The following is a 57,671-nucleotide window of genomic DNA, read 5'->3' as shown; positions in this document are numbered from 1 at the left end:
CCGCGATTTGTGACTACGCGAAGGCAAGTTCGCGGTTTTTGCAGTACGCGAAGGCAGGTTCGCGATTTCTTACGGTAACGCGAAGCCGATCCGCGACCCGGTGGATACGCAAAAAGCCCCGTCGATGCCGGGCCCCTGCGCGTGATGGTCGAAAGGCCCCCGCGATTAGCAGGGGCCTTGAATGGATTTACTGGATGAAGGCGGCGAGCTTCTCGCGCGCGTCATCGTTCAGCCACTCGGACCAGGTGTCGCTGCCAGTGGTGATGAAGTAGACGGCGGTTTCCTCGGCGGAGGCGTTGTTCTCCTCCTGCCATGCCAGCAGTTCGCCCATCTGTGCGTTGGTGAACGACACCTTGGACATCAGCTCGGCAACCTCGGGGTGTTCATCCTGGAACGTGGTGGTCACGATCGTCTTGACGGGGCCGACCGGATAGGACGACAGGCCGACCTCCTCGCATTCGGGGTTCGAGTTGCAGGTGTGGATTTCCTCGTCATAGGGGCCCAGATCCACCATGGTCATGTCGTACTTGCCCAGAACCGAGGTCGGCGCCCAGTAATAGCCAAGCCACGGCTCCTGGTTCTCGAAGGCCGAGGCGATGGAGGTCGCCATCGTCTCACCCGAACCGTGCTGGAAGATCTCGTAGCCGTGGGCCTCCAGCTCCGCCGCCTCGACCAGCGCGGCATTGGTGTTCTTGCAGCCCCAGCCGTCGGGGCAGTTGTGGAAACGGTTGTCGAGCAGATCGGCATTGGCCTGCACACCTTCGAGCGTTGCCAGCTCGGGATGCTCCTCGACCAGATAGGTGGGGATCCACCAGCCTTCCTCACCGCCATCCGACAGCACGTCGCCCAGCGTCACGATGCGGCCCGCCTCGGACAACTCGCCATAGGCCGGGGTGCCGTTGATCCACAATTCGGTGATGATGTCCGGCTTGCCCGTCTCGGAAACGGAGGCCAGCGAAGTCACGGTGGCCGAGGGCACGGTCGTGACATCGCAGCCATAGCCCTGCTCCATCAGGAACTTGGACACATGCGTAACCACGGCGGAGGACGCCCAGTTCATCTCGGTAATCGAAACTTCACCGCAGTCCTGCGCCGCCGCGAGTGTGGGCATGGCCAGGCCGAACGATGCGGCCAGAATGATCTTTTTCATCTGAATTCCCTGTTTGTTTTTAATCTCGCCGGCCCCGTTTATCGGCCCCCGACGGCAATTTTCAAGTGTGGCGCAAATCAGAGAACAATAGGGGGTGGTTTGCAACCCTTTTTCCCGAAACGTTCAACTATCTGTTATCGCTATAAAAAGATTTCGCAAGACCACAATTCGCGTGACGTCCGCAGCGGTTTGGCAGTGTTTTGATTGACGCGTCAGTCAAAAAAAACCATCCCTATGCGTGTATTGCCATGCGAGGAGTCATCCATGCCCAAGATCGGAATGCAGCCCCTGCGCCGCGCCGCGCTGGTGCAGGCCGCCATAGCCGAGATCGGCCGCCAGGGATCGCTGGACGTGACCGTGACCCAGATCGCGGGCCGCGCAGGCGTGTCGAGCGCCTTGGCCCATCACTATTTCGGCTCCAAGGAACGCATTCTGACGGCGGCCATGCGGCACATCCTCAGCGGGCTGGGGGCGGAGGTGCGGACGCAACTCGCACTGGCCCGCACGCCGCGGGGGCGGCTCAGCGCCATCGTCACCGCCAGCTTCTCCGACCACAGCTTTCAGCACGATGTGATCGCGGCATGGCTGGCCTTCTACGTCTCGGCCCAGACGGTGCCGGAAACCAACCGTCTGCTGCGGGTCTATCAGCAGCGCCTGCGCAGCAATCTGATGCACGACCTGCGCCCCCTGATGGAGGGCGATCCCCGCGCCCTGGCCGAGACGATCGCCGCCCTGATCGACGGGTTCTACATTCGCCAGGCCTTGCAAGGTGCCCAGGGCAGCCGGCTGGAGGCCATCGCCTCCATCGAGCAGGTCATCGACATGGCGCTGCGCGCGCACACTCAAAGGACCGGTTCATGAGCACGCCCAACATCCTGATCTTCATGGTGGACCAGCTCAACGGCACGCTGTTCCCCGACGGCCCGGCGGACTGGCTGCACGCGCCGAACCTGAAACGGCTGGCGGCACGTTCGGTGCGCTATGCCAATTGCTATACCGCCTCACCGCTCTGCGCGCCGGGGCGGGGTGGCTTCATGTCGGGGCAATTGCCCAGCGTCACCGGCATCTATGACAACGCGGCGGAATTCCCCTCGGATCTGCCCACCTATGCGCACCATCTGCGCCGCGCGGGCTATCAGACCTGCCTGTCGGGCAAGATGCATTTCGTCGGCCCCGACCAGATGCACGGGTTCGAGGAACGCACCACCACTGATATCTACCCCGCCGATTTCGGCTGGACCCCCGATTACCGCAAGCCCGGTGAACGCATCGACTGGTGGTATCACAACATGGGCTCCGTCACCGGGGCAGGGGTCGCGGAAACCAGCAACCAGATGGAATATGATGATGAGGTCGCCTATCACGCCGTGCGCAAGATCCGCGAATACAGCCGCGGGCTGGACGCGCGGCCGTGGTGCCTGACGGTCAGCTTTACCCATCCGCATGATCCATATGTGGCACGCCGGAAATACTGGGATCTGTACGAGGATTGCGCGCATCTCGACCCGCCGGTGCCCGCGATGGATTACGCCGATCACGACCCGCATTCGCAGCGCATCTTCGACGCGAACAACTGGCGCGATTTCGACATCACGGATGCGGATATCCGCCGGTCGCGGCGGGCGTATTTCGCCAATATCTCCTATCTCGACGACAAGATAGGTGAGGTGCTGGACACGCTGGAGGCCACCGGGCAGGAGGCCGTGATCCTCTTCGTTTCGGACCATGGCGACATGCTGGGTGAGCGGGGGTTGTGGTTCAAGATGAGCTTTTTCGAAGGCTCATCCCGCGTGCCGATGATGATCAGCGCCCCCGGCCTGACGCCCGGTCTGGTCACGACGCCGGTGTCCAATATCGACGTCTGCCCGACGCTGTGCGATCTGGCCGGCCTGTCGATGGAGGAGGTCGCCCCCTGGACCCAAGGCGAAAGCGTCGTGCCGCTGGCCAACGGCACCCCCCGCGACACGCCCGTCGCCATCGAATACGCGGCGGAGGCATCCTACGCCCCGATGGTGGCCTTGGTGCAGGACGGCTGGAAATACACCCGCTGCGATCTGGACCCGGAACAATTGTTCGACCTCAACGCCGATCCGCACGAGCTGACAAACCGCGCCGACGATCCCGCCGCCGCAGACATGCTGGAAAAATTCCGCGCGCAGGCCGATGCCCGCTGGGATCTGAAACGCTTCGACGACGACGTGCGCAAATCGCAGGCCCGCCGCTGGGTGGTCTACGAGGCGCTGCGGCAGGGCGGCTATTACCCGTGGGATTACCAGCCGCTGCAAAAGGCATCCGAGCGCTTCATGCGCAACCACATGGATTTGAACGAGGTCGAGGAGCGGGCACGCTTCCCAAGGGGTCAGCAGCCGGACCCGTGAAAGCGCGCGGCAAGGAACAAAGGGCTGCTCCCGACCGCGGGTGGTGGCGAAGCCCCCGCCCGGGGGGGCGGTCGGGGGCAGCCCGGCCTTCGTCCGGGCCAGACAGTTATTTGAGGGACCGACCATGACCACCCAACCGAAAGCCAGCCACTTCATCGACGGCCAATATGTCGAGGATACCTCCGGCACCCCGATCGAGGTGATCTATCCCGCCACGGGTCAGGTGATCGCCACCGTGTACGAGGCGACGCCCGCCATCGTGGAACAGGCGCTGACCTCCGCCGCGCGCGCGCAGGCCGAATGGGCCGCACGCGACGGCACATCGCGGGGCCGTGTCCTGCGCCGCGCCGCGCAAATCATCATGGAGCGCAACCGCGAATTGTCGGTGTTGGAGACCTATGACACCGGCAAGCCGCTTCAGGAAACGCTGGTGGCCGATGCCACGTCGGGGGCGGATGCGCTGGAATATTTCGGCGGGCTGGCCGCCGACGTGACCGGGCAGGCGATGCAATTCGGCGGCGACTGGGCCTATACCATCCGCCGCCCGCTGGGTGTTTGCGTCGGCATCGGCGCGTGGAACTATCCCACGCAGATCGCCTGCTGGAAGGCCGCACCCGCACTGGCCACCGGCAACGCCATGATCTTCAAACCGTCCGAGACCACGCCGCTCTGCGCGCTGAAAGTCGCGGAAATCCTGATCGAGGCGGGCCTGCCCGCCGGTCTGTTCAACGTCGTGCAGGGCAGGGGGGCGGTCGGCGCCGCCCTGACCGGGGACGCGCGCGTCGCCAAGGTTTCCCTAACCGGATCGGTGCCCACGGGGCGCAAGGTCTACGCCGCCGCCGCCGCCCAGATGAAGCAGGTGACGATGGAACTGGGCGGCAAATCGCCCTTCATCGTCTTCGCCGATGCCGATCTGGACGACGCAGTGTCCGGCGCGATCAACGCGAATTTCTATTCCTCGGGTCAGGTCTGCTCGAACGGCACGCGGGTCTTCGTCCATGCGGATGTGCAGGAGGCGTTTCTGGCAAAACTCAAGGCGCGGGTCGAGTCCGCCACGATTGGCGATCCGATGGATGAGGCTACGAATTTCGGCCCGATGACCACGCAGGCGCAGCTGGACATCACGCGGCACCATCTGGAAACCGCGCAGGCCGAGGGCGCGCGTGTGATCACAGGCGGCGAGGTGCTGGACAAGCCCGGCTTCTGGATCACCCCCGCCGTGCTGGCCGGCGTCACCGATGACATGACAGTCGCCCGGCAGGAGGTCTTCGGCCCGGTCATGTCCGTGCTGACCTTCACGGATGAGGCCGATGTGATCACACGCGCCAACGACACCGAGTTCGGCCTGTCCGCCGGTCTGTTCACACAGGATCTGACCCGCGCGCACCGGGTGGTCGCACAGCTTCGGGCGGGCACCTGCTGGATCAACCAGTACAATTTGACCCCGGTCGGAATGCCCTTCGGCGGATCGCGCCAATCGGGCATCGGGCGCGAAAACGCGCGCATGGCGATGGACCATTTCACCGAGGCACAGACGGTCTATGTCGGCATGTCCCCAGTCGAGGCGGCGTTCTGATGCAACCCGATTTCATCATCGTCGGCGCAGGCTCCGCCGGATGCGCCATGGCCGATCGCCTGTCGCGGGACGGCCAGCACCGGGTTCTGGTGATCGAGTTCGGCGGCTCCGATGCCGGGCCGCTGATCCAGATGCCCGGCGCGCTCAGCTATCCGATGAACATGCCGCGCTATGACTGGGGCTATTCGACCGAGCCGGAACCGCATCTGGGCGGGCGGCGTCTGGCGACCCCGCGTGGCAAGGTCGTCGGCGGCTCCTCCTCGATCAACGGCATGGTCTATGTGCGCGGCCATGCGAGGGATTTCGACCATTGGGATGCATCCGGCGCGACCGGCTGGTCCTATGCCGACGTGCTGCCCTATTTCAAGCGGATGGAGAACTGGACCGATCGCGGCCATGGCGGCGATCCCGACTGGCGCGGCACCGACGGCCCGCTGCATGTCACGCGCGGCACCCGCCAAAACCCGCTGGTCAAGGTCTTCGTCGAGGCCGGACGTCAAGCGGGATATCCCGTCACCGACGATTACAACGGCGCGCAGCAGGAAGGCTTCGGCGCGATGGAGCAGACGATCCACAAGGGGCGTCGCTGGTCCACCGCGAATGCCTATCTCAAACCCGCGCTGAAACGTCCGAACTGCACGATGATCCGCGCCTTCGCCCGCCGTGTGGTGATCGAGCAGGGCCGTGCGGTCGGCGTTGAGATCGAACGGGGCGGCAAGGTCGAGGTGATCCGCGCCAACCGTGAGGTGATCCTGGCCGCGTCCTCCATCAACTCGCCCAAGCTGCTGATGCTGTCGGGCATCGGTCCCGCCGCACATCTGGCGGAACATGGCATCGACGTGATCGCGGATCGCGCGGGCGTGGGGCAGAACCTGCAGGATCATCTGGAGCTGTATATCCAGATGGCCGCCTCGCAACCTGTCAGTCTGTTTCGCTACTGGAACCTGCTGGGCAAGGCCTATGTCGGCGCGCGCTGGCTGTTCACGCGGACGGGGCCGGGGGCCTCGAACCAGTTCGAGAGCGCGGCCTTCGTCCGGTCCGCCGCCGGGGTGGACTATCCCGATATCCAGTATCACTTCCTGCCGCTGGCCGTGCGCTATGACGGCAAGGTCGCGGCGGAGGGGCACGGTTTTCAGGCCCATACCGGCCCGATGCGCAGCCCGTCACGCGGGCGGGTGAAACTGACCTCCTCCGACCCGGCTGCCGATCCCTCGATCCTGTTCAACTACATGAGCGAAGAACGGGACTGGGCCGATTTTCGCAAATGCATCCGCCTGACCCGCGAAATCTTCGGGCAGGAGGCCTTCGCGCCCTATCGCAGCCACGAAATCCAGCCCGGAGCCGACGTGCAGAGCGATGAGGACCTGAACGCCTTCATCGCCGAGCATGTCGAAAGCGCCTATCACCCCTGCGGCACCGCAAAGATGGGCGCGGTGGACGATCCCATGGCCGTCGTGGATCCCGAATGCCGCGTGATCGGCGTGGACGGCCTGCGCGTGGCCGACAGCTCGATCTTCCCGCGCATCACCAATGGCAATCTGAACGGGCCGTCGATCATGGTGGGAGAAAAAGCCTCGGACCATATCCTGGGCCGCACACCGCTGCCCCGCTCGAACGCGGAACCCTGGATCCACCTCGATTGGCAAGGATCGCAACGCTAGATAGCCGTTTTACAAGGAGAATTCGGCAAGATTATAACATAATCTTGATTATTGCTTTAATGTAGAGGCCCAGTACCCTTTCGAGGGTCCGGCGGGATAGTCCCCTTAAATATCGGCACAGTGACAAATAGAATAGAAATTGTAGCGCGAAGCGGTTAACCCAAAGTTATCTTGCAGCGCAACATCCAGGTGATTTCCCTTGATCAGTGACACTTCCCGACTGCTCGTAATTGGTTCCGAAGCGGCAAATGTCTCGGACCGCACCTTAGGACGAGACAATATCGTCAGTGTGCAATCACTGGATTCGGCAGGCAATTTCACACCTCACCCTGCGTTCAATGCGGTGGGCGCAAACGGCGTGGCGGCGATGTACTACGATGCGCAGCGTACGCGCCTGTACTATTCTGGCGGCACCGATCTGCACTATATCGACTTTGCGACCGGCGCGAAGGTCAGGCTGCCTGTGAAGGGGCTGGTCGATGCGCATGAGATGGAAGTCTGGGACGGGCTGCTTTGGCTGACCAGCACCGGCACCGATGAATATATCACCTATGACCCCGAAACGGGCGCCTTTGACCGCCGGCATATCGTTGAGGTTGCGCAGGGTGCGCCGCGTGACAAACATCACCTGAACCACATTGCGCGCGGCGCGGATGGGGAGCTGTACGGGCTGGTCCACCATATTGATGGCAAGCAGATCCTGAACCAGATCAAGGCACGCGCATTGAAATCACAGGGCAATGGCGGCGTTATCCGCCTCAGCGATGGAAAGCGGTTCCCGCTGCGCCTGCATGCGCCTCACACTGTGACGGCTGTCGGGGATGAGAACTGGGTTTTCGACAGCGGACAGGCAAGTATTCGTATATTTTCCGCGGATTGGACCCCTTTGCGTGCAATCCCCACTTCGGGCTGGGGCCGGGGCGGCGCGTTGTACGAGCATGGGCGCAGAAGGTATTTCGCGGCCGGCCTGTCCAATATCCGCCAACGCTACCAGCATCTGTTCAAGAACTACGCTGCCTTCATCAACGGCGTACAGATTTTCGACGCGGAAACCGGAAAGCAGATCTTCTGCAAGAAGATCGAAGGAGTCGAGCAGATCAACAATGTCTACGTGTTGCCTGCCGAATATGTGGCAATGCTTTGAGCGCAGGGCTCAGCGCGCTTTCCTGCCAACTTCGCGGGTGAGGAACAACCAGAAGACCTTCGGTCCCTCGAGCAGATAGCGTTTCCACAACCGCGCGGGATCGGATCCCAGACGGTACAGCCACTCCAGCGATAGCTTTTGCATCAGTTCAGGCGCGCGGCGCTGGCGTCCGGTCAGAAAATCGAGGCTGGCGCCAACACATAACCCCATGCCGACGGCCTTTCCCCGACGGTGCAGGTGAGCCGCCATGATCTCCTGCTTGGGAAAGGACAGGCATAGCAGCACGATATCGCAATCTGCGGCCTCCACATCGGCCAGAACACGGGCCCAGTTCTCGTCATCGACCTTCATGAAGGGGGCGTCGATCCAGATCAGGTTCAGATCGGGGCAATTCGCCTGCAGAATCGCGAAATCCTCGGCCGAGGGACCGCAGGCCGCGATGCGCAGCGCCTTGGCCTGCGGGTCGTTGAAGATATCGCGCACAATGTCAGAGCCGGGATAGACCTGCAGCTCATACCCCTTGATCCGCGCGAGGTGCTGCAACACGCGGCTGTCGCAAATCCGCGCGGCGGCGGCGGCATAGATCGGGCGCAGCGCGGCGTCCCTGGACAGGCGGATCACGTGATCGACATTCGGCGTCACGATATAGCCGAAGGGGCGATCACGGCCATGGGTCAGGATTTTCTGTCGCCACACATCGCCCTGCGCCACGCTAAATGAGACATCCAGAAAGGATACGGTCTGCACGTCGCTCACCGTGTGCGCGCCTTGACGAATTCGGCGATGAAATCGCGATAGGGTTGCAGGCGTGCCTGCGCTGAGGCGGCCGATTTCTGCGCGTCGGCGCGCATCCCCTCCACATGGTCGAGCGCGTTCAGGCAGCGCGCCAGTGCTTCCTCTTGCGAAACAGTCTTCATGTCGAGCGTGTGCGGGTAATCGAGGCTTTCGAACAAGCCCTGAAACTTGACGCTATAGCTCATCGGAACGCAGGCCACGCCGCTGGAAACAGCCCCGATCGCGGCGTGCATCCGTGCGGCCAGCATCAGGTTCATGCCGGCAATGAAGGTCTTTGCCTCGCGCGCATTGTAAAACAGCGGGGCAAGGTTCACGCCGGATGTCTTCTCGGCCAGGGTCATGCAGACGGAACGGTCGCTCTCCAATGCGGTGGAGGAGATGCGGTAGACATGCGGCAGCAGCCACAGAACCACATCTGGCCGCGCGCTCAACTCCGCAATTAGATTGTCGATCAGGGTCGCGTAATCCACGCTCAACCCGAACTGATTCGATTTGGTATAGCCCCCCGAATAAAGCAGGCCGGACACGTTCAGCGCGACATGGGTTTTGCCCTCCTCCAGCACAGGAAAGCTATCGGGCCAGTAATCGAACCTGCTCAACGCAAAGGCGACATCGGTGGTCAGCTGCAACTGTTCAGCCTGTTCCGGCCGCAACAGATCGCGCGCGCGATCTGCGGAGGGGGCGTCGCGGGCAAAGACCTTATGCGCCCGTCGCAGGGCCGCACCGCCCAGCTTTCTGGCCCAGGAGGCAGAAAACGGCCCTATCGTTTGCGGGCTGAGCACCAGCCGCTTGCCCATCTGGGGAACAAGGAATTTCAGGCCCGCAATCTTGAGCAGACGCTTGAAGCCGTAAATGTCCGAAAAGCTGTCCCCACCGCCGATGTCAAACACCATGTCGCATTCCGCCAGTTTGCGCCGCACGGCGGGGGCCTGCGCGAATTTCGACACGGTCACATATTCATATGATCCGACTTCTTGCGGTGCGGCAAAGGCATCGTCCCCGCGCGGGCCAAACAATATGAAACGCACCGGTCCCGTTGTGCCTGTTTCCTTCAGTGCGCGGGAAATGATGGTCATGTTCGCATCCGTTAGTGCGCTGACCCCCATATTTCCTGAAACGAAACTGTGCCAGAGAAGCCCAATGGTGATCACGTCGGATACTCTTCATATTCTTGAGGAACGTCGAAGGTCATATACGCGTATTTTACGACAAAGGGGCATCTTGGTCTAGCTTTAGAATACCCGGTTTGTATAATATAAATCCAAATACATCAGTTGCTTACTCTAATAAACTGCCGATTTCCCATGTAGATCATATGTTTGAAGGGCTATCGAAATGTTGCAAAGCAGCAATTTTGGCCCCAAAATCATCCCTGCAGGCGGTACGCGCCCTGCGCCCGGCCCTGCCCCGTAGATATTTCACCTCAATGGAGCCGCGATGTTCAGCCCCAGACAACTCGTGCTCGTCACCGGTATGCCCCGGTCGGGAACAACCGTGATCGGGGAACGTTTGTCGCAGGGTCCCACCGTGGCGGAGTTGTATGAACCGATGAGCCGCAAGGTCGGTGATATCGGTATACACAACCAGTTCGAAACCGTCGGCGCGGGCGGGATGTCGCCTGAACAGGCGCAGGCCTTTGTCGCACGGCTGCGGCGCGGGCAACTTTGGGGGCGCTGGCCGGGCCTGCGCTCGGGTCGCAATCCACTGCTGAACCGGACCCGCCGCACGATGCTGGCTGCGGCCTTCAAACCGGGACTGACCCATCTGATCTGGAAAGACCCCTTTGCCGTATTGTGGGCCGACTGGCTGACGCGCAATACGGACATATCTGTAATCTTTACCCTGCGCGCGCCGCTTTCCGTGGTGGCAAGCTTTTCGCGCATGGGCTGGCATTTCGATCCGGCCGATCTGGCGCGGCGCATGGCGCAAAGCGGTCTGTTGACTGCGGATCTGCCGCAGCGGGGCGAGGGGATCTCCCCGAATGCTCATGATGCCATGCTGATCTGGTATCTGGTCCATCTGAACCTGCGGGCGTGGATGGATGCGGACAGTCCCATCACCGTGGTGGATATCGAGGATAATCTGGAACATGGCGTGGCCGTGGGTGAACGGTTGCAGGCCGCCACCGGCCTGCCGGTCGCCGCCGCCGCCGCATTGAGCACCGCCCCGACATCCGGCGAGGCCCTGCCGCAAAAGGCACATGTCAAGGAACGCTCGGCCCAGAGCATCACCACCTACTGGAAGCAAACACTGTCCCCGCAGGAAATCGAAGCCTGCGAGGCGCTGAACGGTGCGCTGTTCGAGGAATTGCGCGCGCGGGTTTCGCTGGCGGGCTAAAGGCCCCAGCGCTTGCAGCGGATCCACAGGATCGCGCGCATCACCATCCAGCGCGGACCGGGGCGGGTAAAATGCTTGTCGATGAACACGCGCAGGCTGTCAGCCTTGAACCGCGCGACGACGGGCGATGGCTTGCTGTTCGTGCCCCAGCCCAGTTCGTGAATGACCGGCGTCACGTCGAGTTGCTCGATCTGCCAGCCCTTGGAACGGGCCATCAGACACATGTCCTCATCCTCGCCATAGAGGAAGATATCGGGATCGAACCCCCCCTTCAATGCAACGCGAACCTCCTCGCGCAAGAGCAGGGCCGCGCCGCAGACCCAATCGGGATTTTCGACGATTTTCGACGACTGCTCTGGCGCATGGCTGGCCAGATAGCTGCGCGCAACAGGCACCCGGCGCAGAACCGCACGCAGCGGCCCCAGGCGCGGATGGCTGGCGATTGCACCGGCCAGCTTTCCGACGCCCAGCTCCTGCAGGGTCCATTTCAGCGGCGCGCTGCGCCCATAGGCAGCCGTTTGCGGGCTGAGGTCGGGATAGACCAGCGGCAATCCCGCAATACCGGTCCGGGGCTTGGCCTCCATGTGATCCAGGGCCGCATCCAGCACGTTTTCCTGCAAATAGGCGTCGGCATTGTGCAGATAGTAATAGCGGGCCGGTGCGCGCTGCATTCCCAGATTGTTGCCTCGGCCAAACCCCAGATTGCCCCCACTCTCGATCAGGGTGACCTGCGGATAGCTCTCACGCACAATCGACACCGTATCGTCCGAGGACGCATTGTCGACCACCACGATCCGTGCCTCGTACCGCGTGACAGGGTGGGCCAGCAGACTGTCGAGGCATTTGGCGATGAACCGCGCGGAATTATAGGTGACGATGATGATCGAAAGATCGGTCACTTGGTCGCTCCGGTTGCGAGCCTGCGTCTTTGGGGCTGTGTCTGATGCCGGGCTTCGGGGGCAACCCGGCGATAGCGCGCGCACAGGGCGAGCAGCCATGCGAGCAGGATGAAATGCAGCGGATGCAGGGTGAAAATCGACAGAATCCCCATGAAGCCCAGACTGCCGCCAAATGCGATAAACACTCCGATGAACTGCCCCAATTCCCCCCTTTGGCGGATCGCTCTACGTGTCGGCCCATGCAGAATGCACCTCATGCCAGACAGCAGAACCACCAGGTTGAACATCAAGAACAGGATCACCGCAGGCAGGCCGGATCCCAGCAGGATGCTGAGGAACCAGTTATCGATGGTGTTCAGGTTCGCCTCCCACAGTATCAACGATCCGCTGGCATAGGTCACGGCATCCGCAATCGCCTGCGTTCCACCCGGCCCCTGACCAAAACCGAACCACGGCGCGTTTCCAGCCGCAATCAGCCCGTTCACGATCTGCGCAACACGCGTGTAGGACGAGAACAGCTCGTTCCCCGTGATCCGCTCAGCCAGCGCTGCCACGAACACGGCCGCGACGGGCACCAGAATCCACAGGAACACACCCAAATTGACCTGACGCCCGGAAATCCCGACCCGCAGTCCCCAGAACAGCAGATAGATCAGGATTTGCGCTGTCAGGATCAGCAGGGTCGCCCGCGATCCGGTGGCAATGCCGATCCCGATCAACAGCACCGCCACCAGAAAGGCACGGCGCAAAGGCAATTGCGCTCGGTCCATGAACAGCACGATGGGCAGCAGGAAAACGACATACTGTCCCAGTGTCAGCGGATGTTCGAAGGCCCCCTTGGATCGCAACATGCCCCCCCGTTCGATACTGGCATTGAGGATCGCATCCCCCGCACTGGCGGAGGCAAAGGGCGTAAACGGGTTGGACTGGGTTGCCAGTTCGATCGCCACCACTGCCGCCATCCAGAACACGCTGAATGTCAAAATCCTGAGCACCGGCTGTATGGTGCCGTTTTGAAAGTAGAGCCAGAAAAACAAAATGAATACAAAGGCATTGCTGGCCACCTCGTTGATGACCAGATATTGCGAGACCGTATATGGCGACATGAACGCCGCCAGCGCGCGCCACAGGAAAAAACCGATAAAGCTCAACAGAAAGACCGGACTGGTCCGCCATAGTTGGGAGATAGCAGGGCGGATCACCTTGCCATAGACGCCCGTCAGCACCGCCGCCGCCATCAATGCCAGCGTCAAACGCTCAACATTCAGCTGCACATTCGCCGCAAGCTCCGGCCCGATATAGAAGGGGATGCAAAGCAGCGCGAACAGGTAAAGCCGGGGAAGATACATCCGCTCTAGCCCTTCGAAGCCTTGCGGCGCAGAACAATCAACCGGCGCAATGTCGCGACCAGAATACGGGCCCGCGCCTTAAGAGACAGATCCCTTTGATATCCTGCGAGCGCTGCGCTGTTATACTCAGGCACGGCGTGGCCCATCAGGCGATAGGCAAAGATACGGATGCGCAACTGGCGACGACGGTTGATCTGACCGGGCTGCATCTGGTCGATCTCGCGTATATCCAGCGGTTCGGTCGCTATTGCGCCGTCGGTGCGGGCCGCATTCAGCAATTCCTGCCCCAGCGGTGTGCGTGCGATGATCAGGCTGCGGCCGTCTGCCTCGGTAAAGGTCGGATAGCCGTCATCATCCCCGTACCACGCATCCGCGGCGACGATATCGGCCTGCTCGCCAATGCCATCGGGGCAGATCTTGCACAGGGAATGGACGTGACGGCGCAGGATCTTGCCCCAGCTTTCGTTATAGGTGCAGGTCCTGGCATCGCCATCGGCCAGATCGGCGCGGGTATCGCCCGGCCAGCCATTGCCGCGATGGCGAAACCGGGTGACCTGCGCAGGATCGTCCACCCCCAGATCGCGCAGCAATTCGCGGTTGCCCGTATCGCTGGGTGTGCCCGCACAAAAGAAGGAGAGCAAGACCTCGACCCGCGCGCCTACCGGATCACCTGCTGCGATAGCACGGCGCAAGGTGGCAACATCACAGGGCCGGCCGATAACGGCCACACGCCCGGTATCGCCCTCTGCGCGTAAATCCGACAATGCGACCAGGGGCGCCGCCGGGCAATATTTCGAGCCCGCGCCGTCCAGAATGACCGTTGCCTCTGACGTGGCACCTGACCGGGTGCCAATGGCATAGGCCGGATCATAGGTCGTGACCAACACACGCTCCACACGGCCCGAGGCGATCAGCCAGCGCGCCAATCCGGTCAGCGCCCCACCCGAGGAGCCGAGCTGGCGCACCTGCGCATCGGTGGAATATCCGGTGGCGACCTCATGATGACGGCCCCACATGTAATCATCGGTGGCCCCGGCCGGGCCTTGCCCCGCTACCACAACCTCGCGTCCGTTGCGCCCGGGACAGGCCGCCGCGACCAGCGCATCATCGGCCGGCGATTGGTGCATCGTGGCATCCGGTTCCAAGAACCCCTGCGCCGAAAGCGCCATCCCGATTCCAGAAAGGCTGGCACAATAACCGCACCCGATACACAGGTCGTTCTCCACGACCCCGGACGCTGTCGTTCCGGTCCCGCTCATACGAGGTCCTCCGCGATGTTCATGGGATGCGTTTCGCACTCAGCCATCATGGAACGCCTTTGCATCATTCGTTTTCAGGGTCATTGCCAGAACGATGAGATAGCCGGACAAAATACTGAGAGCCGAAAGGACCATGGCAGAGAGCATACCTTCAATCGCAAAATTATTGGCGAGAACGGGAGCGTATAAGATGAAGGCCACCACCCCAACCATATTGACGATCATGCGTTTCCTCTGCTGCCCTAGCGACGTAACCATGAGTCCTAGCGCGGCTGAGATGTATCTCACGCACATAAGCACACCAAACAACCACATATCGCCGCGCACCGGATCGTATTCCGCGGTGTAGATCAGGCTGATCATCCACGGCCCCAGCAGGCTAAGCCCTGCGAGGGCTGCGAACCCGACAAGCGATTGCATCGCGAAAAACCGTATGGCCAGGCTACGCCAGCGTTTCTGCTCATGTGTGATACGACTCAACCGAGGCAACATGACACTGTTGAACGGCTGGGAGAGAACGCCCGCCCCCTGCGCGACCTTCTGCCCCGCCTGATACAGACCCACTGCGGCAGGGTTGGTCACGATGGACAGGATCGCGATGTCCAGAAAACCGAAGCTGCGCTGGGTAAAGACATCCAGCGCATAGGACAGATTGCACCGGATCTCGGTGGTGATGGCGCGCATGTTCCATGCCTCGGGCCTGTGTTCGAAATGATGCCGCCACAATCGCACGGTCAGCGCAGTATAGATTGTACCGATGATCACGAAGATCAGTGCAAATCCCGCCGGTGGTGCCTGCATTTGCGTCAGGATCAGTGCGGCAATCACACCCGCACCATTGGCGCACAGCAAGTGCAGGGAATCGCGCAAGTGCAAATCAACGCTTTTGAGCATGGTGCCAAACAGGTTTCCGACGGACAGGCTGGCCACACCCAGCCAGATCGCCAACAGCAGGCCCAGCTGCATCTGTGCAATCCATCCAACCAGCAAAAGTAACGGCGTCAGCACGACAAACAGCATGATCTTGGTCTGCACTATCCGGCCCGGAAGGCCGCCATGCGCGGTCATCAGACCGCCCGTATCGCGCAGCAGCCGCGTCACATATCCGAAGTCGAAGGCGATCCCGAAAAGTGAGGCGGTCGCATAAGCCAGCGCGAACAGACCAAAATCAGCGGGCCCCAGACTGCGCGCCACAAGAATAAAGATAAAGATAGTGCCCAGCACACTGGCAATGATTCCAGCGCCGCTTTGAATCAAGCGTAGCAGAACCAGCCGTGCGGAACTTTCCTTCATTGCCGAAACCTCAAGAAAAGTCGCTGCGCAGGGTCTGTAATTTTAAAAAATCCTTACCGGAAGCTATGGCGCGCTGCAACAAGAACGCCTGCGGGAAAGCCTTCTGCTGCGGATTTCACCCGATATTAACCTTTCAAACGTCATTATCGGCCTGCCGCAAGTGATAGGCGGCAGCTTCATTTTGATCCGGTTCATATTTGAAAACATAGGAATTTTTACATGTCCAATGCACATTCCGGTCGCGCGGCCGCGACCAGCGGTTCCGCAACCGACCTTATGCCGATTGTTCCCGATGATCAGGCCGACCTGCCCACGACAGCAACCGCGCTTTATGTCGAAGTGGGCGGCGATGTGGCCTTTGTCTCGCTTCGCGGCGCAACACGCACCGTTGCCGTCGCGGACATGACGATCCTGCCCGTTCAGGTTCGCCGTGTCCTGGCCAGCGGCACGACCGCCGGTGGGCTGCACGCCTTCACAATCGGGGCGGCCTGATGCTGACGGTTCGCCTTGGGGTCAGCAACCGCGCGATGACGGGCCTGCATCCCATACGGATTGCGGGAATCGGCGGCCTGGGCGCACGGGCAGGCTTCACCCGTGCGGGCAGCGCCACCGCCTTTGACGCGCAGGGGCAGATCGCAACCTATCCGCCGAACATACAGCGCCCCGCCCATGCACCGCACGGGGGCGCGCGGCTGGGCACGGTGATTGAGGGGGAGGCGACCAATCTGGTGCCCTATTCCGCAGCAACCTCTGCTACGTGGGAAAATTTCGGTGCCAGTTCACAGGATCTGTCCGTGAACGCGCTGGGGCTGTTTCCGGGTGTTCGGGTCATCTCGCACGGGTCGGTGTCCCACCGCCTCAACAGCGCGGAAATCTCCATGACAGGCGGTCAAGCCTATGCATTGCGCCTGTTCCTGCAGGCGGGCAGTTCGCCCTCGGCCAGATTGATTGTACGGGCGGGCAGTTCGACCTTCTCAATGGTCAACGGCGCCCCGGGGGAATTCGCGACTGTCAGCGACGGAGCGGGAGAGATCAGCGTATTGGCCCAGACGGTGCTGCCGGATTCCACGATCATGTGCGATGTCGTCTTCATCCCTGCGGCGAGCGATCTTTACACGATCGGGATCGGTCCAAATAGCGGGGTCGAGGGAGAGGACGTGATCCTGCTGGCCCTGCAATGCGAGGCGGGGACCGCCCCGACCAGCTACATCCCGACGACCGATCAGCCTGTCACGCGCATGGCCGATCGGATCGCGATATCCGGGGTCTCGGGGGTGTTTGACGTCTATTTGCGCGATGGCGACGGGCTGGAAACAGTTCTGGACGCCATTGAGATCGGCGATGGGTACCGCCCCGATATTGCCGGTTCAGTTCTGGCGGGAATGCTTTTGATCCGGGCCTGACAGCGTTTCGCTCCACCGCGCCCTGAATAACGGCGCGGTGGAGTTCTCTTCGCATCTGCGTTGTGATGGAATTCTGTTCGCAGTTGCGTTATGATATCAGGAGAGTACCCTTCCCCCCTTACCTTTGCGAAGAGAGATACCCTTTAGATGATTAATTTTCGCTGCTTTCCTGCGTTGGCCCTCATCACATCTGTTGCCGCATGTGATGTCGCCACACCGTTGCCATTCGAATCCTCGCTCACGCGGTGGGAAGCCCAGACTTTTCTACGCGAATCGCCCAACAGCTCGCGTCAGAAATATGGTCTGCGCCAGCTTCAAAAGATGGTTGAGAAGGGGGATGAGCGCGCGATGCTGATCATCGCAGGCGCATATCGCCGGGGCACAGGGGTCGAGGCTGATCCGGTCGAGGCCGTCCGTTATTACGAGATGGCATCCGAACTGGGCAATGTAACGGCCAAGCGAATTTTGACCCGCTATTACCTTGATGACAGCCTGTCGCTCTATAATCCTGCCCGCGCGGCGGAATTGTACAGCGAGCTTGAATCCCTGCCCGAGAGCGAGGACGACCTGCGTACATTTGCCGAGCTTTCCAATGATCCCGAGGGCGCGCTCTATGACCCCGTGCAGGCGGCGGAACTTTATGCAGAGCTGAACGCAAATGGCGATGAGAATGCGTGGTTGCCGCTTTCCCTGCTCTATCTCGATGAGGAGAGCCCGGTTTACGATCCGCAGGCAGGGCTGGCCGTGCTGGTCGAGCAAACCCAGATGGGCAATGGCGACGCCTACGTCAATCTGGGCCGCGAAAGCCTGCGCGGCAATGTGGTCGAACGGGATCTCAATCAGGCAAACGCCTATTTCCAGCAAGGTGCCGCAGCGGGCAGTGTGCGCGCTGAATTGCAGCTTGCTATCTCGCAGATTACCGGCCGGGGCATGGTCGCGGATCGCGATGCAGGGATTGAAAATCTGTACCGCATCGCCCGCGAGACGGATAACGCCGGCGCATTGCTGCTGTTGATCCAGTATGGCGCGCCTGAATATTACGTCGCCTGGATGCAGGAAAAACTGGCCTCCAAGGGCGCCTATAACGGGCCATTCTCAGGCAATATGGATGATGCGACAGCCGTTGCTGTCACGCAATGGTGTGGCAACAACAACGTCACGCTCGATTGCACGACGGTCAATGCTGACCGCGACACCGTGGTCGCGCTGATCCGCAGCTTCCGCTGATAATCGCCGGGCGCGATCGTCAGGTCGCGCCCTTGGTACGAGGCTTCGAGATACGGGGCAGTTGCGCCAGATAGCGTCCGTATTGCGTTTTACGGAACAGTTCGGCCCGCCCGGCCAGCGTCGCATTGTCGATCCAGCCGTTTTGCCATGCGATCTCGTCCGGGTTGCCGACCTGCAACCCCTGTCGTTCCTGCAAGGTGCGTACGAAATTGCCCGCATCCAGCAGGCTTTCATGGGTGCCGGTATCCAGCCATGCGAACCCCCGGCCCATCCGTTCTACCGTCAGCGCACCATCATCCAGATACATTTCCAGCAATGTGGTGATTTCCAGTTCACCCCGCTCGGACGGGGTCACGGCGCGCGCGCGGGCAGGCGCGGTGCCATCCACGAAATACAGCCCTGTCACGGCATAGTTCGAGGGCGGGTCGCTGGGCTTTTCCACGATGCGCGTTACCACACCATCCGCATCGAAACCGACCACGCCATAGCGGCCCGGATCGGCCACGTGATAGCCGAATACCGTCGCGCCGCTTTCGGCCTGATCCGCGTGATCCAGCATTTCGGGCAGGCCGTGGCCAAAGAACACGTTGTCCCCCAGCACCAGCGCCGAAGGTGCGCCATCCAGAAAGTCTTCTGCAAGAATGAACGCCTGGGCCAACCCGTCGGGGGATGGCTGCTCGATCCAGGTCAGTTCCAGTCCCCACTGGCTGCCGTCGCCCAGCAAGTCGCGGAACTGGCCCTGATCACGTGGGGTCGTGATGATCGCAATCTCGCGGATGCCAGCCAGCATCAGGACGCTCAGCGGATAATAGATCATCGGCTTGTCGTAGAGCGGCAAGAGCTGTTTGGACACGCTCAGCGTGATCGGATGCAGCCGCGTACCGGAGCCGCCTGCCAGAATGATGCCCTTGCGTCGGGTCATGTGCTCTCCAGTTCTGCGATTACGTCGCGCAGGCTGTTACGCCAGTCAGGTCGGTGGATGCCAAAGGATGCCCTCAGAGAGGAGCAATCCATACGTGAATTGAAGGGCCGCGCCGCCGGGGTGGGATAATCGGCGCTGGGAATATCTTCGACCGTGGTGCCGGTGCCCAGTTGCGAGAAGATCTCGCGGGCGAAATCTGACCATGACGTCTCGGGAAAGCCTGAGAAGTGATAGGTGCCGGTCTGCTCGGGCGTGCTGTTGAGGACCTGCGCCATGCGCACGGCCGCCGCCGCGATATCCGCCGCCGCTGTCGGTCCGCCGATCTGATCGGCCACGACGCGCAGCTGGTCGTGAGTGCCGGACAGCCGTCGCATCGTCTTTACGAAATTCGCGCCATGGGCCGAGAAAACCCACGATGTCCGCAGGATTGCATGAACGCCACCAGCCGCGCGAACGCCCTGCTCTCCGGCCAGTTTGCTCGCCCCGTATACGCCCAAAGGTCCGGTTTCATCATCTGGCTTCCACGGGGCCTCACCCCCGCCGTCAAAGACGTAATCGGTGGAGATGTGGACAAGGGGTACACCCTGCGCCGCCGCCGCGCGCGCCATTTCAGCGGGGGCGGCACCGTTGACGGCATGGGCCAGGTCGCTCTCGCTCTCCGCCTTATCCACGGCGGTATAGGCGGCGGCGTTGATGATCACATCCGACGGATGCGCGGCAATTGCGGCCTCGCACATGCCGGGCACACCCAGATCCGCCTGATCGCGCCCCAGGAACACCGCATCGGGCAGCAAGCGTGCCAGTTCTCGTGCGACCTGTCCGGTCTTTCCGAAGATCAGTGCCTTCATGCCACGCCCAACCGTTTGCCGACGCCGTCGCGTTCCAGCAAGGGGCGCCACCAGCCCTCGTTGGCCAGATACCATTCGGTGGTCTTGCGCAGGCCTTCCTCGACCGTAACCGAGGGGCGCCATTCCAGCTCTGTACGGATGCGGGCGGGATCGATGGCATAGCGCTGATCATGGCCCGGGCGATCGGCGACGAAGGTTATCAGTTCCGCATGGGGGTGATTGACCGGGCGGATTTCGTCGAGAATGCTGCAAATGCCCTCTACGATTTGCAGATTGGTGCGCTCGTTCTCACCGCCGATATTATAGCTGCGGCCCAGCTCACCCTTTTGCAATACGGTCAGCAATGCATTGGCGTGGTCCTCGACATACAGCCAGTCGCGCACATTCGAGCCATCGCCGTAAACCGGCAGCGGTTTGCCCGACAAGGCCTTGAGGATCACCAGCGGGATCAGCTTTTCGGGGAAGTGGAACGGGCCGTAATTGTTCGAGCAGTTACTCAACACCACGGGCAGGCCATAGGTTTCGCCCCATGCGCGCACCAGATGGTCGGATGCGGCCTTGGATGCGGAATAGGGTGAGCGCGGATCGTAGGGCGTTTCCTCGGTGAACTGGCCTGTTTCGCCAAGCGAGCCGAATACCTCATCTGTGGATACATGATGAAACCGGAAATCAGCTGGTTGCCGCCGCCCCTCCCAATAGGCCCGCGCCGCCTGCAACAGGGTATAGGTGCCTGTGATATTGGTCTGGATAAAGGCGCCCGGCCCGTCGATGGACCGGTCCACATGGCTTTCGGCCGCCAAATGCATCACCGCATCAGGCTGGTGCGTGTCGAAAATGCGTGTCAGGGCAGCGGCATCGCAGATATCGGCCTGCTCGAACGCATAATCGGGGCTTTTCGCGGCCTCCGCCACATTGGCCAGACAGGCCGCATAGGTCAGCGCGTCCAGGTTAACGACGCTATGGCCGTCACGAATGGCCTGCCGCACCACGGCGGAGCCGATAAAGCCCGCACCACCTGTAATCAGAATCTTCATGCCCGGCCCCCCCCGGGTATCTGGCCGTCCCACACGAACGGACTGTCGAAATCAGCCATGTCCGGGGCGGCGGCGTCCTTGTCCGAGATATGCGGAGCACCCTCTAGAGGCCAGTCGATGGCCAGCACAGCGCTGTCCCACCGCACTGCACCATCACATTCGGGCGCGTAGTAATCCGTGCATTTGTAGACAATCTCCGTATCGGGTTCGAGCGTGACAAATCCGTGCAGGAACCCCGCCGGAATGAACAACTGACGCCCGTTTTGCGCGCTCAATTCCTCACCCACCCAGCGTCCGTAGGTTGGGGAGCCTTTGCGGATATCCACCGCCACATCGTATAGCCGCCCGCGTCCGCAGCGCACCAGCTTGGCCTGCGCATGAGGGGGCGACTGAAAATGAAGGCCGCGCAACGTGCCGGCACGTTCGGAAACCGAATGGTTGTCCTGCACGAAATCCGCATCGATACCGTGAGATGCGAGCCTGTTGCGATTCCAGCTTTCGGAGAAGAAGCCGCGATGATCCCCAAATCGGTCGGGGGTCAGAATACACAGGCCAGGCAGTTCGGTTTGTCGAAAGTCCACTGAATTTCCATCCGTCAGTTTTCCAGCCGGTAATCGCGACCGGAGAAGAGGCCCGTAATACTGCGCATCTTTTCCCTACACCTGGCAGGATGGTAAATCCCGCTTCTGCTACGATCCGGCGGCTTACGCTGCATTGCAACGGAAATATGCACGGCAAAAGCCGGAATACAATTGAAAGCAGGTATTCCTCTACCTTGCGCTTTCGCTGTGTCCTGTCTGTATGCTTCGGGCTGCGCTTGGCTTTTGTGAGCGGAAAAGACACAAGATGCAGAATATTGGCGAAAGGAACGGTCATGCGTATTGCGATGATAGGAACCGGATATGTCGGCCTCGTGTCAGGCGTCTGTTTTTCCGATTTCGGCCACAGCGTCACCTGTGTTGATCTGAACGCGGACAAGATCGCCCGACTCAGTGCGGGCGAAGTGCCGATCTATGAACCGGGTCTGGATGAGCTGATGGCGCGCAACATGGCGGCCCGGCGATTGGATTTCAGCACCAACCTTGCAGATGCAGTCGCGCAGGCCGATGCGGTGTTCATCGCGGTGGGCACCCCGACCCGCCGTGGCGACGGCCATGCCGACCTCAGCTATGTCGAGGCGGCCGCCCGCGAAATCGCAACAGCCCTGACCGATTATACGGTCGTGGTCACCAAATCGACCGTGCCTGTGGGGACCAATGCGCGGGTTGCCCGGATCCTGTCCGAAACCGCGCCCGAGGCTGATTTCGATGTGGCCTCCAACCCTGAATTCCTGCGCGAAGGTGCCGCGATCGAGGATTTCATGCGCCCTGATCGCGTGGTTGTCGGTGTCGAGAATGACCGCGCCCGCGACGTGATGCAGGCGATCTATCGCCCGCTCAGCCTGCGCGACGCGCCGGTCATGTTCACCGATCTGGCCTCGGCGGAGATGATCAAATACGCCGCCAATGCGTTTCTGGCGACCAAGATTACCTTCATCAACGAAATCGCCTCTTTATGTGAACGGGTCGGTGCCGATGTGAAGCAGGTGTCCAAGGGGATGGGACTGGACGGTCGGATCGGGCCCAAATTCCTGCATGCAGGCCCCGGCTATGGCGGATCGTGCTTTCCCAAGGACACCCGCGCCCTGGCCCGCATCGGTCAGGAGCACGCCGTCCCCCAGCGCATCGTGGAAACCGTGATCGACGTGAACGAGGCGATCAAACGGCGCATGGTGGACAAGATTTTCGACATGCTCGACGGACGAATCGCCGGCAAACGGGTCGCCGTGCTGGGCGTGACGTTCAAGCCTGATACCGATGACATGCGTGAGGCCCCCTCGCTGACCATCGTCCCCGCCCTTGTCGGCGCAGGGGCCGAGGTTCGCGTCACCGATCCGCAGGGCCGGCACGAGGGGGAGCGTCTGCTGCCCGGCGTGACATGGCACGAGGATCCCTATGACGCCGTGCAAGAGGCCGACGCCGTGGTTCTGTTGACCGAATGGAACCAGTTCCGGGCACTGGACCTGACGCGTCTGCGCAAGGCGATGCGCGGCACCGCCATTGCCGATTTGCGCAACATCTATCGCAGTGAGGATCTGACCGCCGCCGGGTTCAAGGCCATCGCCATCGGCCGGGGCCTGACAGACGGAACAAACGCGTGAGCCGCCGCGCATTCATCACCGGCACCGCCGGGTTCATCGGCTTCCACCTTGCCCGCCACCTGCTGGATGCGGGTTGGGTCGTGCACGGCTATGACGGTATGACCGACTACTATGATGTCAGCCTGAAGCGCGACCGCCATGCCCTGCTGGACAGACATCCGAGCTTCACCGCGCATGAGGCCATGCTGGAGGATATGCCCGCGCTGGAAGCCGCAGCAGATGCCGCGCAGCCCGACCTGATCGTACATCTCGCAGCGCAGGCAGGGGTGCGCTACAGCCTCGAAGCGCCACGCGCCTATGTCGAGGCGAATCTGGTTGGCGGCTTCAATGTGCTCGAAATCGCGCGGATGCATGAACCCGCGCATCTGATGATGGCCTCGACCTCCTCGGCCTACGGCGCGAATACCGAAATGCCCTTTGCCGAGGTTCACGCAGCCGATCATCCGCTGACGCTGTATGCCGCGACGAAAAAGGCGAACGAGGCGATGGCGCATTCCTATGCCCATCTGTGGCGGATCCCCACGACGCTGTTCCGGTTCTTTACTGTTTACGGCCCATGGGGCCGGCCCGACATGGCGCTTTATAAATTCGTGACCGCGATGGAGGCGGGCAATCCTGTCGAGTTGTATAACAATGGCGATATGTCCCGTGACTTCACCTATGTCGACGATCTGGTCACGGGAATCGCGGCTCTGATCGACGTGCAGCCTCCACAAGTGGACGCGCGCGGTGCATTCACACTCGATCCGTGCGACAGCCTCAGCCCGGCCGCACCATGGCGTGTGGTTAATATCGGAAATGGCGCTCCCAGCCGCTTGGCTGATTTTGTCGAGGCGATCGAGGCCGCGATGGGACAGAAAGCCGAGCGCCGCCTGATGCCCATGCAAAAGGGCGATGTACCTGCAACCTGGGCCAGTACCGACCTGTATCGCGCCTTGACCGGTGCCCCCCTGCCCCGCACCGACCTGCGCACGGGCGTGGCCGCCTTTGTAGACTGGTATCGGGAGCGTCGCGGCTGATTGGGAACACGCCCGGGAAAGTTCAAATGCAGTGTGGATCGCACGAAAAAGGGGGCCGAAGCCCCCTTTGGATATCTCAACAATGCTGGCAGTCGCTTATGTGGGGCTGCCTTCATCCTCATCATCGTCGTCGTCATTGTCGCTGGAAGGCGTAGTATTTGAAGTGTTCGTGTTTCCTGCAGTCGTGGTCGTAGTCGTGGTTGTAGTAACCCCGACTGTGGCCGCCGCGATCGCTGCAGAGACAGCTCCCGAAGTGCGGCCCTGTACCGCAGCAACAGTCTGAACGCGCTGAGCCTGTGCCGGGGAGAGTTTGGCGGCCTGTGCAACCTGTGCAACCTCTGCATCGGACATCCCGCTGGAAATAGCCGCGACCATCGCCTGCTCGTGCAGGGGGCTATTTGGAGGAATGGTTGCGAGGATAGCGGCACATGCGCCGGAATCCGAACCGCATGCTGCAGCGATCTGATCAGCGATCTGTACGTCGAAGGCGCGTCCGTCATCCTGAGCGGAAGCTGGCACAGACGCGAGCACGAGCGCGAGGGCTGCAAGTGCAGCGCGGAGAGTGAGGGTCATGATAGCCTCCAGATAAAAATAAACGCCTTGATACACGAGATTATACATGAGTTTACGTCGCACTGCATCAAAAATACAACCTGTATCTCATGCGCAGCGACGTCCTGACCCAAAAACGTGTATTTTTACGTCGCGCCGAAACTAACGAATTGATAACAACGTAACTTCCCCTGGTTTTTGAGATGGGGTAGCTATGCCCTTGGGGGTATGTGCAACAATGAAGTCTATTTATCCAGCTTTAGCGGGGGTTTTCCTCGCTATAGCCTCGATGCCGGTTCTAATGAGTGAACTGCGTGCCGTGGTTGGCGCGGGGCATTCACAAGCCACACGCATGCAGGCGATGGAATCAGGGAGACCGCAAGTCGGGTTCTCGACGGATTCCCAAAAACGTGTCCTTGATTTGTGTGTCGATACGATCAGCAATCCCGCGATTCTGCAGGTGGATGCAGCGCAGCGCGAGGCGATTCGCGTGCATTGCGAAACGCAGGTCGATCGCGCGCTGGCCCATGCCCCCAGTGACAGTTTTGTATGGTGGGCCAAGGCGGCCCTGCAGATGGAACGGGGCAATATACCCGAAGTTTTCGCCGCGCTTGAGCGTTCGCGCCAGACTGCCCCCTATGAGTTATGGATCGCATTGCGCCGAGCACGGCTGGATGAGCGCATCGAAGTTCTGCAAACCGACCCGGAACAGGCGCGGGGCCAGAATGCCGATCTTCTGATTCTTGCGCAAAGCCGTCGTGGTGTCGGCCGCCTGGCAGACCGGTATTGGTCTGACGAGGATTTCCGTGAGCGGATCGTAGACCTCATCGAGACCTTGCCGCCCAGACAGCAAAGAAGATTCCTGGGAAATGTCAGAGCAATCGGACAGGATCTGCAGGGATGAGTACACAGTCCACCTCAACAGCCGGATCCCGCTCGCGCGAGAAAAGCAGCGCCCAAACCATTCTGATGGTCGCGATTCTGATCGCCCTCGCCCTGTCGCCCCTGCCATTGGGATCGAACCGCCCCGTGTTCTGGGCCCTCGGCGCCCTGGTCGCGGGACTGGGCGGAGCCCTCTATTTCGGTGCCTTCGCCCTGCGCGGCGAACGCACCCGTATATCGGCACGCTGGTTGAAGCCCGCCATTGCCCTGGGCGGGCTATATCTAGGCTGGATTGTGGTGCAGGTGCTGCCACTGGGCCTGATACTGGGCGGGTTTGAAACCCTGCTGCCCTCGGGGCTGGTCGTCGAGACCAATACGTTGAGCCTGACCCCTGGCGCCACGACCCTGGCAGCCCTGCGGGTTGCGGGTTACGGCATGGTATTCATGCTGGTGTTGCAGATCGCGGGAAACCGGGATCGCGCGAAATATGTTGCGCAGGCGCTGGTGTTTATCGTGGCCGGTTGGGCGCTCTATGGATTGCTGGCGCTGCTTCAGTTCGGCGATACGATCCTGTTGTTTGAGAAATGGGCCTATCTGGGATCCGCGACCGGCCCCTTCGTAAACCGCAATTCGTTCGCGACCTTTCTCGCCATGGGTCTGATCACGGGGTTGGGGCTGGCCGCAGATCGCGCAACACGTCGCGGCGGAGTGCGAAGCGACAGCGTCACCACGCGGCTGACCAATGCGGGAACAATGCATGTCTATCTGCTGATCCTGACCTGCCTGGTCCTATTGGCGACGATGCTGCAGACCAATTCGCGGATGGGGGTTTTTGCCGGGCTGATCGGCGCGGGCCTGACCCTGACCCTGATTCTGGCGCGTCGCCTGGGATTGGGCCGCGGAACGATCCTGCTGGTGCCGCTGGTTCTGTTGGCTGTAGGTGGCGGGGCTGCATGGCTATATGGCGGCGTTCTGTTCGATCGTCTGGGCACAGTTGAGGAAAACGCGGATGTCCGTCTGGCTGTCTATCGGCAGGTTCTGGACATGATTTCGCAGCGTCCGCTGACCGGTTGGGGGGCGGATAGTTTCGAAGTGGTCTACCGGGCCTTTCGCGCGCCCCCTGTCTCGTCGGAATTCAGTTGGGCGCGTGCGCATTCCACCTATCTGGCGCATTGGTCGGAAACCGGCGTTCTGTTCGGTTCGATCCCGCTTCTGCTGGTAGGAGGCGCCTTTGTTGCCTGCCTCGGCGCGGCCCTGCGGCGCGAAAGCGATATCGTGCTGCCTGCCATCGGCGCAGGAGTGATTGCGACCGGCGCCATACACTCTCTGGTTGATTTCAGCCTAGAAATGCAGGCAAATGTCTGGCTATTTCTCGCATTGGTTGCACTGGCCCTAGGCGGGAACCGGACTGGTGCGCAGATCACACGCAGTGAAGCAGCCCGCAAAACAGACCCTCAAGCGTCAGAGGAGAAACATGTGCGCAAACGGAGACGGCGCAGATCATGAATCCACTTTCGCACCTGTTCGGACGTCCTTCCAGACAGTTACAAACATATGCCCCCGTGCAAATCCTCGACGAAGGGCCGCTATATGCCGTGGGCGACATTCACGGTCATCTGGCTCACTATGACCGGCTGGAGGCAGCCATTCTGGCCGATGCACACGCCAGGGGCGAGGACCGCGTCCGCATCGTGACGCTGGGCGATTATGTTGATCGCGGCCCCGACAGTGCCGGCGTGCTTGATCGGTTGAGCGCCCCGCCCCCGCCGGGGGTCGAGCGTCACAGCCTCAAGGGAAATCACGAGGTCATGTTCGAGCAGTTTCTGCAGGCACCCGATCTGAACGCCCCGTGGCTGGACATGGGCGGGCGCGAAACGCTGGCTTCATACGGGTTGTATACCGATCAAATGCAGACTGTACCGCGCCACGCTGCGCAAATGGTGCAGTCCGTGGTCCCCCAGGAGCATATGGACTTCATGGCGGGGCTGCCGCTGGCTTTCTCTACGCGGACGCATTTCCTGTGCCATGCCGGCGTCGATCCGATGCGCCCGCTGGATGAGCAGGACGAACACACGCTGTTGTGGATCCGCAATTCCTTCCTGAACCACGAGGTCCCGCCCGACTGTGTGCTCGACCGTGTAATTGTGCACGGACATACTCCCTGCAAGCAGCCTGAACTGTTGGAATGGCGCATCAATGTGGATACAGGCGTATATTCCGGCGGGCCACTTACCGCAGTGCGGCTAGATGGCATTGACCTACCTTGTGTCATACAGACAGATTAAGACTGGTTGCTACCTAGCTGCTTTGCTAGTCAACCTCCGGTTAGCATACCGAATTGAAGTCATTTGAGGGTTTCGGCAATCCATATGGAACAAAACAGCATCGACATTCGCGGTTTGCTAGGCGTGCTGCGTCGTCAACTGAGGGTCATCTTTTACACTGTTGTGCTGATACTCGGCCTGACGACATTATGGCTGTTTTCATTAACGCCACTCTACACGGCCTCGACCCTGATCTTGATTGACCCGTCTTCTGCGAACCTGCTCGACACGGCCGAGCGACAGACATCTGCCTCCGCGGACAATGCGCGCGTCTCCTCCGAGGTTGAGATCATGCGGTCCGAGGCGATTGCACTGGCAGTGGTACAGAACGCTGATTTGGTATCCTCGCCGGAATTCGGCGTGCAACTCAGCCTGCGCGACCGGGTTGAGGCGATCCTCGGCTTCGAGGAAACCACCGACGTCTCCCCCGACAAGCTTCTCAAGGGGGTGGTGAACAGATTCAGCAATGCAATCAGCGTCAGCCGCCGGGGCCTGACCTATCTGGTTGAGCTGCGCGTCACATCGCAAAACCCGCAAACGGCGGCGGAACTGGCGAATATCACTGCGCAAACCTATATCGACCAGCAAATCCAGGCCAAGATCGGCGGCGCACTGGCCGCGCGGGATATCATTCAGGCCCGCATCGCACAGGCCGATGCGGAGCTTGTCGATTCCGAACGCGCCTTTGACGATTTCATCGACCTCAACTTCACGCGCATCGAGCAGGAAACCGGTCGCAGCGACCTGACCGCCCTGCGCGAGGCATTGGAGGAGATCCGGTCCACCTCCACACAAAGCCGCGTTGTCGCAAACGAGGTCAGCCGCAATATCCAGCTTGGCAACTGGGCCGAGATTGCCGCCTCCCTGCAGGACGATACACTGATGGCGTTGCAACAGCAGCGTGACGCGTTGAGCGCGGATATCGCCGACGCCGCCGCGGATGAGGCGATCAACCTGCGTTCCGAGCTGGAGGCGCTGGAGGCACGGCTAGCAGATGAGGCCGGCGCCGCCTTGAGCGATTTGCGCGCGGAACTGGCGGATATGGAGGCCGAGGCCTCGAATTTCCAATCCGAACTGCGCTCCTCCGTGCTCAGCGCCGACCTGCCCCCCGAATTGCTGACCCAGATCTTCTCGATCCAGCAGCGCGCGACATTGGCGCGCAACCAGTATCAGACGCTGCTCAGCCGTCTGCGCGACTTTGAAACGCAGGCCGATCTGCAAATCGCGGATGCGCGGGTTGTGTCCCCGGCCTTTGCGCCGTCCAGACCTTCGTTCCCGGACAAGAAGCTGACACTGGCGCTCGCGCTGATGGTGTCGCTGGGTGTGGGTGTCGGTCTTGGCTTCCTGCGTGAATTCTATGTCGGTGGCTTCGTGTCGGACACGCAGGCATCGGATGTGCTGAACCTGCCGGTCTCCGCCACTGTGCCCCGCATCGACGAAAGCGGGCAAACCCCGGTGGACCAGGTGGTCAAGGCGCCCCTCTCCTTCTACGCAGAGGCAATGCGCCGCCTGCGGGCCTCCATCGATCAGACGTTGTTGCGCAATGGCGGCAACAGTGAGGATGTGACCGTGATCATGGTTGCCTCCACCGTTCCGGCCGAAGGCAAGACGACAACCTCGCTCAGCCTGGCGCGGACCTATGCGATTTCGGGCAAGCGGACGCTGTTGATCGATTGCGATCTGCGCAAACCCACGATCAGCAAGACACTGGGCCTGTCAGGAAAAACCGGCCTGCTCGATTATCTGATCGCCCCTGCGGATGAGCCAGTCGCGCTGGCCGACATCATGGCGCTGGATCCGCTGACCGATCTGGAAGTCATCCCGTCCATGGGCCGCTCGAACCGGCCCACCGACCAGTTGCTGACGTCCAAGCTCTTCACCGAGTTGATGAAGGCGGTCCGCGATCATTACGAGGTGATCATACTGGATACACCGCCCATGCTGCCGGTGGTGGACGGGCGCTATCTGGCGCATCACGCGGATGCCATCGCGCTGGTCATCAAATGGGCTGAAACACGACAACAGGATGTGCGCCAGACCATGAACCTGCTGAACGAGACCAAGAACGAGGACGTGCCCGTCTTTGGCGTTCTGAACCAGCAGAACGCGCGGAACCGCAAATACTACTATCAGGGCTACTACACCTATGGCGGGGGCTACGCGCAGGAATAAGCCGGCAGGGCCGGCGAAACCCGCTACTCCTTGTAAAGAGCGCCTTTCTGGTGCCACGCAAAGGCGGAGCCGATCATCCTATCCAGCGTTGATCGCTCCGCCCGCCAGCCCAGCACTTCCTGCGCGAGAGACGATCCCGACACCAGCGCGACGGCGTCCCCTGCGCGACGCTGTCCCTCGATCACGGGCACATCCATACCCGTGACACGCGCGACAGCACCGATCACATCGCGCACCGAAAACCCCTGCCCCGTGCCAAGGTTGAACGCGGTTTCCCCCCTGCCCCGCGCCAGGTGGTCCAGGCCGAGGATATGCGCCGCCACCAAATCCTCCACATGCACATAGTCGCGAATGCAGGTGCCGTCAGGCGTCGGGTAATCCGTGCCGAACAGGGTCAACGCCCCGCGCCGGCCCGTTGCCGCCTGCAATGCCAACGGGATCAGATGGGTTTCTGGGTCATGCGCCTCGCCGATCTCACCATCCGCATCGGCGCCTGCCACGTTGAAATAACGAAAGGACACATGGGCGATGTCATGGGCGCGGCTATAATCGGCCAGCATCGCCTCCACCGCCATCTTGGACGCTCCATAGGCGTTGAGCGGCGCAAAGCCTGTCTGCTCATCCAGCACCACACCATCGCGATCGCCATATGTTGCGCAGGTCGAGGAGAACACGATCTGCCGGCACCCTGCCCTGACCATCGCGTCCAGCAGATTTATCGAGCCACCGACATTGTTGCGCCAGTACAGCCCCGGCGCGTCGGTTGCCTCACCCACATTGCTCAACGCGGCGAAATGCATCACCGCGTCCGGCTGCCAGCGTGCAAAGACCGCATCCAGCCGCGCGGCATCTGACAGGTCCCCCTGCTCGAACGGCCCGAATTTCACCGCCTGCTGCCATCCGGTCACCAGGCTGTCATAGGTGACGGGAAGGTGCCCCGCGGCGGCCAGCGCCTTGCAGGCATGACTGCCGATATATCCCGCTCCGCCTGTAACCAAAATGGTCAGCACCACGATCTCCTTCGCCAATCCGCCACGGGCAGAGCAGTGCAAATCAACAGTTTCATCGAAGAACGCCCCATTTTCCCGCCACCACGCGCAAGCACCCCCCGCCGCCGAGGGCGGCGATACATAAGAGAGAAATCCATTGAGAAGCAAGGAATCGAAACGAACGGATATTCACCCCCCTCTTATGAAATTGATACACTCGTCGTATAGGTTAAAGTGAAGCCACCGTACCCGACCGCAAGTAAACTTCACTCGATCATTCACATGCTCCGGCCGCATGCTATCGTCTTCATTGCCTCGATTACCATCGGATCAGCAGACCTCATTCCAAAGCTCCCACAGCAGGACGACCAACATGACCAACGCCATCATCCCTCTGATTCTCGCCGGTGGCTCCGGTACACGTCTGTGGCCCCTGTCGCGCAAGAGCTACCCCAAGCAGTTCGCACCGCTGATCGGCGAGGGCAGCCTGTTCCAGCAAAGCCTCGCACGGCTGTGCCCGCCCGAATTTGGCGCACCACTGGTCGTTACGGGGGACGATTTCCGCTTCATCGTGACCGAGCAGATGCAGACCGCAGGCGTGAACCCCGGCGCCGTTCTGATTGAGCCGGAGGGCCGCAACACCGCCCCCGCCGTGTTGGCGGCCGCCATGCATCTGAGCGAGACAGAGCCTGACGCATTGATCCTGGTGGCCCCGTCGGACCACGTTATCCCCGACGATGCCGCCTTTCGCGGGGCCGTCGAACAGGGGCGCGCCGCGGCCGAGGCGGGGCAGATCGTCACCTTCGGCATTCGCCCGACTGCCCCCGAAACCGGGTATGGCTGGCTGGAACTGGCCCCTGATGCCGGCGCCGGGGCGCAACCGCTCGTCCGCTTTGTCGAAAAACCGCAGGCCGATGCCGCGCAGCAGATGCTGGATGCCGGGAATTATCTATGGAACGCGGGGCTGTTCCTGTTTTCCGCGCGCACGATCCTGGCCGCCTTCAGGGCGCATGCCCCCGCCTTGATCGACCCTGTCGGGAATGCCGTTGCGAATGCGAAACCCGATCTGGGCTTTCTGCGGCTGGACCCTGGCGCATGGGCGGGCGCACAGGACATCTCGATCGATTATGCCGTGATGGAAAGAGCCGACAACCTGACCGTCGTTCCGTATGAAGGGCGCTGGTCCGATCTGGGCAGCTGGAAGGCCGTCGCCACCGAAATGGGGCCGGACGCGGACGGAAATGCGCTCAGCGGTCCTTCCACCGCAATCAACTGCACCAACACCTTGTTGCGGGCGGAGGACGCGGCGCAGCAGGTCGTGGGCCTGAACCTCGATAACATCGCCGTCGTGGCGATGCGAGACGCGGTGCTGGTCGCCGATATGGACAGCGCGCAGGAGGTGAAAAAAGCCGTCGATGCGTTGAAATCCAAGGGCGCATCCCAGGCGACCACCTTCCCGCGCTGTCACCGGCCATGGGGCTGGTACGAAACGCTCAGCCTTGGTTCACGCTTTCAGGTCAAGCGAATCATGGTGCATCCGGGGGCCGCGCTCAGCCTGCAAAGCCATGTCCACCGCTCCGAACACTGGACCGTGGTTGAGGGCGCCGCAATGGTCACCGTCGGTGAGGAGCGTAAACTGATGGGCGAGAACCAGTCGGTCTATATCCCGCTGGGTGCCGTTCACCGGCTGGAAAACCCCGGCAAGGTTGATCTGCACCTGATCGAGGTGCAATCCGGCCCCTATCTGGGGGAGGACGACATCATCCGCTACGAAGATGTCTACGCCCGCACATAGGTCTGCAAGGCTCCGCTGGCGGGAATGCAGACACCCGCTGTCGGATCGCTCCTGATGTTACTAAAATATTTACCTTCCCGATGCATCAATCGGAATGTGATTTCAGATCCAGACATGTCGCGATTATTACTTTCTCGGGCAGCAATAATCGCGCCGGAGGGCGCCATGGGAATATACGGATGTAATCCACACCGGAATGTCCGGTCGGGGGGGTGGCGCGCAAACGACGCGCCGACAGCAACCACAGGGCAGCTTCACCAACCGGCCTGGCATGGGCTGAAACGCCCCGTGTCCTATGACTGAAAAGGCCCGCGGAGCATTGCGCAAGCTGTATGAATCTACACTGGGTGTCTGGAAAACCGGGCGCAGCTCGGTTACCCGTACGGGATATAAACCAATTGCCCGCCCGCATATACCTGCCGCCCCCACTGGGCACGGGACGATTCTGTTTCAATTTCGCCCGCCAAACAGGGTTTTGCCCGCGTCCGGTATCGAAGCACCCGAAAGACGCCGCTTCCTTTCGCTAAATATGCTCCCATTGGACATAATCGGGGCTTCAAATATACAGCACCCCGCGCTGACGGATGGGATGAACAAGAAATCAATGAAAATACTGCACGTCTGCGAAACAGCGATCGGCGGTGTTTCCACCTACCTACAGAACTTCGACAGTCATACGCCCGACCGCGTGAGCAACGTCTTCCTATTTCCAATGGGGCACGCACAGGGTCTGCCCGAAAGTATGTCCTACTCCACCTTTTCATCTGAAAAGCGTAGCCTGAAATCCATCTGCAACATGCTTGCCCTGTCCCGCCGCATGTTGCGCGAAACCAAGCCTGATATCGTCTTTTTCCACTCCACCTTTTCCCTGGCCGCGCTGGCATTCCTGCGCCTGACGGGATGGCGCGGCAAGGCGGTTTATGTCGCGCATAGCTGGGCGATATCGCGCTACGAGAACAAGGAGGAGTTCAAGGCGCGATGCGTCCGGTTGATCGAGGGGAACCTCTGCGGACTGGCGGATCTTGTGTTGAATATCGGGCGCTCCGACGAACGTCTGGCCAGAACGCTTGGCTATAAGGGCATCCACAAAACGCTCGAAAACGCGGTGATCCCGGCGGAACGGCTGGCTCAGGCGGTGGACAGACCCAGCATCGATCCGACCAAACTGAATCTCTTGTTCGTCGGCCGCTTTGATCGGCAAAAGGGTCTCGATATCCTGCTGAACGCCTTCCGACGGGCGACCGAGCTGCGTTCGGACCTTGCCCTGCATGTCGTGGGCGCGAAGGTCCGCAACGATGGCGGGGATATCAGTATTCCCGACGGCGTTTCGCTGTCCGGATGGGCCGAAAAGAGCAGCATGGATTCCTGGTACTCTAATGCCGATGCGCTGATCGTCCCCTCCCGATGGGAGGGTTTACCGCTGGTTATCCCTGAGGCTCAGCGGAACGGAACCCCCGTTATTTGCTCGCGGCGCAGCGCGATGGAGGAGCTGATCGAGGATCAGGTTTCGGGCTATAGCTTCGAATTGACGGAGGATGACCTGTTCGAACTACTGGTCTCCCTCCGGAAAAGCTCTCTGCAAAAAATGCGCAGCGACGCGCTGAAATCATATGAACGCGATTTCACGATCGAGGTTTGGCGCGAAAAACTCGCCGTCATACTTGATGAGATCATCGATGGATGACCCCCCAAGCCCGGAACAGATAAAATGGATGCCGAACCTCTTTATCGCAGGTGTGCCCAAGGCAGGCACCAGTTCCGTGCATCAATGGATTGCGGATCATCCCGATGCCACCGGATCGCGTGAAAAGGAGACCTATTTCTTCGTCGATGCCGACACACATATGTACCGGCCCAAGGCGCATATCAGCCAAGGATATGAAAGCTGGCGGGATCAGTTCGAAGAATCGAGGCACGGAAACTTCAATGTAATAGTCGAATCCACACCAAGCTATATTTACAGCAAAACGGCGCACTCGAATATTCCGAAGCTTTCGCACGATCCGAAATGCCTGTTCATAGTTCGGGAACCCTCCGAACAAATTTACTCTCTGTACAATTACTTCCGCAATAACTGGAGCTGGATTCCAGTTTCCATGGATTTTTCGGAATTTGTAGACGCCGCGCGGAGCAAAACTTGCCGATTCAACGGAAATGAGCTGGCCCAAAATGCGCTGGAGAACGCGGAATATGCCCGCCATTTGCTGAAATGGAGACAGCAACTGGGCGAAAATCGCATGATGGTGCGGAACTTTGATGACATCAGGCTGGATCAGAAAGGCTTCATCAAGGATGTAGCAAGTTGGATCGGACTGGATCCTGAATTCTACGAAACTTATGATTTTCCACGTGAAAACGAAACCTATGTCCCGACGAACCACCTGTTACAAAGGTTGAACGTGGCTGTGCGCCACCTACTGCCCCGGGGGGCGGCCTATAACCGGCTTCGCGCACTTTATCATGCGGTGAACACCAGCAAGAATATACCAATGCAATCCGAGAGGGACGCTATAGTCCTGGCCAGGCTGCGGGGCGAGTTCGAGGAGGCGAATGCGGAGCTGGCCGCAGAATTCGGAATTCACTTCCAATAAGGTACACTCCGGTATTTCAGCCCTTTATACTCATACGAAAACATATCGAAGGTAACATAGAGTGGGCATTACAAGGAATATAGGCAGCCTTGGTTTTGCAAATGTTGTTTATTTAATTGGTCAGCTTGGGATATTGTCCCTTCTGACAAACCTAACGGATATACCCACCGTCGCTGCCTTTGGATATATCATGGCTGTAGTTCAGCCCCTGTATATGCTTCTCATGATGGGTTTACGTCCAAATCTTGCCACCGATATAAACAGGGATTTCGCATATGGCACCTTCCTTTCGGTGCAAACGGCTGCATCTATTCTTCTTGTTATCATCAGTATATCAATAATCGCGATTGTAGATGTCACGCTTGTGGGATTGGCAGTGCCAATCTGCGTGATGAAAGCCGTCGAAATGCATTCCGAGCTTTGCTATGGCGTCCTGCAACGGGCCGGAAAACTCGGCCTCGTGGCCCGGTCTCTGCTGATCCGCGCACCCGTTCTTCTGTTGTGCTTTGGCAGCGTCTTATACATCACCAATGATGCGCATACAGCATTCTGGGCACAAACGGTTGTGTTGATCCTTGTACAGATGCTGCATGATTTCCCCGCCGTACAAGATAGCGGAGAGGAAATTTCTCTCGACATGAGCAAGGATCAGATATTCGGCCTCGTAAGAAACACGTTACATTTGGGCGTGGGTCATTTCTTTGCCTCACTTCAAACAAATATTCCACGATTCTTCGTTTACTCTTCGATCGGAGTTGCCGCTCTATCCTACTACACAACGGTTTCCTTCATACAACGCGCCAGCGTCGGCCTGTTCGTCACAATCGAGCAGGCAATAGGATCCCAGCTCAGCAGGTTATGGATCGGGGGCAACAGGCAGCAGTTCTTCGGTGGAATCCGCCAGGCCCTGTGGGTGGCGGTCATGATATCCGTGGGGGGGTTGAGTTTGGCCTATCTCATCGGAGAGCCGTTCCTGGGCCTCGTCTTCGGCCCTGAATACACCCAAGCATATACATTGCTGATGTGGATTTCGGCAGCCATCGCCGTGCGACTGATCTCAAGCGTCGTGCAGGCCGCGCTCATCGCGCAGCGGAATTTCAGGATATTCGGAATCGTCCAAACCGCATCCCTCATAACAACCATACCTTTTACGGTGATCGGCATTCACTATTACGGGTTGGACGGGGCGGGCATGGCTGTCCTGGCCACCACCATATTCCGGACCGCCTGCTTCAGCGCGGTTCTCTACCGAACATAGGGCAGGATCTCGCCTTCTATATCGCCGGTGATTTCGCGAATCCTGGTCAGGTCATCTGTCGTCAGTATCTCTCTCCAATAGGAGTTCACCGCTGCGACAGACCGCTTCCAATCATGGGTTGTCCCGCGTGAGGGTCGGCGACCGGCATCGCTTCTGGGGGCTTGCAGCAGGGCATGGGTTCTGGCGCTCGCCACCAGGCCCAGCTTGGCGAAAACCTCCGCGTAGCAGGCGGCTTCGTCGCGGACCAACGCATCGGGGGTGATCAGATGCACGCGGTCCAGCGCCCCCTCCTGCAAGAGCGGCAGATAGCACATGCGCCACAAAAGCGCGGCGGAAGTCACCGGCGTCGCTGCATCGGGCAAGAAACGCTCGATGATTCCGCATCGCCCAAAGCGGGCGCGCCATCGCGGATACAACTCACCTGCCTTCGACACCCAGCCAAGGCGACGGTAGCTCGCCGCATGCGCCCTGGCCTGGCGAATTGTCAGGATCACCGGCACACCGCTCTTCGCAATATCACCGGCCAGAAAGATCGCATGCGGGTCCTTCCAGATGAGGTGATCAACCCCGGTTCGCAGCCGCGCCAATCTATAGGAATGCAGGGTGCGGCTGCCGAAAACCGCACGCTTGAAGGAAAACGCCCCGCCGCGCTGCTGGGATTTGAACCCGCGCGTTCGCAAATGGCACAGATCCTCGATCAATCCGTCGATCTGCCCGACGCCCGGATCGCCGACCATCGGAAACCACGTCTGGAACCGCTTGAGACCTGTCGGGCCCAGTGGTTCATATAGAGAGGCTGTATTTCTGGCGCTGGCCAACATGTTGCCAACCGGCGTTGTCGCGGTACGCGGCGCGCCCGTCACGAGGATGAGAGTACGACTCATCGCTTCGGCCCGGATGCGGGCTCAGGGGCCTTATTCATCATCCTGATCCAGAACGATGCCCATGACAGAGGCAGGATCAGCAGGAATACCTTTTGCGGAAAGCCGGTATTCACACCCCCCTCGAACATGAAAATGGCCAAGCAAATCCCGATCACCGCCTTCCACGGATCATTGCGCAACCCGTCGAACGCCAGATCGAAAACACGCAGCACACATCCCGAGAGAGCGGCCCCCAGAAAGATCCCCCAATACCCGGCATTCACATACCACGATCCCATCGTGGTGATCGGCCATCCATTGATGATCTGAGGCTGGTAAACCCGCCGAAACCATGGGCCGATATTGAACGTCTCCTTGTCAGGATAGATGCTGCGCGGGATCCAGCTGAGCAGACCGTTGATGAAATCCTGGCCATGCCGGAAATCGAACATGTGACCGGTATCACGCAAGGCCAGCATCAGCGCATCAAACTCGACAAAATGAAGGGCCGTCGACAGGCTGAGCCAGGGATTGGAGTAAGTCGAGAATGTCCGCCCCGTTGCTGACGACACCAGCTCCCCTCGCAGATTGCGCAGAGCCTCCAGCACCACCATGGCAAGCACGGCGCAAATCAGCACCTTCATAAAGTTCAGACTGGATACACAATAATGCCAGACAATAACCGACGAAACCGCCATCAACGCAATATTATATCGATTTCCCCAGACATAATTCACAATCATTGAGACGACTATTATGAGTATATAGCCAAACGCACCCCATGTTATGCTCCTTATGCCCCTTTTTTCCTTATCCAGACATACAACGAATCCGTAAAGCGCGAGTATGGACGCCAGCGTTGCCGCCTCCTGAAAGACGAACAGGCCCTTCAGGTCCTTCCCTACCTTTGAATCGTACAGGAACTGCGAAATGCTTCCGGATTGCAGAACAAGATAAATCGTTCCGAAGATCGCAAAGCATGCCGGAACCAGAACCACTACCTTGATCCCGCGTGGCTTTTTTTCTTTCAGCCCCGGCCCCGATGGCAGCAGGGATGTGAACAAATGCGCTGCAGGGGTGAAACCGACATAGGCCGAGTACAAGACAACGATCCAAACCGTGCACACCAAATTGGCCTTCAGGATCAGGTTCCATTCAGTGTAATTGAAAAACCCCTGAGGATACGGCTGGTCGAGCCCGAAATAATACATGACCTGCCTGAAAAAGGTCAGAACAGTCAGTATGACCACCGTTCCGATCAGAGCAGGTCGCGCATATCGAACACCCTTCAATCCAACAAATGCCAGTATAGATGAATATAGAACGAAGCTTATAATTGCAAAAATCATACATGATTTCCAATAGATGCTTCATATACCTTCATCAATTTATCGAAGTGGCGCGTTCTGGAATATGTTTCGATATAACCGGATGTATCGAACTGGGATAATCTATCGACGTCCGATATCGCCTGGACCAACGCATCCACGCCCGGGTCACGATACACTATACCATTCACGCCATTCTCCACCACCTCCTGCGCGGCGTTCCACTCACCACAGACCACCGGAACACCCCGACAGATCGCCTCATATGCGACCAGGCCGAATGTTTCCGACCACAGGCTGGGAAAGACCAGCGCGCGCGCGCGCCCAATCCAGTCCTGCACCTGCGCGGGGGTTTGCCATCCCGTGATGAGGGCATCCGGGTTGGCCGCCCGAATGGCCTCAGCCTCGACCCCATCCCCAACGAAAACGGCCTTGATGCCCGCCGCCTTTGCGGCCCTGGCAAATATCAGACCGCCCTTTTCGGGATTCAGACGTCCGACAAACAGGAACAGGTCGTTAGCGGTAGCCTCCACAGGCGGCAAATCGGGCGGGGATACCGGATTGGGCACATGATGCATCCGCGTGCCGTCAGCCATATAGGGGGCCATTACCCTGCCTTGGATATGCGAGATATAGATCACATCCTTGAGCCGCCTCGGAATGCGCCCCGGCCCCACGGTCGCCACCTGCCGCAGAACGCGCCAGGCCTTATGCGCAGGATGGCGCACATCACAATGTGTCGTCAGACAACTCGTGCCGAGTGCGCGGCGATGGCAAATCGCGCCCTTTTGATAATCGTAAAAGCCGCCATTCGGGCAGGCCAGGAAATATTCATGCATTGTGTACACGCAGGGCAGCGGGCCATCGGTCATCAACGGCCCGATCGAGGGGGAGAGAGCTTTGGCATAACCGTGGCAATGCATAACCGTCTTAGATGGATCAAACCTTAACAGGCATGTTTTCAGCGCCGCAGCCGCGTCTCTGTTCCAAATGCCGTTGCAGGCTGCCTTCATGCGGTTCGGTTCGGCCAGAATGTCCGCCTGGCCCAGCACCTCTATCTCGATGTTCCGATGGCGTAACGCGGCGTCAGGCTCCCCCGTCGCGGCAAAGAAATGCACACGGATCCCGGCATCGGCCAGCAGCACCGCGGTGTCCACGGCCACCTTGGCCTGACCCCCGTTGATATTCGCAAAGTCGCTGACCAGAACAACGCATTCAGGCCGTATCGGTGCGGTTCCCTGCGACATAGATTCAACGCCTTTGCTTGCCTCGCCCACCCATACCTGTGTCCGGGTTACGCGTGGCTGAAACACGCGCCCTTCTTGCTAGCAAACTGTGACTCGCAGCTGAATGGAAGATTTCACTATCAACCCATTGCGACCGATCCCGATCATGCCGGTTCCGCTGCCTGTGGCGAACGAAGGCGTCCGGCACCGGGAAACCTTCCCGATACCGGACGATCAATTCAGGCGTTCCTGTGTTAGTGCCCCGTGCCGCGCAGAACCACACGCACGGTGGCCAGACAGATGCGGATGTCGTTCACAAGGCTGACATCCTGAGCATAGCGTGAATCGTAGATAACGCGCGTTGCGAAGCTGGCATCGTTGCGACAGGAAACCTGCCACAAACCGGTGATCCCCGGACGCATCAGATAATATCCATCGGTGTCGCCGGAATAGAGTTCCTGCTGAGAGGGCATAAAGGGGCGAGGGCCCACAAAGCTCATATCCCCGCGCAGGACGTTCCAGATCTGGGGCAACTCATCGATAGAATATTTACGGATGATCCGTCCGATGGATGTGATGCGCGGATCATTCTTGAGTTTTTGCGAGACAGCCCATTCGGCCGCCGCCACAGGATCGGTCGCGATGTACTCGGCCAGTTTCTGCTCAGCATTTACGCACATCGAACGCAACTTCCAGCAGGTGAAAATCTTACCGTTACGGCCAACACGTTGCTGGGAATAAAAACCGGGTCCGCCATCGCGGCGAATTGACAGCCAGAAGAATAAAAACACCGGAGACATAAGCGTCAGGAGTACGGCAGCCCCCAACAGATCGATCATCCGCTTGAAGCCAAGACCATAGTAGTATGAGGCTGGCCTGAGTGGCACGCCGCGTAAGCTACGCGCTTCGTGCGTTTCTATCATCTCAAGATCTTTCACTGCACTCACAGCCCCCTAAACAGAGATGCTACAACCCGATAAGCATTCAGTTCGGATAGCATCACTTCGCGCTCGCACAAAAGTATCGTCTGGTGCGAGCAATACTAATAAAAAAATTTCAAAACTCAACGAAAAGACCCGAATCCCCAGTATTTAAAGCTTGTATGTACATTTTCCCACATTTTGATTTTTTTTCCGCGTGTCGATTCTGGCGGAAATTTTCCCTGTGAGCGACCTGAATTTGTGCGGTGCAGCAAGGCGCAGTGCCCCTAGGAAACGAAGCTTGCGCGCCTGAAAGTCTGGACGAAAAATTGCATCCGTCTTTCGCCTGACGGTCGCGCAATTTCCTTCAGATCTTCAGTAGGTTGTCTCAAAAGCATTCATGAAGCGCACCCCCCGCTGCGCAATCCCGTGGCCCGACTGTATGCCCGAATATGCACTCCAATCAAGTGACGCCCGGACCCTAATGTTTGCGATCTCGCTTCACTGGATTTCTGTTGTGCCGCAGCCACTATGCCGGCCTTCACAACCGATCTAAAACCGGAACGTACAATTTCTCATCACGATAGCCTCAATGGCGTATTTTCAGGCAAACCGCCCCCTGATCCAGCGGGCAAACAGGGGCCAGAACGCAGGTGATTCGGAATCGCGGCCCTAATCTGGGGGGTTAACATCTGGTTAACCGCGCCTCCCTGCCGGGGATCGCCTTGTTCGATCCGCAGCATATCCCGCACGCCCACGTACAAATCCGAGGAACGCAGCATCCGGATCGCTGACCCGGGGCCGCCCGGTCGTGACCCAGTGCCTGCGCCAGTCATCGGCCAGCGCGTGCACATCCGTTCCCGGCATGATCGCGCGCGCCGCGTCCAGCGCGTCGGGTGTCAAAAACAATCCCGCCTGCGAAACGCCGTCGGCCTCCTGCGCCACGACCTGCACCGGGGCGCGCGGGCGTACGCACAGCACATCATTGTCAAAGCTCAGCGTGTAATCAGGCAAGTGATCCGAAGCGACCAGATCCCGGATCATCTTGCGAAACACCCGCAAGGCCGAGGCCGATCCGGATTTGCGCGCCAGCACCTCCAGCCCGATATGCCACTCCTCCTGCCGGCCGCAATGCTTGCGCGCGATTTCATAGACACGGCGTTCCAGCGGTTTGCGCAGCGCGAAATAATCGCGGCTCAATGTCAGAACGGATCGTGAGGTCACGCCCCGAAACAGCCACTCGCTCAGCGTGATGGAAACAGAGATCATCCGCCCCGACTTGTTCGCCCGCACGATGCGCCAGCTTTCGATCAGGCCGAACCCCTCGGTCACGCCGCGCGCCTCATCGCCGGTTCCCGTCACAAGGTTGGTGGTGATCCGCGTTCCGGCCAGACGCTCAAAGGCGGCCACCAATCGGCGATACCCGTCGCCCGAGGTTTCGCGCTGCGTGGCAATCAGCAGATCATGCGCGCGCAATGTCAGCTTGCGCGATACCGGCCGTTGCGCATTCAGGGCACCGATCAGCTGGCTGATGCAATAGATCAGGATGTCCTTGTCATGGATCGTGGCCAGACCCTTGACGCTGGGCGTGATCTCGATCTGAACATCATTATGCGCGTAACTCAGCACCCGCCGGTCCGGCCGGGTGCTGAGCGAGAAAACCGGATGCTCCATGCTCGCCATGTCATCCTTCGGGATCGCTCCCAAAATATCGCACAGGAAAAAATCTTGCCCGCTTGCCTCCGCAACGGAGATCGCGGGATCAATTGCTGCCATCGTCTACCTCACCTTCCAGGCTGCTCGGCCTGGCCCGTCTGCGCGGGAATGCGGGGTCGGTTCGAACCGCCTCCACCTATCGTGGTTTCATATCACCTTGTCGGATTTTTCCACAGGGCGCAGCGCCCCTCACCTATCGTGGGATTGGAATCGCATGATCGTGGTTCCGGAGTCGCCCTATCGTGGTTCTGGAATCGCTGACCCCAAAAAGATCATTTCTTTCCAGAGGCTTGAACAGGATTTCAGCACCCGTAACACAATAAATAACACAGATATAACTACTCCCTTGCATAAGAAGCCACTTGGCGACACTCTCACCCCACCCGATAAGGCTTTGATAAGGCTTGTCTATCAAGATACATCATCAAAATTATTGTATGTAATACGTTTCGTGGTATCTTATGAAAATGTCGATACATGCTTCGGGGTTTCAAACTTGGAAAACCCGCCCGCCATATCCCTGACCACACGAAACATCGTCGTTTGTCAGGATCAGCAGACAGGTTTTGCCCGATGTCAGACCACCCCCTGCCCCCGTATTTCAACATAGATCCCGATCTGGCCGCTGATGCCCTGTCCGAGGGAGTAAGCGTCACCGACTTCGCCCAAGTGGCTGCCCGCGTCGCGCAGGGTCGCGATGATCTGGCGCGGCGCGGCCATTCGCCAGACGGGAAAAAGGAGCTGCGGCGATTTTCGACCTGGGAAATCACCCGCTATCTGATCCCGGTGGCACCGGCCCATTTCCGGCGTGTTTTGCGCGCGAACCCTGACCTGCCCCAAGGCATTTCCGAGACGGAGGCCGGCGCCAAATGGTTCACCCTTGAGGAGGTTCTGACCCTGCGCGACCATTTCGCAACCGAGGGGTCACGCAGCAAGGAATACCGCCCCTACCGGCCCACGGGCCTGCCCGCCAAGATCGTCGCGGTGGCCAACTTCAAGGGCGGCGTGGCCAAGACGGCAACCGCCACCCATCTCGCGATGAGCGCCGCGCTGGACGGCTACCGCGTTCTGGTGATCGACCTGGATAGTCAGGGATCCATGTCCTCGATTTTCGGCGCCACGATCGAGGATGAATGGCAAACCGTTTTCCCGTTGATCGCCCGCGATTATGCACAAAGCCTGCAGGCGGAGAATCGCGCCCGCATGGCGCGTGGCGACAGCCCCCTGCCCTTCGACGAAATGCTGGCCGAGGCGCTCAAGATTACCTCGCAGGATATCATCACCAAAACCCATTGGCCCAATATCGACCTGATCGGGGCACAACTGAACCTGTATTGGGCCGAGTTCCAGATTCCAGTCTGGCGGACCACCGCCCGCGGGTGGAAGTTGTGGGAGGCGCTGAACAATCGTCTCGAAGCAGACGGCGTGCTGGACGAATACGATATCGTCATCCTCGATACACCGCCGGCGCTGGGATATCTGACGATCAACGGTCTGGCCGCGGCGGATATCCTGATGGTGCCACTGGGTGCCAGCTTTCTGGAATTTGACAGCACAGGCCGGTTTTTCGACATGCTGCACGCGACCTTCTCCTCCATCGAGCAGGGTGAAAACGCTGCCGCGCGGGCCCTTGGTCAGCCGGAATTGAAGTTCGAGTGGGATGCGGTTGCCGCGATCCTGACCCGCTATGACGCGGCCCAGCAGGCGGAAATGGCCACGCTGATACAGGGCTGGATGGGCGGCATGATGACCCCCTATAGACAGGATTTCACCGCCTTGATCGGACAAGCAGGTGAGCAGGTGAACGGCATTTACGAGGCCGATTACCGTGACTTCAACCGCGATACCTATGTGCGCGGGCGCGAAACCTTCGATCAGACCTACGCGATGTTCAAGAAGATGCTGATCGGTGCGTGGAGACGCGATGAGCGTGCGCAAAACGAGACGGAGGCGAACTGAAATGGCACGACGCAAGAGACTGGACCCGGCCGAGCTGGCCGCCAGCCGCCCTGCCCCGGAACCCAAATCCATGGGAATGCCTGAGGCCGCCGCCCCGCCAATCGCCCGTGTCGCAGGCGAGAGCGCGGGCGGTGGCGCACGCGCATTGGCCATGGCGGATGAGGCTGGCCGGCTGATCCACGCCATTCCCCTGATCAGCATCAACATGTCCCACCTGACCCGCGACCGGATCAAATCCACGGATGAGGGCATGCAGTCCTTGCGGGCTTCGATCATGGCGCATGGCCAGCGGATGCCGGTGGAGGTGATGCAGAGCGATGCCCAGCCGCCCTATCATTTCGGCCTGATTTCCGGCTACAGGCGAATGCAGGCGGTGATGGAACTGGCTGCCGAACATCCCGGAGATACCCGCTTTACCACCATCAAGGCGTTTATTCGCCAGCCTGACGACCTGCGCGGCGCCTATGTCGCCATGGTCGAGGAAAATGAGATACGTGAGGATGTCAGCCATTTCGAGCGTGCGCGCGTCGCCCTGATGGCCACGCAGGCCGAGGTTTTCGAGAGTGTCGAGGAGGCGGTGAACGCTCTCTACGCGACGGGCTCCAAGGCGCGGCGTTCCAAAATCCGCAGCTTCGTTTCGGTGGTGCAGGAACTGGGCAGCACGCTGACCTATCCGCAATCGGTGAACGAACGGCTGGGATTACGTTTGGCCGAAGCGATCCGCGCAGGGCAGGGTGCGCGCCTGGTGCAGGCTTTGACTGAGGGCAGCTTTGACGATGCGGCAGGGCAAAACGCTGTGCTGGAGGCGGCGCTGAACGCCAAGGTTTCGCATGCGAAACCCGCTAAGGGCGCAGGCAAGGTTTCGCATGCGAAACCGCTTTTCGAACACCGGCTGCCCAACGGGGCCACAGTGGCGTTGCACCGCACGGGGGATGTCAGTCGGCTGGAGTTTTCGGGACATGAGCTAACGCCACATCAGGCGCAAATGCTGGCCGGTGCGCTGGAGGTCATGCTGGAAGCCGGCGACCCGAAATAGGCCCGGTTTCGCATGCGAAACCTTGGCGTGATCGGTCATCAGAGGGGCAGGGTAGGGAGCCATTCCTGAAGGCCCTTACAGGCGGTGTGATCTGGGGTCAGAGATGTTTCGCATGCGAAACCGGGCCGGAATACCCCGCAAAGAAAAGGCCGGCGCGGATGCTTCCCGCGCCGGCCTTTCTATATTAGATCGCCCAGAAGGATTGCGCCTCGACATCCGCCTCGGCCGCGTTCTGGATGATCAGCTCATCCCCTCCGAAATCGATATGCACGTCTGAGCCGTTCTGCGTGATCGCATCCATGAATTCGGTATTGGTGGTAAAGCCAAGTTCGGTCAGGTCGAACGCGTCCACACCGGCCTCAAAATCGGTGACCGTGTCCTGCCCGTTGCCCGTGGCAAAGATGAAGGTATCCGCGCCTGCGCCACCCGACAGGACGTCATTGTTGGCGCCGCCATCCAATGTGTCGTCACCATCGCCACCATCCAGTGTATCGCTGCCATTGCCGCCGAACAGTCCGTCATTGCCCAGACCCCCGGTCAGGACATCATTGTCATTATGGCCATATACAGCGTCGTCACCATCGCCACCATCCAGCGTGTCGTTGCCGCTATTTCCGAATATCTCGTCATTGTCATTGCCGCCCAGCATCGTGTCCGCGCCGCTGCCGCCATGCAGGATATCGTCGCCGGTTCCGCCGCGAACCAGATCGTCGCCATCCTGGCCGTTCAGCTCGTCCGCGCCATCGCCGCCATCCAGCGTGTCGTTGCCGGTTCCACCCAGCAGTAGGTCATCGCCCTGCCCGCCGTGGATCAGGTCATCATCGGCAAAGCCATAGATGGTGTCGTTCCCATCATCCCCGTCGATCGTGTCATGACCGTTATTGCCGTAGAGCGTATCCGCGCCTGCACCGCCGGAAATCGCATCATTGCCATCGTCGCCAGTGATCACGTCGTCGCCGTTCCCGCCGAACAGATGATCATCGCCAAGGTTACCGCTGATGAGGTCATCATCATTATAGCCATAGATGGTATCATTGCCGGCATCGCCATTCAGCGTGTCGTTGCCCAGATTGCCATACATCAGGTCATTGCCTGCGCCGCCCTGCATCGTGTCCCGGCCGTCGCCGCCCTGCAATGTGTCAGCGCCGTCGCCGCCCTCGATCAGGTCGTTGCCGTCCTGACCGTTCAGGACGTCATCCCCGCCGTCCCCCTGCAAGGTATCGCCGCTGGACCCGCCCAGGATCAGATCGTTGCCCAGCCCGCCGCGCATGAGGTCCGCCTGATCGTAGCCGTAAATCGTGTCAGCACCGTCGCCGCCATCAATCGTATCATCGCCTCGGTTTCCGTAGAGCAGATCATCGTCGGCCCCCCCGAAAATATCGTCGTCGCCATTTCCGCCGGCAATCTCGTCATTTCCGTTGCCGCCCAACAGCAGATCGTTTTCGTCAAAGCCGTAGATGGTATCGCTGCCGTCGCCGCCATCCATGCTGTCATCGCCGCGGTGACCATACATCAGGTCATTGTCGTCGCCGCCATCCATCGTATCCGCGCCGTCGCCACCGTACATGACATCCATGCCGGAGCCGCCCTCGATCAGGTCGTTGCCGTCCTGACCGTTCAGGGTGTCCTCGTTGCCGTCGCCCTGCAACGTATCGTTGCCCGCACCGCCCAGGATCAGATCGTTACCCAGCCCGCCGCGTGCCAGGTCATCGTCGTTGTAGCCATAGATGCTATCCGCGCCGGCATCGCCGTCCAGCGTATCGTTGCCGCCGTGTCCGACGACCAGATCGTTGCCGTTGCCGCCCGACACGACATCGTCGCCACCGCCGCCAAACAGGGTATCCATGCCCTCGGCGCCGCTCAGGGTATCGTTTCCGGCCACGCCGCGAATATCGTTGTCCAGCGCGTTGCCCGTGATCTCATTGCCCTCAGCGTTGCCGGAACCCGTGGTGGCCGAACCGGTCAGGATCAGGTTTTCGACATGTGAGGTCAGTACATGATCGACCAGGGAAGAGACGGTATCGGTGCCACCAAAGGCGACTTCGATCACCTGGTCCCCTGCATTGTCGATCAGATAGAAATCATTGCCTTCAAGTCCGGCCAGCGTATCGGCATTCGCACCGCCGCGCAGGGTGTCGTTGCCATCACCACCGACGATCTGGTTCGCTGCGGAATTGCCCGACAGATTGGCATCGCCCATGCCCACAAAGACCAGGTTCTCCAGATTGTCGGCAAGGGTCGTGGTGGACAGGAAGGTGGCGACGGTGTCGGTCCCCTCATCCGTGCCCTCGACAATGATATCGCCAACATTGTCGATCCCGTAGATATCATCGCCCAGACCGCCGATCAGGCTGTCCGCGCCGGCTCCACCGTCCAGCAGGTCATTGCCCTCGCCGCCGCTCAGGGTGTCGTCGCCGCCCAGACCCTCCAGCGTGTCATCGCCCATATTGCCGCGCAGGTTATCCGCCAGGGCCGCGCCGTAGAAAGCATCATCCCCGTTGGACCCGGAATAGTCGATCCGGTTCTGGTCCAGCAGCGTCTGAAGTGCGGTCAGATCGCCTGTTGCGGCGCTGCCCAATGCGGGCATCAGATCCGCGCGATTCATGTACAGGCCGCCAATCGTCAGCACGCTGACATCCCCTGGCGAGCCGTTGACCAGACCCGCAATGCTGAAGGTCAGCCCGGTGATGACCCCTTGCGTAAGGTCGGACGCATCGAAACCACTGCCGGTAAAGGTCGCCTTGAGCCCTTGCGGATTCGTGGCATCCGCAAAGGAGAACGCGGTTGGACCCTCTTCGCTCATGGTGCCGGCATAGATGCCATAGACGAACAGATCGTCGATATCCGCCGCGATATCCTGCTGGGCGGTCACGTTATATGGCGCCTGGGGAGGGGTAAATGCGGTGTTGGTATAGGTGATCGGATCGATCAGAGCGCCCGCATTTCCCGCGTATTTCTTCTCACCCAGTTCATAGCTTTCGAGCACGGTGTTGTCGGGGTCCACCACGTAGATCACGTAATAGGTGCCCGCCGCGATGTCGAAGCGTGGGTCCAGGGTCACGGTGGCCTGCAAGTCGCTATTCGCGTCGAGCGTGCCAATCGCAGTGCGCCCGATTTCGATATCGCCCACGTCAAAGCTGTTATCTGTGGACAGGAACACCGCCACATCGGTCGCCCCGGCGGAGATCTCGCTAATGTTCCTGATATTGACGTCAACGTCGATCGGATTGCCGGCCGTTAGAGAGGTGAACCCCTGCGCCGCGATGATTTCAAGATCGGGCAGGGTCAAGAGCAGCAGTTCGAGATTGCCCTGAAGCGTGCCGTTGAAATCAAAGCTGTCGATCCGCGAGGTCTTAACCGTCCCCTCGATCGCGCCGCCGCCCAGGCCTGTCAGGATGATCGAACGGCGATCCGCCGAAATGGTGACGTCGTAATCGGCCAGCGCACCGGACAGGTACAGCGTATCGTCGCCCGTCCCGCCATCAATTGTCGCGTCGCCCGCGCCGGGGGTGAAATCGTCGTTGCCGTCGCGCCCGTATAGCTGATCATCGCCATCGCCGCCGATCAGAGTGCTGGTGGTATCGGTGGAAATCAGAACGTCATCACCTGCCGTGCCGGTCAGGGTGAAGGTATTACTCGTTTTATTCCAGTTGGCGGTCAGGTCGTCCGGATTGGTTGCCGGGCCATAGATTTCCTGCAGGGCCAGAACGTCGAGCGCCTGCAGGGTGGAGGTGATGGCCCCGCCGGAATTATAGCTCATCACGGTGGTGGAGGTATTGAAATCGGGATCTGTGGCATAGTCATTGGGATGTTCCAGCCCGACGGCGTGGCCCAGTTCGTGCAATATGGTTTGGAAATTCTGGGTGCCGGGGCTGTAATCCTCATCCCCGCTGGTGCCGACGGCCATCGCAAGAATACCATTGCTGGACATATCCACGAAGTTTTGCGTCGTCTGATCCGCGATGCGAGGCAGATTGGACACGCCCAGAAACCCTGCCTGGGTAGAGGAGCTGTTCATGATCGTGATCGACGCATCCGCCGGATCTTCCACCTCGATGAAGCGGATGCCTGCTGCCGCCTCATATTCGGCGGCTGCCAGACGGAAACTGGCCTGCTGATCGGTGGAGAAGGCGCCGAATTCCGTGATGCCGAATGCGGCGCTGTTGGGGAACAGGACCGCAAAATCGCCTGTCGCGAAGAAATCAGTCGTCGCGAAGGTGTATGTCACGAAGGTCGGAGCACCATCGCCAGCCATCGCATTCCATCGCTCATCCGCTCCGGCAAGAATGGCGGTGTAATCAGTGCTCGTGGCAGCAGGCATGGAAAGCCCTCTCTATCGTGGTTGCCTGTACAAACTTATAGCAGCAGTGCCTCTCACAAAAGAGATAAAGCAAATGCAGTTGATTCATTGCATATACAAGTGGCGATAGTGAGGCGGTATCCTTGTGTTATCCTGAGTTGTGTAAAAAGATACTAAATTTATTGTATCCGCTGGATCACCTGTCAAAGGTCCGTATCCGGAACGCTGGAATGATACAGGCTGCCCTTTGATAGTGCCCTTACCGGGCGCGCTTACGGACGATAAACCAGATCGGTAGGACGGCCAACGGTCTGGCTGGTGATCCGCGTCTCGATCCAGTCGGTTGTCGCGGCGGTCAGGCTGCTTTCGAAGGTCAGGCTGCTCTCGAGGGTATGTGTTTGTGCGCTTGCGAACGTGGTGACCATTACAAGGAGGGCGGTGGCAAGCAATGTGAATGTATGGGGCATAGCGCGTCTTTCGCGGGGATATTAATAGCTCAATGGCCCCGTGTTCCTTCCGGTACACGAAGCCATTGAAACGCGTGTTCAACACACGCCTGTATTCGTGTGCGTCTTAGCGCGCGAAGTCGGCGTAGGAGTTGATGTGATTTTCATCGTCGTTGATGATCGCGCCGATGGTGGCGATCTCACCCAGGCTCAGGGTCTGGGCAACGTCAGCGGGAATGCCAAAGGAGGCAGCGAGCTGCGCGTTGTCCGCCAGAACAGGCGACGCCAGAGCGGCAGTCAGAGCGGCGGTGGTGAGAAGGGTTTTTGCAATATTGGTCATGATTTTGGTTCCTTGAAATCGGTGTCTTGAAACTGCCGGACTGTTCCGCGTTTCGGTAAGGGATAGATGGGGATGTAAAGCGTTTGGAGTAGAGCCATTTGGGGCGTCTAAGCGTTTCCAATCCAGACACAATTGACACATATCCGTCATATGAGAGTTATCGAGAGGCGGGCAGTCTCTTAACGGGAAGTCGATGGTAACGTGAGGGCGGTGATGTTGCTTTCACCCGTCCCCGGTTATCATCACCCCGCCCTCACCGTGCCGAAGGTAATCATGTTCCCAGACCGCTGTCGGAGGCAGGGTTATCTGGTTTGGGACTGGCAAGGCATATACCCCAAGCCAATCCGGTCAACACAGCGCCCACACTGTAGAAAAAGGTACCTGAAAGCAGGGAGTAGATCAGCATTGTGTCCAGTACACACAGGGCGGGAACTGCCCAAGGGCCGGTATGGATAATGTTGCGATGGGCTTTTACCCAAAAAATCAGGATCAACCCCAATGCCAGCACACCCATCGGGACACCGACACCTAGAAGAATTTCCAGTGGCAGATTGTGGGCTTGCGGGACCGAAAAGCGGTTTTGCAGCAATAGGAACTGCCCCCAGCCATATCCCGTCAGGGGCTCTTGGCTGATGAGCTCAAGCGTATGTTCCCACAATATCAACCGTCCGCTGGACATGCTGCCAATGCTGTCGGTGCGGCTGAGGGTGTTCTGGATTTCGCTCAACACGCCGAAATGCCGGCCGAGTGTCGGCAGCAGGCAGGCCAGCCCGATGGCGGGGGGCAGCAAGGCCAGCGTTGCGCCCCAATGCACCTTGTATCCCGCCAGCCTGGCCGTGATCAGGGCCAGCGCACAGCCTGCGGGCAGGGACAGCCATATGCCCCGTGCGCCGGTCCAGATGGCCAGCGCCAATGCAAGGATAGCCAGTGCTCCCAATGCGAGGCGATATATCACAGGCCCGCGTGACACCCGCCCCATCGCGACCAGCCCCACGCCCGCCGCCGCCGAGACCGTCAGCAGATGCCCCATCCGGCGGACATGGTTGAAGGCGGGCATGTCGAAGCTCCAGTGGATCTGTCCGGGATAGAATGCCTGCATCAGAGGCAGCAGTAAGATATAGAGCGGACCGGCCAGCAGCAGGATGATCATCGCCACCTCTGCCACGTGGGGGCCGTGATGGCGGATCGCTTGCTGAAGCCCGCGCCCGGCAATCATCAAGGCGGGCCACATTGCGAAGGTCAGCAGGGAAAATCCCATATGCGGCGCACGTATCGCGGCCAGGGCCAGGCCATAGGCCAGCAGCAGCATGGTCAAGGAGGCCAGTCGCCCGCGCGGGCGCAGATCTGCCCGTATCTCGGGCCATGCGATCAGCATTGCAGGTGCGATCAGCAGGATGGTGATATTTGCCAGGCCCAGGATCACGGCATCGTTCGGGTCCAGCATCAGCAGCCCCGACCCGAACGGCAACAGCGCGATCAGCGATAGCACCGCGATATAGCGGGCCGGTAGCCGGTGGGCGGGGGCGTGTATGGGGGCCATGCTCATCAGGTGTCCTTGATCATGATGGGGGTATCAGCCTCGGCAGGGCGACAGAGGTCAAGTGCGGATAGAAAAAGGACAGGGTGATCGCGCGGGTTAGGTTGAACCGGCCACGGACAGGGATCAGAAGATCATGAAATCCTGTGTCAGGTGCTGCTCGATCCAGTTGCCCGGTTCCTCCACTATGAGGTCGGGTTCATGGTTGGACAGGCGGGGCGGGGGGGCGAACTGCATGGTCTGCATCGACGGCGTGGCAAAAATCAGGGCGGGCTCTGGCTTCTCGAATTCGAATTCCAGCTCGAAAACGGTGAAGCCGCTTTCCTTCTCGGAGGAGGCCACCAGCAACAGACCGTCATCCTGCGCGATCAGATCCAGGCCGGAAATATCGGCCAGCGTGGCCTGATCCGTATCAAGGATGTCATATAGGTGTACCAGATCGCCGCTTTCCGTCAGCTCGAACAGGCTGAGGCCCGCATCGCTGCCGCCGGCGGCCACCACGGTCATGCCGCCGATTTGCGCGGTGGCCAGCTCGGCCACGCCGGAAAAGCGGGTCATCATGTTGTCCCACTCGTGATCGGTCAGGATCAGTTCATCCTCCAGCACCTGAAACACGCTGAGAGAGGAGGACCCGGAGGCCCCGACAATGGCGAAATCCTTGCCGGCAATGGTCGCTGTCTCGATGGTGGAGACGCGATTGTGCCAGAACCCGTCCTCGGCCAGGGCGACATCGGTGACCGTGCCCGACGCATCCAGCAGGGCGATGCCGGTATCAAAGGCGGACCCTGCAATCACCCGCCCGTCCGACAGGCTGGCCAAGGCGGTGACATCGCCCAGGGGCAGGGCCGCGTCATCTGCGATATTCAGGGTATCAAGGGTCAGACCGGCCGTGTTGCGCACCGCGCTGGCAGTATCGGACAGCGCAACCAGATTTGCCTGGCCATCGGCGGTGAAGCTGTTCGCATCAATCCTGACCGCATTGCCCCACCGTGCCAGCGCGCTGAGCCCGGTATCCGTTACAACCAGATCATGCAGGCCGGCATGGGCCGACAGACGGAATGTGTCGAGTTCGGTGAGCGCGCCGTCATAGCCGAACCGCGTCAGCGCATTTTCCCCGGCCGAGGCCGCGATGACCTGAAGTCCCGTCTTCGTTTCGAGAAATGCCACCCCGCTCAAGGCCGCAAGATACCGGTCCTGCGCATCAACTGCGCAAGAGGCGAGCGTAATGCCCGTCAACATGAAACCACCCGTTGTCCCGCCGGGAGGCCCGTCCGACCCCTCGGACAGGCAGCTCCCGGCTACCACCAATTGTGGAACGCGCCCTGGTTTGGTCCGACCCCTCGGACCGGGTGCGTTCCACCCACGGATCATCAACGGTCGGGCAGGCCGTACGATCCGTCCCCGGACATCCGAATTTAGAAAAAACTCTAAGTTAACTGTATGTTAGGCATATGGTGGCGGGAGCTGCTTCGCAGGCCACGCGCGCTAATGCGGTAATTGCATCCTGATGGGAAACGGTTAGAACCTTGGAGCGCCGCTACCGCAGCCGGTTCCCACGATGAACCGAGACCCAGCACGGATGGCATGACGCTGGAGCAGCTCATAGCTTTCACCGTGAACCCCGATCACGCGCGTCAGGTTCAGATCTCGGGTGTAATCAATTGTTCCTGAAACAAGGAGCCATTCCAGATCCGGCCCATGCTGACCGAGAGATCGGTCCGGGTGACCGACCGGCGCGCGATCTTTGTGGGTATTGATGCCTACGAAGCGGCGGGCGCTCGATGCTGCATGACCTCTTTCAGGGCGATGACGGTGGCTGGCTCGAAGAACCTGCCCTGCTCGATCGGCTAGTGGCGGAAAAACTTCAGGTCGAGTCTGAGACGGTTGCCCTACGGCTACAGCCACGGCCTGCGGTCGCTGTCCGGCGATCCGGCACCGATGACGAATGACGAAGGTGCGGCCCATGCGAAACTTCTGGCCGAGTATCGCGGCTACGACCACCTAACCTCGGAAGAGCCCATCGAGAACGGCATCACCGCCAATGAATACACCCTCACTGAGACCGTACGGCGTTCGAATGACACATCAGAGGGCTCAACCCATCTCTTGCAGGATATCCAGAATGTATGTATATTCTGCACAAACGGAGACCCCGATCATGCATGAGCTTCCCGAGTTCAAGGCGGCCGACTTGACGCGGCACACCAGTGACCTGTTTGACGCGGCCATTCGCTCGCCGATTGCGATCACAAAACATCGCAAGCCGAAATTCGTGCTGATGAGCATGGATCAGTATCAGAGCCTCACGCGGGGGGCCACGCAACAGGCTCACATGATCGACGAGATGCCAGAGGGTCTCAAGGCGCTGATGATAGAAGGGCTCGAGCGGGACTTGACGCAGGCGGATGACTAAGCCTGCCGCTGGAGAGGTTTTCCGCTATCCGTTCCTGTGGAAACGCGAACAGATGGCCGGCGAGACCGAAGGCCGCAAGACGCGGCCTGTCTGTATCGCGGTCACTGTCGCCAAGTCCGATAGCGAGACCGTAGTGTTTATCCTGCCGGTCACGACGCAGCCGCCCTTGCCGTCGCGCAAATTTGTCGAGGTGCCACAGATCGAGTCGCAGCGCGTGGGGTTGGAGACCCATGTCCGCAAATGGGTCATGCTGGACGAGATCAACACCGATATTCTGGAGCGATCCTATGTCTGGGAGGACCGCACGTCCATCGGCACGTTCAGTTCCGTCTTCACATCCAGGATCCAGTCCAGCCTGATCACGCTTGCCAGGTCGGGCGGCGCATCCGTTGTCGATCGGCTGAAGTAATCTCGATCACCGCAGGGTCTGCCTAGCTTCACTTGTTCCTGTCGATCCATTTCGACATCAGCCCCTTGTCGCGAAAACACTCGTCCGGCACAACGCGGCGTTTGATGCGGGCGAGGCGTTCCGCGAAGGCGACCTGCTTTGAGGTCGGGCGGCTGTCCAGCGCCCCCGGGTTCAGCTTGGCCTGTGCGTCGATTTGCGCAGGGCCAGCATCGCGCATAGGCGATCTGCTTTGGCGTCGCGGGTAGGGCGTAAGTGGTGCTTTCCATCGGGGATTTCCCTTCTTAGCGCGGTTCTCAAAATAGAACACAACAGGAACAAAAACAAGCCGCCTGCGCAGATTATGGGGTGTGAGAGGAAGAGAAGAGCAGGGGACGGTCAGGTCTGATCCTGTTGCTCATTGGGGTCTGATGCCGGAAAGTGCAGGCTCCTACGTTCTCATGAGCTTCGCATGTAACACTCTCCGGTATCAGATCCCTAAAGAGTGAAAGTTGTCCTTCGGGTTTTGTGACTGACGGATGAGGGCCTTTGGGGTGCCTCAGACGGGTCCGGGCCGGGTTCCGGCCTGTCACCGATGTCATCGCCTTCGCGAACTTGCCGCGGGTGACGCGGGACGGATCGGTCGACCCTGAACCCTGGGGCCCTGGCAGGTCCGTCTCGCTGACCACCTACAACGACACGGTCGAGGGGCTTGGTGCGAGGATCATCAACGATCCGAGGCCCCGTCAGTCAATCTGATCACCATTCCCTCTCACCAAAACTCGAAAGGAGGCCAGCCATGGCCCGATCCCGCACGCCCAAATTCGATGCCTCCGAGGCCATCACCAACGAAGTCATCCGCATCATCGAGCGCGGCGTCCTGCCGTGGCGCAAGCTCTGGACCGCAGGTGGCAGCTCCCGCCCTCTGCGCGTGGGCGGTGAGCCCTACCAAGGGGTCAACAACTTCCTGCTGACCATGCGCACCGTGATGGCGGGCCACAGCTCGCCCTTCTGGATGACGCTGCCGCAGGCCAATGCCTTGGACGCAAAGGTTCGCAAGGGCGAGAAGTCCTCTGTCGTCGTCTATTACGGTCAAAGCCGGAAAGACGCTGGTGGCGAGGACAATCACGGGGAGAGGGATGATCGCTCCGAGGAGGCCCGCGTCTTCCGCTTCCAGAAATCCTACCGCGTGTTCAATGCCTGCCAGATCGAGGGTCTGCCCGACAGCTTCTACCCTGACCCGGAGCCCGTGCCCGAGCATCCGACGTCCGAGCCCATCCCGCACATGCAGGCGTTTTTCGATGCCATCGACATCACGACCGTCTTCACGGGCACGGAGGCGTACTATTTGCCGCCCGTGGACAAGGTCTACATGCCGTCCATCACGCGGTTCCAGGACCCGCGTAATTTCTACGGGGTTTGGGCGCATGAGCTGGCTCATGCCACGAAAGCCCCGCATCGACTGAACCGTGATTTCGGGCTCTCGAAGTTCGGCAACACCTCGTACGCGCGCGAAGAGATCGTCGCGGAATTGACCTCGGTGTTCCTGGGTCAGACGCTTGGCTTCACGGCACATACGCTCGAGATGAATGCCGCCTACCTGCACAACTGGTTGCGCGTCCTGCGCTCCGACAAGGGCGCGATCTTCCGGCACGCCGCGGACGCGCAGCGGGCCTGCGACTATCTGATAGCCAGATCGGAGACGGGCAGGGCAGGGCGCAGTGCCGAGGCCGCCTGACCACACGGAGAACGGAGACTCGCATGTCGCGCAAGGAACCCAAGACGCTGCGGGTGGCTGGGCTCCGCCCGTTCTTGCCTCAAACTGTCCCCCGGACAGTTTGCCGCTTCGCGGACCGGCGCGAACTCAACGACGGCCGCCGCAAGATCATCACCTTCAAGCGCGGTGCCTATTGGTGGAGCCCGTCCGAGGGCGCTTATCCGCTCTCGGCAGCGCTCGAGAGCATCAAAGAACAGGGCGGCTGGATCGAAACCATCCCCAACCCGAACTACAGAGCCAGAGGGCTGTTCGGGTAAGGCGCCTTCGGCCTCGATTCATCCGCCCGGCGGAAAAGTGAAAGATGCCGTAATGGGGCTGTCGGCGAATCGAGCACGTTTCGCTTGTTTGTCAGCATGATCTGAAGTGCC

At 60.0% G+C, this 57,671-nt stretch carries 48 protein-coding genes and 2 pseudogenes; 26 read left to right on the top strand and 24 right to left on the bottom strand.

Annotation, left to right across the window (positions count from 1 at the left end; all coding sequences use genetic code 11):
• Positions 1-187: 187 nt before the first annotated feature.
• Entirely contained in the window at positions 188-1,150 is a 963-nt protein-coding gene (locus tag H1S03_RS13810; protein ID WP_166194864.1) for an ABC transporter substrate-binding protein, read from the bottom strand.
• 264 nt (positions 1,151-1,414) lie between these two features.
• On the opposite strand from H1S03_RS13810, the gene betI reads away from it, so the two are divergent.
• The 5 genes from betI (at position 1,415) to H1S03_RS13785 (ending at position 7,909) form a co-directional block, all read left to right on the top strand.
• A complete protein-coding gene (gene betI / locus H1S03_RS13805) occupies positions 1,415-2,011 on the top strand; it encodes a choline-binding transcriptional repressor BetI (RefSeq protein WP_166194867.1) in 597 nt (198 codons plus the stop codon).
• Positions 2,008-3,528 carry a choline-sulfatase gene (betC, locus tag H1S03_RS13800; RefSeq protein ID WP_166194870.1) on the top strand — a complete coding sequence of 507 codons (1,521 nt, stop codon included), beginning with the start codon at positions 2,008-2,010 and terminating at the stop codon, positions 3,526-3,528. Before betI ends, betC begins: the two co-directional genes overlap by 4 nt.
• Positions 3,529-3,652: 124 nt before the next feature.
• Positions 3,653-5,104, top strand: a complete 1,452-nt coding sequence (gene betB, locus H1S03_RS13795) for a betaine-aldehyde dehydrogenase (RefSeq protein WP_166194873.1) — start codon at positions 3,653-3,655, stop codon at positions 5,102-5,104.
• Positions 5,104-6,765, top strand: coding sequence for a choline dehydrogenase (gene betA / locus H1S03_RS13790; RefSeq protein WP_166194877.1), 1,662 nt, complete (start codon positions 5,104-5,106; stop codon positions 6,763-6,765). Before betB ends, betA begins: the two co-directional genes overlap by 1 nt.
• Positions 6,766-7,054: 289 nt before the next feature.
• Positions 7,055-7,909: an NHL repeat-containing protein gene (locus H1S03_RS13785; RefSeq protein ID WP_185804940.1), complete on the top strand. Its 855-nt coding sequence runs from the start codon at positions 7,055-7,057 to the stop codon at positions 7,907-7,909.
• 9 nt (positions 7,910-7,918) lie between these two features.
• Here the strand turns inward: H1S03_RS13785 and H1S03_RS13780 are convergent, their stop codons facing one another.
• On the bottom strand, positions 7,919-8,665 hold the full coding sequence (locus H1S03_RS13780) for a WecB/TagA/CpsF family glycosyltransferase (protein ID WP_166194882.1): 747 nt from the start codon (positions 8,663-8,665) through the stop codon (positions 7,919-7,921).
• Positions 8,662-9,780, bottom strand: a complete 1,119-nt coding sequence (locus H1S03_RS13775; RefSeq protein ID WP_166194885.1) for a polysaccharide pyruvyl transferase family protein — start codon at positions 9,778-9,780, stop codon at positions 8,662-8,664. The genes H1S03_RS13780 and H1S03_RS13775 overlap by 4 nt, the downstream gene beginning before the upstream one ends.
• 361 nt (positions 9,781-10,141) lie before the next feature.
• Here H1S03_RS13775 and H1S03_RS13770 point away from each other — a divergent pair, with 361 nt between their 5' ends.
• Entirely contained in the window at positions 10,142-11,041 is a 900-nt protein-coding gene (locus H1S03_RS13770) for a hypothetical protein (protein ID WP_166194888.1), read from the top strand.
• On the opposite strand, the gene H1S03_RS13765 is transcribed toward H1S03_RS13770, so the two are convergent.
• From H1S03_RS13765 to H1S03_RS13750, 4 genes are all read right to left on the bottom strand, one after another.
• Positions 11,038-11,940: a glycosyltransferase family 2 protein gene (locus H1S03_RS13765; RefSeq protein ID WP_166194891.1), complete on the bottom strand. Its 903-nt coding sequence runs from the start codon at positions 11,938-11,940 to the stop codon at positions 11,038-11,040. The genes H1S03_RS13770 and H1S03_RS13765 overlap by 4 nt on opposite strands.
• Positions 11,937-13,289, bottom strand: coding sequence for an O-antigen ligase family protein (locus tag H1S03_RS13760; RefSeq protein WP_185804939.1), 1,353 nt, complete (start codon positions 13,287-13,289; stop codon positions 11,937-11,939). Before H1S03_RS13760 ends, H1S03_RS13765 begins: the two co-directional genes overlap by 4 nt.
• 5 nt (positions 13,290-13,294) lie before the next feature.
• Positions 13,295-14,416 (bottom strand): Coenzyme F420 hydrogenase/dehydrogenase, beta subunit C-terminal domain, encoded by a 1,122-nt coding sequence (locus tag H1S03_RS13755; RefSeq protein WP_166194896.1) that lies wholly within the window; start codon positions 14,414-14,416, stop codon positions 13,295-13,297.
• Positions 14,417-14,587: 171 nt separating this feature from the next.
• A complete protein-coding gene (locus tag H1S03_RS13750; protein WP_166194898.1) occupies positions 14,588-15,841 on the bottom strand; it encodes a lipopolysaccharide biosynthesis protein in 1,254 nt (417 codons plus the stop codon).
• Between the two features lie 219 nt (positions 15,842-16,060).
• On the opposite strand from H1S03_RS13750, the gene H1S03_RS13745 reads away from it, so the two are divergent.
• From H1S03_RS13745 to H1S03_RS13735, 3 genes are all read left to right on the top strand, one after another.
• Positions 16,061-16,333, top strand: coding sequence for a spike base protein, RCAP_Rcc01079 family (locus H1S03_RS13745; RefSeq protein ID WP_166194901.1), 273 nt, complete (start codon positions 16,061-16,063; stop codon positions 16,331-16,333).
• Positions 16,333-17,244, top strand: coding sequence for a phage head spike fiber domain-containing protein (locus tag H1S03_RS13740; protein WP_166194904.1), 912 nt, complete (start codon positions 16,333-16,335; stop codon positions 17,242-17,244). Before H1S03_RS13745 ends, H1S03_RS13740 begins: the two co-directional genes overlap by 1 nt.
• A 348-nt stretch (positions 17,245-17,592) precedes the next feature.
• On the top strand, positions 17,593-18,471 hold the full coding sequence (locus H1S03_RS13735; protein ID WP_166195002.1) for a tetratricopeptide repeat protein: 879 nt from the start codon (positions 17,593-17,595) through the stop codon (positions 18,469-18,471).
• Positions 18,472-18,490: 19 nt separating this feature from the next.
• Here H1S03_RS13735 and rfbA read toward each other — a convergent pair whose 3' ends face one another.
• Genes rfbA through rfbC form a run of 4 tightly spaced genes read right to left on the bottom strand, consistent with a single transcriptional unit; the run spans position 18,491 to position 21,856 of the window.
• The gene (gene rfbA / locus H1S03_RS13730; RefSeq protein WP_166194907.1) at positions 18,491-19,393 is read right to left on the bottom strand and encodes a glucose-1-phosphate thymidylyltransferase RfbA; all 903 of its coding nucleotides are present in this window, start codon (positions 19,391-19,393) and stop codon (positions 18,491-18,493) included.
• Entirely contained in the window at positions 19,390-20,241 is an 852-nt protein-coding gene (gene rfbD / locus H1S03_RS13725) for a dTDP-4-dehydrorhamnose reductase (RefSeq protein ID WP_166194910.1), read from the bottom strand. Before rfbD ends, rfbA begins: the two co-directional genes overlap by 4 nt.
• A complete protein-coding gene (gene rfbB / locus H1S03_RS13720; protein ID WP_166194913.1) occupies positions 20,238-21,275 on the bottom strand; it encodes a dTDP-glucose 4,6-dehydratase in 1,038 nt (345 codons plus the stop codon). The genes rfbD and rfbB overlap by 4 nt, the downstream gene beginning before the upstream one ends.
• Complete coding sequence (gene rfbC, locus H1S03_RS13715) at positions 21,272-21,856, bottom strand: dTDP-4-dehydrorhamnose 3,5-epimerase (protein ID WP_166194916.1); 585 nt, start codon at positions 21,854-21,856, stop codon at positions 21,272-21,274. Before rfbC ends, rfbB begins: the two co-directional genes overlap by 4 nt.
• Positions 21,857-22,149: 293 nt before the next feature.
• Here rfbC and H1S03_RS13710 point away from each other — a divergent pair, with 293 nt between their 5' ends.
• Both H1S03_RS13710 and H1S03_RS13705 read left to right on the top strand, forming a co-directional pair.
• The gene (locus H1S03_RS13710) at positions 22,150-23,475 is read left to right on the top strand and encodes a UDP-glucose dehydrogenase family protein (protein WP_166194919.1); all 1,326 of its coding nucleotides are present in this window, start codon (positions 22,150-22,152) and stop codon (positions 23,473-23,475) included.
• The gene (locus H1S03_RS13705) at positions 23,472-24,494 is read left to right on the top strand and encodes an NAD-dependent epimerase/dehydratase family protein (RefSeq protein WP_166194922.1); all 1,023 of its coding nucleotides are present in this window, start codon (positions 23,472-23,474) and stop codon (positions 24,492-24,494) included. The genes H1S03_RS13710 and H1S03_RS13705 overlap by 4 nt, the downstream gene beginning before the upstream one ends.
• A gap of 96 nt (positions 24,495-24,590) precedes the next feature.
• Here the strand turns inward: H1S03_RS13705 and H1S03_RS13700 are convergent, their stop codons facing one another.
• Positions 24,591-25,115: a hypothetical protein gene (locus H1S03_RS13700; RefSeq protein WP_166194925.1), complete on the bottom strand. Its 525-nt coding sequence runs from the start codon at positions 25,113-25,115 to the stop codon at positions 24,591-24,593.
• Between the two features lie 145 nt (positions 25,116-25,260).
• On the opposite strand from H1S03_RS13700, the gene H1S03_RS13695 reads away from it, so the two are divergent.
• From H1S03_RS13695 to H1S03_RS13680, 4 genes are all read left to right on the top strand, one after another.
• Positions 25,261-25,950 (top strand): hypothetical protein, encoded by a 690-nt coding sequence (locus tag H1S03_RS13695; protein WP_166194928.1) that lies wholly within the window; start codon positions 25,261-25,263, stop codon positions 25,948-25,950.
• Complete coding sequence (locus H1S03_RS13690) at positions 25,947-27,434, top strand: O-antigen ligase family protein (protein WP_166194933.1); 1,488 nt, start codon at positions 25,947-25,949, stop codon at positions 27,432-27,434. Before H1S03_RS13695 ends, H1S03_RS13690 begins: the two co-directional genes overlap by 4 nt.
• Positions 27,431-28,213, top strand: a complete 783-nt coding sequence (locus tag H1S03_RS13685; protein WP_166194936.1) for a metallophosphoesterase — start codon at positions 27,431-27,433, stop codon at positions 28,211-28,213. The genes H1S03_RS13690 and H1S03_RS13685 overlap by 4 nt, the downstream gene beginning before the upstream one ends.
• Before the next feature lie 84 nt (positions 28,214-28,297).
• On the top strand, positions 28,298-30,424 hold the full coding sequence (locus tag H1S03_RS13680; RefSeq protein WP_166194939.1) for a GumC family protein: 2,127 nt from the start codon (positions 28,298-28,300) through the stop codon (positions 30,422-30,424).
• 23 nt (positions 30,425-30,447) lie between these two features.
• On the opposite strand, the gene galE is transcribed toward H1S03_RS13680, so the two are convergent.
• Complete coding sequence (gene galE / locus H1S03_RS13675) at positions 30,448-31,434, bottom strand: UDP-glucose 4-epimerase GalE (RefSeq protein WP_166194942.1); 987 nt, start codon at positions 31,432-31,434, stop codon at positions 30,448-30,450.
• 352 nt (positions 31,435-31,786) lie between these two features.
• Here galE and H1S03_RS13670 point away from each other — a divergent pair, with 352 nt between their 5' ends.
• From H1S03_RS13670 to H1S03_RS13655, 4 genes are all read left to right on the top strand, one after another.
• Positions 31,787-33,208 (top strand): mannose-1-phosphate guanylyltransferase/mannose-6-phosphate isomerase, encoded by a 1,422-nt coding sequence (locus H1S03_RS13670; protein ID WP_166194945.1) that lies wholly within the window; start codon positions 31,787-31,789, stop codon positions 33,206-33,208.
• Between the two features lie 295 nt (positions 33,209-33,503).
• Positions 33,504-34,892: a glycosyltransferase family 4 protein gene (locus H1S03_RS13665; RefSeq protein WP_185804938.1), complete on the top strand. Its 1,389-nt coding sequence runs from the start codon at positions 33,504-33,506 to the stop codon at positions 34,890-34,892.
• Positions 34,885-35,799: a sulfotransferase domain-containing protein gene (locus tag H1S03_RS13660; protein WP_166194951.1), complete on the top strand. Its 915-nt coding sequence runs from the start codon at positions 34,885-34,887 to the stop codon at positions 35,797-35,799. Before H1S03_RS13665 ends, H1S03_RS13660 begins: the two co-directional genes overlap by 8 nt.
• Before the next feature lie 190 nt (positions 35,800-35,989).
• Complete coding sequence (locus H1S03_RS13655; RefSeq protein ID WP_166194954.1) at positions 35,990-37,057, top strand: lipopolysaccharide biosynthesis protein; 1,068 nt, start codon at positions 35,990-35,992, stop codon at positions 37,055-37,057.
• Here H1S03_RS13655 and H1S03_RS13650 read toward each other — a convergent pair.
• The 5 genes from H1S03_RS13650 to H1S03_RS13630 form a co-directional block, all read right to left on the bottom strand.
• Positions 37,045-37,941, bottom strand: a complete 897-nt coding sequence (locus H1S03_RS13650; protein ID WP_166194957.1) for a sulfotransferase — start codon at positions 37,939-37,941, stop codon at positions 37,045-37,047. The genes H1S03_RS13655 and H1S03_RS13650 overlap by 13 nt on opposite strands.
• Positions 37,938-39,269, bottom strand: a complete 1,332-nt coding sequence (locus H1S03_RS13645; RefSeq protein WP_166194960.1) for an O-antigen polymerase — start codon at positions 39,267-39,269, stop codon at positions 37,938-37,940. The genes H1S03_RS13650 and H1S03_RS13645 overlap by 4 nt, the downstream gene beginning before the upstream one ends.
• Positions 39,266-40,495 (bottom strand): glycosyltransferase family 4 protein, encoded by a 1,230-nt coding sequence (locus tag H1S03_RS13640; RefSeq protein ID WP_166194963.1) that lies wholly within the window; start codon positions 40,493-40,495, stop codon positions 39,266-39,268. Before H1S03_RS13640 ends, H1S03_RS13645 begins: the two co-directional genes overlap by 4 nt.
• Before the next feature lie 233 nt (positions 40,496-40,728).
• A complete protein-coding gene (locus tag H1S03_RS13635; protein ID WP_240910488.1) occupies positions 40,729-41,412 on the bottom strand; it encodes a sugar transferase in 684 nt (227 codons plus the stop codon).
• A gap of 678 nt (positions 41,413-42,090) precedes the next feature.
• Entirely contained in the window at positions 42,091-43,170 is a 1,080-nt protein-coding gene (locus H1S03_RS13630; protein ID WP_166194966.1) for a replication initiator protein A, read from the bottom strand.
• A 513-nt stretch (positions 43,171-43,683) separates the two neighbouring features.
• Here H1S03_RS13630 and H1S03_RS13625 point away from each other — a divergent pair.
• Both H1S03_RS13625 and H1S03_RS13620 read left to right on the top strand, forming a co-directional pair.
• On the top strand, positions 43,684-45,069 hold the full coding sequence (locus H1S03_RS13625) for an AAA family ATPase (protein ID WP_166194969.1): 1,386 nt from the start codon (positions 43,684-43,686) through the stop codon (positions 45,067-45,069).
• Between the two features lies 1 nt (position 45,070).
• Positions 45,071-46,105: a ParB N-terminal domain-containing protein gene (locus tag H1S03_RS13620; protein WP_166194972.1), complete on the top strand. Its 1,035-nt coding sequence runs from the start codon at positions 45,071-45,073 to the stop codon at positions 46,103-46,105.
• Between the two features lie 184 nt (positions 46,106-46,289).
• On the opposite strand, the gene H1S03_RS17665 is transcribed toward H1S03_RS13620, so the two are convergent.
• The 5 genes from H1S03_RS17665 to H1S03_RS13565 form a co-directional block, all read right to left on the bottom strand.
• Positions 46,290-50,426: a CARDB domain-containing protein gene (locus tag H1S03_RS17665; RefSeq protein ID WP_283810368.1), complete on the bottom strand. Its 4,137-nt coding sequence runs from the start codon at positions 50,424-50,426 to the stop codon at positions 46,290-46,292.
• Positions 50,427-50,677: 251 nt separating this feature from the next.
• Entirely contained in the window at positions 50,678-50,872 is a 195-nt protein-coding gene (locus H1S03_RS13580) for a hypothetical protein (protein WP_166194645.1), read from the bottom strand.
• 106 nt (positions 50,873-50,978) lie between these two features.
• The gene (locus H1S03_RS13575) at positions 50,979-51,191 is read right to left on the bottom strand and encodes a hypothetical protein (protein ID WP_166194648.1); all 213 of its coding nucleotides are present in this window, start codon (positions 51,189-51,191) and stop codon (positions 50,979-50,981) included.
• Between the two features lie 271 nt (positions 51,192-51,462).
• On the bottom strand, positions 51,463-52,737 hold the full coding sequence (locus tag H1S03_RS13570) for an O-antigen ligase family protein (RefSeq protein ID WP_166194651.1): 1,275 nt from the start codon (positions 52,735-52,737) through the stop codon (positions 51,463-51,465).
• 117 nt (positions 52,738-52,854) lie between these two features.
• The gene (locus H1S03_RS13565) at positions 52,855-53,967 is read right to left on the bottom strand and encodes a hypothetical protein (protein WP_166194653.1); all 1,113 of its coding nucleotides are present in this window, start codon (positions 53,965-53,967) and stop codon (positions 52,855-52,857) included.
• 339 nt (positions 53,968-54,306) lie between these two features.
• On the opposite strand from H1S03_RS13565, the pseudogene H1S03_RS13560 reads away from it, so the two are divergent.
• The 3 genes and pseudogenes from H1S03_RS13560 to H1S03_RS13550 all read left to right on the top strand — a co-directional run.
• A pseudogene (locus H1S03_RS13560) lies at positions 54,307-54,726 on the top strand (DNA-binding protein); the annotation flags it as partial.
• A 160-nt stretch (positions 54,727-54,886) separates the two neighbouring features.
• Positions 54,887-55,141, top strand: a complete 255-nt coding sequence (locus H1S03_RS13555) for a type II toxin-antitoxin system Phd/YefM family antitoxin (RefSeq protein WP_240910489.1) — start codon at positions 54,887-54,889, stop codon at positions 55,139-55,141.
• Entirely contained in the window at positions 55,134-55,550 is a 417-nt protein-coding gene (locus H1S03_RS13550; protein WP_240910490.1) for a hypothetical protein, read from the top strand. Before H1S03_RS13555 ends, H1S03_RS13550 begins: the two co-directional genes overlap by 8 nt.
• Before the next feature lie 28 nt (positions 55,551-55,578).
• On the opposite strand, the pseudogene H1S03_RS13545 reads toward H1S03_RS13550, so the two are convergent.
• Positions 55,579-55,816 (bottom strand): annotated as a pseudogene (locus H1S03_RS13545) (hypothetical protein).
• A gap of 509 nt (positions 55,817-56,325) precedes the next feature.
• Here H1S03_RS13545 and H1S03_RS13540 point away from each other — a divergent pair.
• Both H1S03_RS13540 and H1S03_RS13535 read left to right on the top strand, forming a co-directional pair.
• On the top strand, positions 56,326-57,264 hold the full coding sequence (locus H1S03_RS13540; RefSeq protein ID WP_166194658.1) for an ArdC family protein: 939 nt from the start codon (positions 56,326-56,328) through the stop codon (positions 57,262-57,264).
• 23 nt (positions 57,265-57,287) lie between these two features.
• A complete protein-coding gene (locus tag H1S03_RS13535; RefSeq protein ID WP_166194661.1) occupies positions 57,288-57,560 on the top strand; it encodes a DUF6330 family protein in 273 nt (90 codons plus the stop codon).
• Positions 57,561-57,671 lie beyond the last annotated feature (111 nt).

It is taken from the genome of Pontivivens nitratireducens, from assembly GCF_014235845.1.
Classification (GTDB): domain Bacteria; phylum Pseudomonadota; class Alphaproteobacteria; order Rhodobacterales; family Rhodobacteraceae; genus Pontivivens; species Pontivivens nitratireducens.
This window is presented reverse-complemented; position numbering and strand designations above follow the sequence as displayed.

What these genes read in the sequence shown, in the direction of transcription:
- rfbA (WP_166194907.1), bottom strand. Translation starts at nt 19,393, where the DNA reads ATGACCCGACGCAAGGGCATCATTCTGGCAGGCGGCTCCGGTACGCGG.
- H1S03_RS13550 (WP_240910490.1), top strand. Translation starts at nt 55,134, where the DNA reads ATGACTAAGCCTGCCGCTGGAGAGGTTTTCCGCTATCCGTTCCTGTGG.
- H1S03_RS13565 (WP_166194653.1), bottom strand. Translation starts at nt 53,967, where the DNA reads ATGTTGACGGGCATTACGCTCGCCTCTTGCGCAGTTGATGCGCAGGAC.
- H1S03_RS13775 (WP_166194885.1), bottom strand. Translation starts at nt 9,780, where the DNA reads ATGACCATCATTTCCCGCGCACTGAAGGAAACAGGCACAACGGGACCG.
- H1S03_RS13625 (WP_166194969.1), top strand. Translation starts at nt 43,684, where the DNA reads ATGTCAGACCACCCCCTGCCCCCGTATTTCAACATAGATCCCGATCTG.
- betC (WP_166194870.1), top strand. Translation starts at nt 2,008, where the DNA reads ATGAGCACGCCCAACATCCTGATCTTCATGGTGGACCAGCTCAACGGC.
- betB (WP_166194873.1), top strand. Translation starts at nt 3,653, where the DNA reads ATGACCACCCAACCGAAAGCCAGCCACTTCATCGACGGCCAATATGTC.
- H1S03_RS13570 (WP_166194651.1), bottom strand. Translation starts at nt 52,737, where the DNA reads ATGAGCATGGCCCCCATACACGCCCCCGCCCACCGGCTACCGGCCCGC.
- betI (WP_166194867.1), top strand. Translation starts at nt 1,415, where the DNA reads ATGCCCAAGATCGGAATGCAGCCCCTGCGCCGCGCCGCGCTGGTGCAG.
- H1S03_RS13555 (WP_240910489.1), top strand. Translation starts at nt 54,887, where the DNA reads ATGCATGAGCTTCCCGAGTTCAAGGCGGCCGACTTGACGCGGCACACC.
- H1S03_RS13695 (WP_166194928.1), top strand. Translation starts at nt 25,261, where the DNA reads ATGCCCTTGGGGGTATGTGCAACAATGAAGTCTATTTATCCAGCTTTA.
- H1S03_RS13660 (WP_166194951.1), top strand. Translation starts at nt 34,885, where the DNA reads ATGGATGACCCCCCAAGCCCGGAACAGATAAAATGGATGCCGAACCTC.
- H1S03_RS13770 (WP_166194888.1), top strand. Translation starts at nt 10,142, where the DNA reads ATGTTCAGCCCCAGACAACTCGTGCTCGTCACCGGTATGCCCCGGTCG.
- H1S03_RS13735 (WP_166195002.1), top strand. Translation starts at nt 17,593, where the DNA reads ATGCTGATCATCGCAGGCGCATATCGCCGGGGCACAGGGGTCGAGGCT.
- H1S03_RS13680 (WP_166194939.1), top strand. Translation starts at nt 28,298, where the DNA reads ATGGAACAAAACAGCATCGACATTCGCGGTTTGCTAGGCGTGCTGCGT.
- betA (WP_166194877.1), top strand. Translation starts at nt 5,104, where the DNA reads ATGCAACCCGATTTCATCATCGTCGGCGCAGGCTCCGCCGGATGCGCC.
- H1S03_RS13685 (WP_166194936.1), top strand. Translation starts at nt 27,431, where the DNA reads ATGAATCCACTTTCGCACCTGTTCGGACGTCCTTCCAGACAGTTACAA.
- H1S03_RS13540 (WP_166194658.1), top strand. Translation starts at nt 56,326, where the DNA reads ATGGCCCGATCCCGCACGCCCAAATTCGATGCCTCCGAGGCCATCACC.
- H1S03_RS13810 (WP_166194864.1), bottom strand. Translation starts at nt 1,150, where the DNA reads ATGAAAAAGATCATTCTGGCCGCATCGTTCGGCCTGGCCATGCCCACA.
- rfbD (WP_166194910.1), bottom strand. Translation starts at nt 20,241, where the DNA reads ATGAAGGCACTGATCTTCGGAAAGACCGGACAGGTCGCACGAGAACTG.
- H1S03_RS13630 (WP_166194966.1), bottom strand. Translation starts at nt 43,170, where the DNA reads ATGGCAGCAATTGATCCCGCGATCTCCGTTGCGGAGGCAAGCGGGCAA.
- H1S03_RS17665 (WP_283810368.1), bottom strand. Translation starts at nt 50,426, where the DNA reads ATGCCTGCTGCCACGAGCACTGATTACACCGCCATTCTTGCCGGAGCG.
- H1S03_RS13755 (WP_166194896.1), bottom strand. Translation starts at nt 14,416, where the DNA reads ATGCACCAATCGCCGGCCGATGATGCGCTGGTCGCGGCGGCCTGTCCC.
- H1S03_RS13575 (WP_166194648.1), bottom strand. Translation starts at nt 51,191, where the DNA reads ATGACCAATATTGCAAAAACCCTTCTCACCACCGCCGCTCTGACTGCC.
- H1S03_RS13740 (WP_166194904.1), top strand. Translation starts at nt 16,333, where the DNA reads ATGCTGACGGTTCGCCTTGGGGTCAGCAACCGCGCGATGACGGGCCTG.
- H1S03_RS13750 (WP_166194898.1), bottom strand. Translation starts at nt 15,841, where the DNA reads ATGAAGGAAAGTTCCGCACGGCTGGTTCTGCTACGCTTGATTCAAAGC.
- H1S03_RS13700 (WP_166194925.1), bottom strand. Translation starts at nt 25,115, where the DNA reads ATGTATAATCTCGTGTATCAAGGCGTTTATTTTTATCTGGAGGCTATC.
- H1S03_RS13670 (WP_166194945.1), top strand. Translation starts at nt 31,787, where the DNA reads ATGACCAACGCCATCATCCCTCTGATTCTCGCCGGTGGCTCCGGTACA.
- H1S03_RS13650 (WP_166194957.1), bottom strand. Translation starts at nt 37,941, where the DNA reads ATGAGTCGTACTCTCATCCTCGTGACGGGCGCGCCGCGTACCGCGACA.
- H1S03_RS13745 (WP_166194901.1), top strand. Translation starts at nt 16,061, where the DNA reads ATGTCCAATGCACATTCCGGTCGCGCGGCCGCGACCAGCGGTTCCGCA.
- H1S03_RS13710 (WP_166194919.1), top strand. Translation starts at nt 22,150, where the DNA reads ATGCGTATTGCGATGATAGGAACCGGATATGTCGGCCTCGTGTCAGGC.
- H1S03_RS13690 (WP_166194933.1), top strand. Translation starts at nt 25,947, where the DNA reads ATGAGTACACAGTCCACCTCAACAGCCGGATCCCGCTCGCGCGAGAAA.
- H1S03_RS13640 (WP_166194963.1), bottom strand. Translation starts at nt 40,495, where the DNA reads ATGTCGCAGGGAACCGCACCGATACGGCCTGAATGCGTTGTTCTGGTC.
- rfbB (WP_166194913.1), bottom strand. Translation starts at nt 21,275, where the DNA reads ATGAAGATTCTGATTACAGGTGGTGCGGGCTTTATCGGCTCCGCCGTG.
- H1S03_RS13760 (WP_185804939.1), bottom strand. Translation starts at nt 13,289, where the DNA reads ATGTATCTTCCCCGGCTTTACCTGTTCGCGCTGCTTTGCATCCCCTTC.
- H1S03_RS13620 (WP_166194972.1), top strand. Translation starts at nt 45,071, where the DNA reads ATGGCACGACGCAAGAGACTGGACCCGGCCGAGCTGGCCGCCAGCCGC.
- H1S03_RS13655 (WP_166194954.1), top strand. Translation starts at nt 35,990, where the DNA reads ATGGCTGTAGTTCAGCCCCTGTATATGCTTCTCATGATGGGTTTACGT.
- H1S03_RS13645 (WP_166194960.1), bottom strand. Translation starts at nt 39,269, where the DNA reads ATGATTTTTGCAATTATAAGCTTCGTTCTATATTCATCTATACTGGCA.
- H1S03_RS13580 (WP_166194645.1), bottom strand. Translation starts at nt 50,872, where the DNA reads ATGCCCCATACATTCACATTGCTTGCCACCGCCCTCCTTGTAATGGTC.
- H1S03_RS13665 (WP_185804938.1), top strand. Translation starts at nt 33,504, where the DNA reads ATGACTGAAAAGGCCCGCGGAGCATTGCGCAAGCTGTATGAATCTACA.
- H1S03_RS13535 (WP_166194661.1), top strand. Translation starts at nt 57,288, where the DNA reads ATGTCGCGCAAGGAACCCAAGACGCTGCGGGTGGCTGGGCTCCGCCCG.